This is a genomic window from Tunturiibacter empetritectus (assembly GCF_013410875.1).
Classification (GTDB): Bacteria; Acidobacteriota; Terriglobia; order Terriglobales; family Acidobacteriaceae; genus Edaphobacter; species Edaphobacter empetritectus.
Genome location: NZ_JACCCU010000001.1, coordinates 342393 through 400063, shown reverse-complemented (window position 1 = coordinate 400063; position 57671 = coordinate 342393). Strand labels below are relative to the sequence as shown.

The 57671-nt window shown below is 57.1% G+C and carries 51 protein-coding genes and 1 pseudogene (2 of these 52 cut by a window edge); 25 read left to right on the top strand and 27 right to left on the bottom strand.

Going from position 1 to position 57671, the window contains the following annotated elements:
- Nucleotides 1-2310: the 5' portion of a carboxypeptidase-like regulatory domain-containing protein gene (locus tag HDF08_RS01695; protein WP_179636711.1), read on the bottom strand. The gene continues 975 nt to the left of window position 1, outside the view; 2310 of the gene's 3285 nt are visible here — the first part of the coding sequence; the start codon lies at nucleotides 2308-2310; the stop codon falls past the left edge of the window.
- Nucleotides 2311-2495: 185 nt separating this feature from the next.
- Nucleotides 2496-3554: a LacI family DNA-binding transcriptional regulator gene (locus HDF08_RS01690; RefSeq protein ID WP_257030829.1), complete on the bottom strand. Its 1059-nt coding sequence runs from the start codon at nucleotides 3552-3554 to the stop codon at nucleotides 2496-2498.
- Nucleotides 3555-3861: 307 nt separating this feature from the next.
- Here HDF08_RS01690 and HDF08_RS01685 point away from each other — a divergent pair, with 307 nt between their 5' ends.
- The 3 genes from HDF08_RS01685 to HDF08_RS01675 all read left to right on the top strand — a co-directional run bounded on the left by HDF08_RS01685 (nucleotide 3862) and on the right by HDF08_RS01675 (nucleotide 8046).
- Entirely contained in the window at nucleotides 3862-4851 is a 990-nt protein-coding gene (locus tag HDF08_RS01685) for a GRP family sugar transporter (protein WP_179636710.1), read from the top strand.
- Nucleotides 4852-4875: 24 nt separating this feature from the next.
- A complete protein-coding gene (gene rbsK / locus HDF08_RS01680; protein ID WP_179636709.1) occupies nucleotides 4876-5820 on the top strand; it encodes a ribokinase in 945 nt (314 codons plus the stop codon).
- Between the two features lie 354 nt (nucleotides 5821-6174).
- Nucleotides 6175-8046 carry a formylglycine-generating enzyme family protein gene (locus HDF08_RS01675; protein WP_257030828.1) on the top strand — a complete coding sequence of 624 codons (1872 nt, stop codon included), beginning with the start codon at nucleotides 6175-6177 and terminating at the stop codon, nucleotides 8044-8046.
- Between the two features lie 45 nt (nucleotides 8047-8091).
- On the opposite strand, the gene HDF08_RS01670 is transcribed toward HDF08_RS01675, so the two are convergent.
- The 7 genes from HDF08_RS01670 to HDF08_RS22050 form a co-directional block, all read right to left on the bottom strand.
- Nucleotides 8092-8454: a tetratricopeptide repeat protein gene (locus HDF08_RS01670; RefSeq protein ID WP_373563165.1), complete on the bottom strand. Its 363-nt coding sequence runs from the start codon at nucleotides 8452-8454 to the stop codon at nucleotides 8092-8094.
- 54 nt (nucleotides 8455-8508) lie between these two features.
- Nucleotides 8509-8919 (bottom strand): hypothetical protein, encoded by a 411-nt coding sequence (locus HDF08_RS01665; protein ID WP_179636707.1) that lies wholly within the window; start codon nucleotides 8917-8919, stop codon nucleotides 8509-8511.
- 128 nt (nucleotides 8920-9047) lie between these two features.
- Nucleotides 9048-9254: a hypothetical protein gene (locus HDF08_RS01660; RefSeq protein WP_179636706.1), complete on the bottom strand. Its 207-nt coding sequence runs from the start codon at nucleotides 9252-9254 to the stop codon at nucleotides 9048-9050.
- A gap of 178 nt (nucleotides 9255-9432) precedes the next feature.
- Complete coding sequence (locus HDF08_RS01655) at nucleotides 9433-9999, bottom strand: cupin domain-containing protein (protein WP_179636705.1); 567 nt, start codon at nucleotides 9997-9999, stop codon at nucleotides 9433-9435.
- 432 nt (nucleotides 10000-10431) lie between these two features.
- Nucleotides 10432-11976 (bottom strand): anti-phage dCTP deaminase, encoded by a 1545-nt coding sequence (locus HDF08_RS01650; protein ID WP_179636704.1) that lies wholly within the window; start codon nucleotides 11974-11976, stop codon nucleotides 10432-10434.
- Between the two features lie 106 nt (nucleotides 11977-12082).
- On the bottom strand, nucleotides 12083-15595 hold the full coding sequence (locus HDF08_RS01645) for a vitamin B12-dependent ribonucleotide reductase (protein ID WP_179636703.1): 3513 nt from the start codon (nucleotides 15593-15595) through the stop codon (nucleotides 12083-12085).
- Between the two features lie 345 nt (nucleotides 15596-15940).
- Complete coding sequence (locus HDF08_RS22050) at nucleotides 15941-18988, bottom strand: IPT/TIG domain-containing protein (protein WP_179636702.1); 3048 nt, start codon at nucleotides 18986-18988, stop codon at nucleotides 15941-15943.
- A 90-nt stretch (nucleotides 18989-19078) separates the two neighbouring features.
- On the opposite strand from HDF08_RS22050, the gene HDF08_RS01635 reads away from it, so the two are divergent.
- The 3 genes and pseudogenes from HDF08_RS01635 to HDF08_RS01630 all read left to right on the top strand — a co-directional run.
- Nucleotides 19079-19321, top strand: a complete 243-nt coding sequence (locus HDF08_RS01635; RefSeq protein WP_179636701.1) for a hypothetical protein — start codon at nucleotides 19079-19081, stop codon at nucleotides 19319-19321.
- A 124-nt stretch (nucleotides 19322-19445) separates the two neighbouring features.
- On the top strand, nucleotides 19446-19946 hold the full coding sequence (locus HDF08_RS21555; RefSeq protein ID WP_257030827.1) for a hypothetical protein: 501 nt from the start codon (nucleotides 19446-19448) through the stop codon (nucleotides 19944-19946).
- Nucleotides 19947-19973: 27 nt separating this feature from the next.
- A pseudogene (locus HDF08_RS01630) lies at nucleotides 19974-21296 on the top strand (glycosyltransferase family 39 protein); the annotation flags it as partial.
- A 6-nt stretch (nucleotides 21297-21302) separates the two neighbouring features.
- Here the strand turns inward: HDF08_RS01630 and HDF08_RS01625 are convergent.
- Complete coding sequence (locus tag HDF08_RS01625; RefSeq protein WP_179636700.1) at nucleotides 21303-21779, bottom strand: HNH endonuclease signature motif containing protein; 477 nt, start codon at nucleotides 21777-21779, stop codon at nucleotides 21303-21305.
- Between the two features lie 176 nt (nucleotides 21780-21955).
- On the opposite strand from HDF08_RS01625, the gene HDF08_RS01620 reads away from it, so the two are divergent.
- From HDF08_RS01620 to HDF08_RS01610, 3 genes are read left to right on the top strand one after another with little or no spacing between them, the layout of a single operon-like run.
- The gene (locus HDF08_RS01620) at nucleotides 21956-22594 is read left to right on the top strand and encodes a thioredoxin family protein (RefSeq protein WP_179636699.1); all 639 of its coding nucleotides are present in this window, start codon (nucleotides 21956-21958) and stop codon (nucleotides 22592-22594) included.
- A 58-nt stretch (nucleotides 22595-22652) separates the two neighbouring features.
- The gene (locus HDF08_RS01615; RefSeq protein WP_179636698.1) at nucleotides 22653-23303 is read left to right on the top strand and encodes a carbonic anhydrase; all 651 of its coding nucleotides are present in this window, start codon (nucleotides 22653-22655) and stop codon (nucleotides 23301-23303) included.
- Nucleotides 23300-24214 (top strand): bestrophin family protein, encoded by a 915-nt coding sequence (locus tag HDF08_RS01610; RefSeq protein WP_179636697.1) that lies wholly within the window; start codon nucleotides 23300-23302, stop codon nucleotides 24212-24214. Before HDF08_RS01615 ends, HDF08_RS01610 begins: the two co-directional genes overlap by 4 nt.
- A 61-nt stretch (nucleotides 24215-24275) precedes the next feature.
- On the opposite strand, the gene HDF08_RS01605 is transcribed toward HDF08_RS01610, so the two are convergent.
- The gene (locus HDF08_RS01605) at nucleotides 24276-24536 is read right to left on the bottom strand and encodes a hypothetical protein (protein ID WP_179636696.1); all 261 of its coding nucleotides are present in this window, start codon (nucleotides 24534-24536) and stop codon (nucleotides 24276-24278) included.
- Between the two features lie 137 nt (nucleotides 24537-24673).
- Nucleotides 24674-25558: a magnesium transporter CorA family protein gene (locus HDF08_RS01600; protein WP_179636695.1), complete on the bottom strand. Its 885-nt coding sequence runs from the start codon at nucleotides 25556-25558 to the stop codon at nucleotides 24674-24676.
- Nucleotides 25559-25754: 196 nt separating this feature from the next.
- Here HDF08_RS01600 and HDF08_RS01595 point away from each other — a divergent pair, with 196 nt between their 5' ends.
- A complete protein-coding gene (locus HDF08_RS01595) occupies nucleotides 25755-27677 on the top strand; it encodes a M1 family metallopeptidase (RefSeq protein ID WP_179636694.1) in 1923 nt (640 codons plus the stop codon).
- Between the two features lie 54 nt (nucleotides 27678-27731).
- Here HDF08_RS01595 and HDF08_RS01590 read toward each other — a convergent pair whose 3' ends face one another.
- The 3 genes from HDF08_RS01590 to HDF08_RS01580 all read right to left on the bottom strand — a co-directional run bounded on the left by HDF08_RS01590 (nucleotide 27732) and on the right by HDF08_RS01580 (nucleotide 30370).
- The gene (locus HDF08_RS01590; protein WP_257030826.1) at nucleotides 27732-28271 is read right to left on the bottom strand and encodes a putative signal transducing protein; all 540 of its coding nucleotides are present in this window, start codon (nucleotides 28269-28271) and stop codon (nucleotides 27732-27734) included.
- A 251-nt stretch (nucleotides 28272-28522) separates the two neighbouring features.
- The gene (locus HDF08_RS22045) at nucleotides 28523-29374 is read right to left on the bottom strand and encodes a JmjC domain-containing protein (RefSeq protein ID WP_179636692.1); all 852 of its coding nucleotides are present in this window, start codon (nucleotides 29372-29374) and stop codon (nucleotides 28523-28525) included.
- A gap of 207 nt (nucleotides 29375-29581) precedes the next feature.
- A complete protein-coding gene (locus tag HDF08_RS01580) occupies nucleotides 29582-30370 on the bottom strand; it encodes an ABC transporter ATP-binding protein (protein WP_373563100.1) in 789 nt (262 codons plus the stop codon).
- A gap of 36 nt (nucleotides 30371-30406) precedes the next feature.
- Between HDF08_RS01580 and HDF08_RS01575 the strand changes: the two genes are divergently transcribed.
- The 5 genes from HDF08_RS01575 to HDF08_RS01555 all read left to right on the top strand — a co-directional run bounded on the left by HDF08_RS01575 (nucleotide 30407) and on the right by HDF08_RS01555 (nucleotide 35389).
- On the top strand, nucleotides 30407-31000 hold the full coding sequence (locus HDF08_RS01575; RefSeq protein ID WP_179636691.1) for a hypothetical protein: 594 nt from the start codon (nucleotides 30407-30409) through the stop codon (nucleotides 30998-31000).
- Nucleotides 31001-31575: 575 nt separating this feature from the next.
- Nucleotides 31576-32931, top strand: a complete 1356-nt coding sequence (locus tag HDF08_RS01570; RefSeq protein ID WP_179636690.1) for a serine-rich family protein — start codon at nucleotides 31576-31578, stop codon at nucleotides 32929-32931.
- A 73-nt stretch (nucleotides 32932-33004) separates the two neighbouring features.
- Nucleotides 33005-33415: a hypothetical protein gene (locus HDF08_RS01565; RefSeq protein WP_179636689.1), complete on the top strand. Its 411-nt coding sequence runs from the start codon at nucleotides 33005-33007 to the stop codon at nucleotides 33413-33415.
- Nucleotides 33415-34095 carry a C39 family peptidase gene (locus HDF08_RS01560; RefSeq protein WP_179636688.1) on the top strand — a complete coding sequence of 227 codons (681 nt, stop codon included), beginning with the start codon at nucleotides 33415-33417 and terminating at the stop codon, nucleotides 34093-34095. Before HDF08_RS01565 ends, HDF08_RS01560 begins: the two co-directional genes overlap by 1 nt.
- 40 nt (nucleotides 34096-34135) lie before the next feature.
- Nucleotides 34136-35389 (top strand): transporter, encoded by a 1254-nt coding sequence (locus HDF08_RS01555; RefSeq protein WP_179636687.1) that lies wholly within the window; start codon nucleotides 34136-34138, stop codon nucleotides 35387-35389.
- A 16-nt stretch (nucleotides 35390-35405) separates the two neighbouring features.
- Here HDF08_RS01555 and HDF08_RS01550 read toward each other — a convergent pair whose 3' ends face one another.
- Nucleotides 35406-35771 (bottom strand): hypothetical protein, encoded by a 366-nt coding sequence (locus HDF08_RS01550; RefSeq protein ID WP_179636686.1) that lies wholly within the window; start codon nucleotides 35769-35771, stop codon nucleotides 35406-35408.
- Nucleotides 35772-35963: 192 nt separating this feature from the next.
- Between HDF08_RS01550 and acpS the strand changes: the two genes are divergently transcribed.
- From acpS to HDF08_RS01525, 6 genes are all read left to right on the top strand, one after another.
- Nucleotides 35964-36344 carry a holo-ACP synthase gene (gene acpS / locus HDF08_RS01545; protein ID WP_179636685.1) on the top strand — a complete coding sequence of 127 codons (381 nt, stop codon included), beginning with the start codon at nucleotides 35964-35966 and terminating at the stop codon, nucleotides 36342-36344.
- Between the two features lie 262 nt (nucleotides 36345-36606).
- Nucleotides 36607-37692, top strand: a complete 1086-nt coding sequence (locus tag HDF08_RS01540; RefSeq protein WP_179636684.1) for an MlaD family protein — start codon at nucleotides 36607-36609, stop codon at nucleotides 37690-37692.
- Between the two features lie 84 nt (nucleotides 37693-37776).
- The gene (locus HDF08_RS22040) at nucleotides 37777-38382 is read left to right on the top strand and encodes a M13 family metallopeptidase (protein WP_373563099.1); all 606 of its coding nucleotides are present in this window, start codon (nucleotides 37777-37779) and stop codon (nucleotides 38380-38382) included.
- Between the two features lie 2 nt (nucleotides 38383-38384).
- On the top strand, nucleotides 38385-39962 hold the full coding sequence (locus HDF08_RS22035) for a M13 family metallopeptidase (protein WP_373563098.1): 1578 nt from the start codon (nucleotides 38385-38387) through the stop codon (nucleotides 39960-39962).
- 265 nt (nucleotides 39963-40227) lie between these two features.
- Nucleotides 40228-41454: a beta-propeller fold lactonase family protein gene (locus tag HDF08_RS01530; RefSeq protein WP_179636683.1), complete on the top strand. Its 1227-nt coding sequence runs from the start codon at nucleotides 40228-40230 to the stop codon at nucleotides 41452-41454.
- A gap of 105 nt (nucleotides 41455-41559) precedes the next feature.
- Nucleotides 41560-42939, top strand: coding sequence for a lactonase family protein (locus HDF08_RS01525; RefSeq protein ID WP_179636682.1), 1380 nt, complete (start codon nucleotides 41560-41562; stop codon nucleotides 42937-42939).
- Between the two features lie 913 nt (nucleotides 42940-43852).
- Here the strand turns inward: HDF08_RS01525 and HDF08_RS01520 are convergent.
- Complete coding sequence (locus HDF08_RS01520; RefSeq protein WP_257030824.1) at nucleotides 43853-45070, bottom strand: acyltransferase family protein; 1218 nt, start codon at nucleotides 45068-45070, stop codon at nucleotides 43853-43855.
- A gap of 329 nt (nucleotides 45071-45399) precedes the next feature.
- Nucleotides 45400-46104: a UMP kinase gene (pyrH, locus tag HDF08_RS01515; protein WP_179636681.1), complete on the bottom strand. Its 705-nt coding sequence runs from the start codon at nucleotides 46102-46104 to the stop codon at nucleotides 45400-45402.
- 180 nt (nucleotides 46105-46284) lie between these two features.
- Between pyrH and HDF08_RS01510 the strand changes: the two genes are divergently transcribed.
- A complete protein-coding gene (locus HDF08_RS01510; RefSeq protein WP_179636680.1) occupies nucleotides 46285-46749 on the top strand; it encodes a hypothetical protein in 465 nt (154 codons plus the stop codon).
- Between the two features lie 227 nt (nucleotides 46750-46976).
- Here the strand turns inward: HDF08_RS01510 and HDF08_RS01505 are convergent, their stop codons facing one another.
- Entirely contained in the window at nucleotides 46977-47561 is a 585-nt protein-coding gene (locus tag HDF08_RS01505; RefSeq protein WP_179636679.1) for a beta-class carbonic anhydrase, read from the bottom strand.
- Between the two features lie 69 nt (nucleotides 47562-47630).
- A complete protein-coding gene (locus HDF08_RS01500) occupies nucleotides 47631-48071 on the bottom strand; it encodes a hypothetical protein (RefSeq protein ID WP_179636678.1) in 441 nt (146 codons plus the stop codon).
- Nucleotides 48072-48296: 225 nt separating this feature from the next.
- On the opposite strand from HDF08_RS01500, the gene HDF08_RS01495 reads away from it, so the two are divergent.
- Nucleotides 48297-48551 (top strand): hypothetical protein, encoded by a 255-nt coding sequence (locus HDF08_RS01495; protein ID WP_179636677.1) that lies wholly within the window; start codon nucleotides 48297-48299, stop codon nucleotides 48549-48551.
- On the opposite strand, the gene HDF08_RS01490 is transcribed toward HDF08_RS01495, so the two are convergent.
- From HDF08_RS01490 to HDF08_RS01465, 6 genes are all read right to left on the bottom strand, one after another.
- Entirely contained in the window at nucleotides 48548-49210 is a 663-nt protein-coding gene (locus tag HDF08_RS01490; RefSeq protein WP_179636676.1) for a translation elongation factor Ts, read from the bottom strand. The genes HDF08_RS01495 and HDF08_RS01490 overlap by 4 nt on opposite strands.
- 145 nt (nucleotides 49211-49355) lie before the next feature.
- A complete protein-coding gene (gene rpsB, locus HDF08_RS01485) occupies nucleotides 49356-50291 on the bottom strand; it encodes a 30S ribosomal protein S2 (protein WP_179636675.1) in 936 nt (311 codons plus the stop codon).
- A gap of 259 nt (nucleotides 50292-50550) precedes the next feature.
- Nucleotides 50551-50946 (bottom strand): 30S ribosomal protein S9, encoded by a 396-nt coding sequence (rpsI, locus tag HDF08_RS01480; RefSeq protein ID WP_020712730.1) that lies wholly within the window; start codon nucleotides 50944-50946, stop codon nucleotides 50551-50553.
- A 93-nt stretch (nucleotides 50947-51039) separates the two neighbouring features.
- The gene (gene rplM, locus HDF08_RS01475) at nucleotides 51040-51543 is read right to left on the bottom strand and encodes a 50S ribosomal protein L13 (protein WP_179636674.1); all 504 of its coding nucleotides are present in this window, start codon (nucleotides 51541-51543) and stop codon (nucleotides 51040-51042) included.
- Between the two features lie 531 nt (nucleotides 51544-52074).
- Complete coding sequence (locus HDF08_RS01470) at nucleotides 52075-53211, bottom strand: acyltransferase family protein (RefSeq protein WP_179636673.1); 1137 nt, start codon at nucleotides 53209-53211, stop codon at nucleotides 52075-52077.
- A 127-nt stretch (nucleotides 53212-53338) separates the two neighbouring features.
- Complete coding sequence (locus HDF08_RS01465; RefSeq protein WP_179636672.1) at nucleotides 53339-55030, bottom strand: hypothetical protein; 1692 nt, start codon at nucleotides 55028-55030, stop codon at nucleotides 53339-53341.
- 189 nt (nucleotides 55031-55219) lie between these two features.
- Here HDF08_RS01465 and HDF08_RS01460 point away from each other — a divergent pair, with 189 nt between their 5' ends.
- Both HDF08_RS01460 and HDF08_RS01455 read left to right on the top strand, forming a co-directional pair.
- On the top strand, nucleotides 55220-56227 hold the full coding sequence (locus HDF08_RS01460) for a hypothetical protein (protein WP_179636671.1): 1008 nt from the start codon (nucleotides 55220-55222) through the stop codon (nucleotides 56225-56227).
- A 374-nt stretch (nucleotides 56228-56601) separates the two neighbouring features.
- Complete coding sequence (locus tag HDF08_RS01455) at nucleotides 56602-57315, top strand: DUF4386 domain-containing protein (protein WP_179636670.1); 714 nt, start codon at nucleotides 56602-56604, stop codon at nucleotides 57313-57315.
- Between the two features lie 17 nt (nucleotides 57316-57332).
- On the opposite strand, the gene HDF08_RS01450 is transcribed toward HDF08_RS01455, so the two are convergent.
- On the bottom strand, nucleotides 57333-57671 hold the 3' portion of the coding sequence (locus HDF08_RS01450) for a hypothetical protein (protein ID WP_179636669.1). 252 nt of this gene lie beyond the right edge of the window; 339 of the gene's 591 nt are visible here — the last part of the coding sequence; its start codon lies beyond the right edge, outside the window; it ends in the stop codon at nucleotides 57333-57335.

The window sequence follows — 57671 nt, the reverse complement described above, 5'->3', positions numbered from 1 at the left end:
AATGCGAGTTCCGACGAGGCCGCCATGGGGATCGACCTCGTACGAGATACCGGGTGGAGGCGCAAATCCAGTTGGGCCGCTGGCACTAGCGCCGTAGGAGAAGTTTGCCAGGGTGGTCCCAGCGTTGTAGATGCTGATACTGGGGTCTGCAAATTGAGGTGGATTGGTTCGAATTCCGTCTACGTATGACAGGTCTCCGATTTTGTTGTTGAAGAGTCCCCATCCGCCGTGGATAGACGTTGTACCGTCGCCAAAGACGTCATAGGCGAATCCGAAACGAGGAGCGAAGCGCCACATGGCATTGTCAACTACCTGACCGTTTGAACCACGGACGAGCATCGAGCCGTTTGCGATCTGAGCTTGAGCTGTTCCGCCAGAGCCAGGAGTAAATAGCGCCAGAGGATTCTTTCCGTAGCTTACGGTGCCGAGATGACCGAAGTAGTCCCAGCGAAGGCCAAGGTTCAGCGTGAGTTTCTTGGAGACCTTCCAGTCGTCCTGGAGGAACGGGGCTGTCTGCAACATGAGAACACGAGAGTAGAGGCTCTGTGCTGTGCCACCAGCCTGAACGTTCACGATTGGACCGCTCTGGTAGTTTGGTTTGTCGACGGCGAAGTCAACGATATTTGTGAAGTAAAACGTAGGTCGATCCAAACCGGCAGTGAAGTTGTCGAGATCCTGCTGGCGATCGACGTCTACACCGATACGGATGTTATGCGATCCTTGCACGTAGGTAAGGACATCGTGCCAGTTCCAGTTGTTGTGGACCCATCCCGATGGACCCCAGGATGAGAATCCTCCGCCGAGACCGCCAGGATAAGCATTCGGGAGATTGGGAAGATCATTAGGCGCGGCTGGCTGGTCTCCGACGGCGCGCACGTAAGAAACACTGGCCTCGTTGAGCAGCCTGGCAGAAAAAGTATGGATGTAGTCGACTTTGTGATACCAAGTCGCGTTAGGGCTCACATAGGCCAGGTTGGGCCGGGGATTGGCCACGCCGCCTTGGGTAGTGTTGCGGAACAGGCTGTAAAAGAGCTTATCGCTGCCATCGTGGAAGTTATGATCGAGACGTACGTGGCCTTGAAACCCGTTGTTGATGGGCGATTGGTTGATCGATACGTTTCCCAGAGCAACAAGATCTCCTGGAATACCTGGAGGGAGATAAGGGCTAACGAGCGATTGCTCAATCTGGCTGACTGTTTGAAAGCCGCTGGTTGGAATTCCACCGGCTGGTGCGCCTTTGAAGAAGGCCGCGGCGAGGCTGTTGGGATAGTTCGTCTCCACATAGTTGACGAACTCGGGCGTTTCCATCGGTTGAGTGAGCGTGACGCCCTGGCTGCTCTTGCTCCAGAAGAGAGAACCGAAGAAGAAGGTCTTGTTCTTGAAGATAGGGCCGCCGACCGATCCGCCGAAGTCGTTGCGAAGATAGCGAGGAACCTTAGTCTGGAACTCCGTGCGGGCGGTCAGCGCCGAACCTGTATAGAACTCCGAAAGATCACCATGGAAGCGGTTTGTTCCGGGCCTGGTGAAGACTTCGATCAACGCTCCGCTCTGTCTTCCCTTGTCGGCCGAGAAGACGTCGGTGCTGATCTTAAGTTGCGCAACGGTAGCAGGCTCTGGAGTTAGGTTTGTGATTCCATCACGAGAGTTGCCGTTCACGCTGGTTCCGTCGACTTGATATTCGTTGGCCTCCTGACGTTGACCGGCGCCGATGATTTGAAAGCCCGGTTCGGCGTTGAAGCTGTTTGTTCCCTGCGATCCTGAACTGCTGGCGCCACCGAATGATCCGCCGAGACCAGTAACGCCGGGAGCGAGAGTAGCTACGCTGGCGTACAGGTTTTCTCCGACGAGCGGAGCATTCTCGACAGTCTGTCTCTCAAGCACTCGGCTGATCGTTCCGCTTGTCGTTTCGACTGCGGAGGAGTTGGCTGTGACTTCGACCGTGGCTTGCGTGGAACCGATCAGCAGTTTGGGGTAGATGGAGCGAACATCGGTTCCTTCAATGTCGATATCCTTCTGCTCCCAAGTGGTAAATCCAGTGGCGACAACGGTCGTATGGTAGCGCCCTGGGGGCAGGTGAAGAATCTGGACGAAGCCTTGAGCGTTTGAGATTGCGGTCTGCTTTACCTGCGTATCTTGATTGGTGACGGTGACCTGCGCGGAGGGAATTACGGCGCCACTCTGGTCGGTGACGGTTCCTTCGATTCCGCTGCTGTACTGGGCTATTGCTGGGAGTGTGGCCGCTGCCAAGAACAGGACCAATACGCTGAGGGATCGACTCCAGAGATGCTGTGTTCCTTTTTTCTCGCGCATGTCGGCTCTCCAAAATGAAGGTTTATGAAATGCTTTTCGACACTTTTCGGGCAGATCGCTCAAGAGTCGGGCCCGTTTGAAAGCTTTCATTTAGATCGCCGAGAAGACTAGAACACGCATTGCGATCTTGTCAACGGCAAAATCTGCAGACCGCCGAAGACAACAGATCGCAGTGAAAAGGTCGACTATTTGCTAAGTTTGCTCCGGCGAGAGGAGGGGGATTTCTGGGCCGAAGTCAGGCCAGGAGGAGCCACCGAATCTCTAATCTTCAGCGCGGTTTCAAGGACGAGATGCTTTGCCGGGCCGTCATCGCCGCGGACGCGATCAATCAGGATTTGAGCGGCTTTGGTTCCCATTTGAAAGCCTGGCTGGGATACGGATGAGAGCGGAGGGCTGGTCATCTCGGCAAATTGAAGATTGTCGAAACCAATCAGGGATATGTCTTCGGGGCAGTGGAGGCCGGCTTCGCGAAAGGCCAGCAGGGCGCCGAACGCAATCATGTCGTTCGCTGCGAAGATCACCGTCGGCCTCGGGATCATGCGAAGAAGAAGCATAGTCTTCGCGTAACCGCCGTGTTGGTCGAAGCTTGCCTCCTGAATATATTCGGGACCGATTGGGATCTTTTTTTCGAGTAAAGCGCGTTTAAAGCCTGCCAGGCGGTCTTGTGCATTTGTCAGGTGACGTGGGCCCATGACCATCGCAAGCTGCCGATGTCCTTGCCGAAGCAAGTAGCTGGTGGCCTCATAAGCTCCCTTCTCGTTGTCAGCAGTAACCGTGTCGCCGTCCCACCCTTTGGGAAGACGGTCGACACAGACTACTGCTGTTCCAGACTTTCGATACGACTCGGCCTGTGCGGTGAGGTCACTGAAGTTGGACGGAATCACGATCAGACCGGACGGAAGGAACGTTCGAAGTTCATTGAGGTGAACGATCTCTTTGGAATGGTCGTTGTCGGTGTTGCAGAGGATCAGGCGATAGCCGTTTGCGAAGGCGACGTCCTCTGCGCCGCGAACTACGGCCGGGAAGAAGGGGTTCGTTACGTCTGGAATGATCATGCCGATCATGTTGGTCTTGTCCAGGCGAAGGCCACGCGCCAGTTGGCTGGGTTGGTAGCCGACCGCATCGACGGCGTCCATGACCCGCTTGCGAAGGTTTTCGCGCACCGGAGCAGATTTGTTGAGAACATTGGATACGGTGCCGAGTGAGACACCAGCTACCTTTGCGATCTGCTTCATGTTTGCCATTCGCTAACTCCTGCGGATTTGAGTTCGTCCGGCTCGTGTGCTTTTTTTGAGCGTGTCGTTGAAGGCGAATGCCTGAACTGGTGCTGTGATGCTCAGGATTGGAGCGGCTCCGGGGCATACTTTGAGTCTCGCATACCTTATAACGATTGTGATTTTTGTCCGATCGATTGAAGGGAGTGCAGAAAACTTCCTTGACAAACTACCGCTGTCTTTTTATGCTTCGGAGGCTTCTATTTGAAAGCTTTCATCAAAAGCAGCCATACGGTAGACTTTCAGCGGTTGCAGAGATCTAGAAGGAGTTCGACCATTGTTTCAGCCTCAAACCTATGCGATTGCTCTTTCGTTGATGCTCGTTACGATGGTCTGTTGGGGTTCGTGGGCCAACACGATGAAGTTGTGTCCGGGCTATCGATTCCAGCTCTTCTACTGGGATTATGTAATCGGTTTGATCCTGGCAGCTCTGATCTTGGGCTTTACGCTGGGAAGCATGGGAGGCGTCGGCCGGCCCTTTCTAGCTGACATGATGGCGGCGGATTCATCGCACATCGGACTAGCGGTGACAGGAGGCATCCTCTTCAATGTCGCCAACCTGCTGCTCGTTGCCGCCATCGAGATTGCTGGTTTGGCCGTTGCATTTCCGGTTGGAATCGGGCTAGCGCTTATTGTCGGGGCAATCAGCAGCTACATTATTTCCCCAAGCGGCAATGTGTTGATGCTGTTTGGAGGAATCGCACTCGTCGTGGGAGCGATCGTTCTTGATGCGATGGCGTACCGGCTGCGCGAGACGGAACGCCGATCGCTGAGCATGCGCGGGTTCGTCATCTGCCTGGCAGCGGGTCTGTTGATGGGTAGCTTCTATCCCTTTGTCTCACGGTCCATGTTGGGCGACGGCGCTCCTGGGCCGTATGCTGTGGCGATGTTCTTTACGATTGGCGTCGCTCTATGCGCCGTTCCATTCAACTACCTGTTGATGCGCAAGCCGTTGGATAAGAGCCAGCCCGTGTCGATGAGTGGGTACTCTTCGGCACGTGGATCGTGGCATCTTTGGGGCATCCTCGGCGGAGTGATCTGGTGTACGGGCGCGACCTTAAATTTTGTGGCATCTCGCGCTCATATTGTGGGGCCGGCAGTCTCTTATTCGATTGGTCAGGGCGCTACCATGATCTCTGCCGCGTGGGGAGTCTTTGTCTGGAAGGAATTTGCAACCGCGCCCGCTCGAGCCAAAACTTACCTGTTTTGGATGTTTATTTTGTTCCTCTGCGGATTGAGCGCGATTGCGCTCGCTCCTATTTATTGATCCTGTTTGCGAGTTAGGAGGCCTATGCCCGTTGAAAAGAAGGGAGTCGTCGTGGTGGGGAGCATAAATATGGATCTCGTCGCGTACACGGCGCGGATTCCCACTGAGGGGGAGACCGTCGTCGGGACAGCTTTTCAGACTCATCCCGGGGGAAAAGGCGCGAACCAGGCGGTTGCAGTAGCGCGCCTGGGGTTTCCGGTCGCGATGATTGGAAGGATCGGAGATGATGCCTTCGGTACGCAGCTTAAAGAGCACCTGAAAGATGCGGGGGTGAATGTCGACGGTGTCTCAACTTCGCAATGCAGCTCAGGTGTTGCTGTGATCGTCGTGTCTGAAGCTGGGGAAAATTGCATTGTGATCACGCCAGGCGCCAACGCACAGTTAACGCCTGAAGATCTGGATGCAAAGATCGAGATTCTTCGAGGCGCAGGGATGGTGCTAACACAACTGGAGATTCCGACGGAGACTGTTCAACATCTGGCGACGATCTGCGCCCGTGAGGGTGTGCCGCTGATTCTCGATCCTGCGCCAGCGAAGCAATTACCAAAGGACCTTCTCGACAAGGTCGATTGGTTCACTCCAAACGAGACGGAGGCGGCATTCTTCATCGGGGATGGAGAGGTTGAAGTCGACGAGCCCGTGATGATGGCGCGGACCCTTATGCGCAAAGGGGTTCGAGGGGTGGTCCTCAAGCTTGGATCGCGCGGAGCCTATCTTGCATCGGCTGATGGATTGAGTGCTCGACTGGAGCCGTTTGCGGTTCAGGCAGTGGATTCAACAGCTGCGGGAGACGCTTTCAATGGAGCGTTTGCGACGGCTTTGATGATGAAGAAAGATCCGGTCGAGAGCGCACGCTTCGCCGCAGCAGCAGCGGCGCTTTCCGTGACGCGGACAGGGGCCCAAACCTCCATGCCAAGAATGGCTGAGGTGGAACAGATGTTGGCGGGCGTCGGAGCGAACGAGTTATAGAACGAAGACGGCAGGACGCAAGATGGAGGCGGAAGAGTGAATATTCTAACGGGACGGAAACAATCTGCACTTTTGATATGTCTTTGCCTTTTTGCCGCTGGGCTCACATCGCCAGGGAAGGCGCAGGACTGGCGCTATCAGCCAAAAGAACAACAGATCCCGCCTCCAGCTTGTCTGACGCTGCATATGCCATGGGAGGGTGGAAATGTGCCATGTACGGCAAAGACACACGATGAGTGGATAAAGGCTGTAACGGATTGGCGCACCGAACGGCGAATTCGCGTCGGTTATGACGGATCAAGGTATGACCTTCCCGCGCTACAGTGGGCTCAATCCAGTTTCATACAGCCGCAGATGATGGTGCACGATCGCTACTTTTACGACCCAGTGGCCGGTAAATACACCGTCGATCGCTATCTTGACGATTTGAAGAAGCGATACGGCGGGATTGATGCGGTGCTGATCTGGGCGACCTACCCCAACATGGGCATCGACAATCGCAATCAGCAGGATATAGTCCGCTCGATGCCGGGCGGGGTCGAAGGGCTTCGCAATATGGTTGAGGAGTTTCATCGACGCGGAGTGAAGGTGCTTTTTCCAATCATGATGTGGGATCAGGGCACGCGCGATCCGGGAAAGCCCTGGCCACAGGCGACCGCTGAGTTCATGAAGGAGATCGATGCGGACGGCATCAACGGTGACACGCAGGATGGTGTGCCTCTTGCATTCTCGCTTGCTGCCGAAAAGGTGGGGCACCCTCTCGCATTCGAACCGGAGAATGGGCCTTCTGATGAGGCGTTGGCGTGGAACGTCCTGACATGGGGTCAGTACAAGTTTCAGTTTGCGCCGACGGTTGATAAGTACCGGTGGCTCGAGACGCGTCACCAAGTGAATATTCAGGGCAGATGGAATCGGGATAAAACGGATGATCTGCAATACGCCTTTTTCAACGGCGAGGGATGGGAGAGTTGGGAGAACGTCTGGGGGATCTGGAATCAGGTGACTCCAAGAGACGCTGAGGCGACGCGAAGAATGGCGACGATGGAGCGCGGAGTCGCACCCTTCCTTGTCAGCCCAGGGTGGGAGCCTCTTTATCCGATGCATCGCTATGGGATCTTCTCCAGCCGATGGCCGTTGAACGGACAGGCTGTGTGGACGATCGTCAATCGCAATGAGTACGACGTTCAGGGACGCCAGATGACGATTCCCTTCGAACAGGGCACCCGTTACTTCGATCTCTATCACGGGGTTGAACTGACGCCGGAGAAAGAAGGTAGTGACGCGATTTTGTCTTTTCCGATTGAAGCGCACGGATATGGAATGATCCTGGCCACGGTGGGTGAACCGAGTGCTGCGATGCACGAGTTGATGGGGACGATGAAATCAATGACAGAGTCGAAGCTCGCAAGTTTTTCACACGAGTGGAAGACCCTGCCGCAAAGCATTGTAGAGATCACTTCTACTAAGCCGGCGTCGGCAACACCTGAAGGCATGATCAAGATTCCGGGTGGCGACTACTTATTTCGCGTGGAAGGCATTGAGGTTGAGGGCTCTGACGATGTTGGTGTCGACGTTCAATATCCATGGGAAGATACTCCGCGAAGATTTCACGAGCATCCTATGAAGTTGAAGGCGTTTGACATGGACAAATTTCCCGTGACCAACGCTGAGTTCAAGAAGTTTCTCGATGCAGCGCACTATCATCCGAGCAACGATCTCAATTTTTTGAAGGACTGGAGCAATGGAACTTATCCCGAGGGATGGGATAACAAACCTGTGACCTGGGTGTCGATTGAGGACGCTCGAGCGTACGCGAAGTGGGCAGGTAAGCGCCTGCCTCACGAATGGGAGTGGCAGTTTGCAGCTCAGGGAACGGATGGCAGAACCTATCCGTGGGGCGATCACTGGGATGACAAGGCAGTGCCGCAGCCAGACTTCGGGCGCACTATGCGCGGGCCTGACAACGTCGATGCGCACCCGTCGGGTGCAAGTCCCTTCGGTGTGATGGATATGGTCGGAAATGTCTGGCAGTGGACCGATGAATATGTGGATGAGCACACGCGCGGAGGAATTTTGCGCGGAGGAAGCTACTACAAGCCGCAGGGATCTATCTGGTATTTTCCCCAAGCCTATCGAAACGATAACCATGGAAAGCTGTTGATGATGGCTCCAAGTTATGACAGGTCCGGCGCGCTCGGCTTCCGTTGCGTGAAGGACGGAGAATGAAAGGCGTCTCACAGGATCGCAGCGGGGGTCATTCGAGACCCTTCGTTAGTTCATAACGCGCCAAGCAAGAATGCTGCTCTTCCCTGAGCGCCGACGATTTCGAGTAACCTGCGCCCGCTGAGGTTTCCAACAGGGGTGCTCCCTCCCGTGAAGACGTAGCAAGCTCAGCGGGTTGACCAGGAGCAGTCCCAGCGAGTGGGTTGCTGGTATGTATCCGTCGGCGGCGGATGGGTGCAAATAAGCCTCGGCTTTGCGCAGATCATGCGGATGGTCCGCATCCACCGAGAAGAGTGTGCCGAGATTGTAGGAGGCGACAGGATCGTGCAGTTGGGCGCCGGTTTTGTACCAGCTCTCAGCGGCAGCCTTGTCCTGCTTCACGCCGATCCCAAAGTAATAGAGGTGTCCCAGATAACGCCGAGATGTGGGGCACCCGGCACATCAAGTTTTAGCCTGAGCCGTAGCCTATTGGGTTTGAGTGACGCTGGCTTTGACGACTGTGGCTTTTTGCTGCTTCTGGTCGTCGTCGAGGATGGTCATCTTGTTGCCTTGAACCATGAACTTTACGTCTTCGCCGAGGGCGATGTTGGCGGGTTTGGACCAGGGGAAGTTGAGCTTCTGGCGGACGACGTAGGTTTTGGTGGGGGTCTGGATGGTGAAGACCTGGTAGGTGTCGGTGTCGTCGGTGGAGTGGGCGGTGGTGTTCTCGGAGTATCTGCCGTTTCTGGCTTTGGCGTCGGTGTTATAGGTGGTGGTGCTGCCGGTGGGGACTTCGATCTTCTCGGTGTCCATGAGCTTGCCGTGGTGCCAGTCGGCGGCGAAGGCGAGGGCGGAGGAGAGGAGAAGTGCGGGCAGGAGCGCTGAGGTGAGTTTCATCGTGGTCTCGCGGTTGGGATGAATTTACGGGAGCCCGGTGCTGGTGCGTGTGAACCATCCTAATTGAGTTGGGAGGAGTTGTGTGCTGGGGGTTCTTCGAAGGTTCGCACTGAGGCGCGAATGCCCACTCATGCGATGTGGTGGGAGTCTTCCACCGCAATGGCCTGCCTGAGACTTGCAGCCATGCCGCGATAGGTGCGCTGGATCTCTCGCAGGCGCAGCAGTTCGCCAGAGGTGTCGGGAGGATCGCTGGCGATCTGGTACTCGATCGCATCGATATCTCGCACGACGGACTCCAACTCTTTTTCCAGTAACTCACGCGGTGATAGAGGCATGGTCTCCTGCCCTTTGTCTCTATTCAGGGTACCGCTTTTTTCATTGGCCGTCCTAGACAACCGCGCTGCGCCAGAAAACCCACTCATGCGATGAGACCGCATGAATGGGGCACCCAAGGTATTGGTTGATTTGATGTATGGGCCACCCGCCTTCGCTCGAATGCTCACTGGTGCGCGACTATGTGATGGCGAGAGGCGGTCCGATGAGTTCCATTCCATAGGCTCGCATCTTCTCGGCGTCGTTGACGTAGGTTGTTCGACCGCCTGCGCGGTCGCGGGTATCGAAGAACTCTTCCATTCTGCCGGCGGGGGCGTAGGTGATGAGGAAGCGTCCGGAGCCTTCTCCGACAAAGGCGAAGGCATGGGGAACGCCGCGGGGACCGAGGACGGAATCGCCTGCTTTGAGGTGGTGGAGTTTGCCGCCGACCTCGACGAAGTATTCGCCCTCAAGGACGTAGAACCACTCGTCCTCTACGTGGTGAAGGTGGCGCGGCGGGCCGCCCTTGGTGGTGTGATGGTGCTCCATGGCGAAGAAGTCGCCACGACAGTCTTTGGAGGATACTTTGAAGGTGGTGGTGCCGTTGGGGAGGACGCGTTTGAAGTCATAGCGGTCTCCGCCGCTGAGGACGGGGACGGCGGGCTGTGGTTGGGTGGCGGGTGGGGACTGGAGGGTTTTGGCGAACAGGCTCGAGGGAAGGGCTGCGGCGGCGAGCTGGAGGAACGAACGGCGTTTGAGCAGGGTCATCGGTCAAGTCCTCTTTAGATTTTGGAGTGAGTATAGACCGATTGGGGAATAGAGCTGATTAGTAATGGAGAATGGGGAGCCCGCTATGATGAGGCTCTTCGAGCTTATACATCCCATCCTTCGCAGAAGCGCGAAGGATGGGGCACCTAATCATTAGAGGTACGTCAAATGTAGGGTGGGGCACCCGGCATGAGTAGGGCACCCGAAAGTTAAAAAAAAAAGGCGCCGAGCTTTTCGGCGCCTTGATAGGATTTACTTCTTTATTGGTGGTGCCGACTCGTAGTATGCAGCTAGCCGCTTTGAATACACCGTTGCTTCTGCACTTTCCCGCTTTGAATCTGTCCATTTCCCCACTGTTTTAGATGCCTCATTTAATCGTTCTCTTATTTCTTGGACACGACGTACGCTTTGGGCAGATGCGCTCATAGACCCTCATTCCTGTGCTTCCCCGTTTGAGTCAACCAAACCTAGCGGAAGTTGCTTCAGTGAATCATTCAGTCGGGAGATCGCGATAGTCTCCCTTTCTACATATGAAATTGATGCCATCTTTAGTCGTAATGGCGTTTTATTTCTTTGCCATTTGACAGCCTGGCCCGTGCTTAGTTTTCGGTCGACTTCTCTACTGTATAACGGTTTCACTGTGAATATGTCCAGATACTTTCTTGGGCTGATACCAACAAACGGTACGAATGGTACATAGAGCGCGTTCAAACCGTTACGCCCAAACCCGCCAAGATTAATGGCATCGTCATGCAGTTCTTTCGCTTTACTTTTCGGATAAGGCTCAATATACACAACCTTTTTGATACCAGCGCCTACGATATGTCGAGCGCAGTTATGGCAAGGAAACGTAGTTGTATATAGAGTCTTCCCCACTGTCGAAATTCCTTTTCGCGCACATGACAGGATGGCTTCCATTTCGGCGTGGACCGCTCGGCCAAACTCGGTGATGGAAAAGAGGGAGGTCTTCCTTAGTTTTTCGCTGATGGCTTCATCAGATTGCAAACTTTCAGGGAGAATCGATAAAACTTCCTGCAACATGGTGTTTTTGCGTAGGTCGTTAGAATCGTGCCCTTTTACATGATCCCTCTCATCACCGTCGTCCTTGTCCCAGTACTGCCCACCTCCAGCCTTCGGCACCTCGTTGCAACCCATTGCGATTACATCTCCATCTTCAGATGCAATCGCCGCGCCTACTTGCCTTCCAAATTGGGCAGATCTTAGAGATGCTGCATGCGCCATGAACATTGCCTGCTCGTCGCGCGTAGGCGTCTTATACGGATGTGAGAAAAGCAGGTCGAGGAAACGTCCTAATTGATGTTTCCAATCATCGGAATTACCTCCGACGTCAAGAAAGAGGTCTGACAGATGAAAAGCGTCCCCTGTCCGTTGCCCACCATCTTGTTTGTCATCTTCGTCCGTTTTCACTAGAGATGAAGCTTGCTCTAGTGACATGACCCCTCTTCTGTGAAGATGCTTAACCCTGTCTTCTTCTGTAGCAAACACGCCGATTATATGTAGTCCGATTCCATATACCTTACGAAGGTAATTGACCTCTTGCGGACGCTTCAGCGTTACAAGAATATGTGCTCGATCGAGCAAAGCATCGTCGGGCGCATCCTTCTTTCGTACACTTGAAATGTGATCAATTGCGGCCAGCGCAAGGAGCGCGTTGCTCTCCTCTGTTTTCACATTGGCATTGAACTCTCTGTACATCTCATTTGCTGCTTTTATCCTTTTGTCGATCCGCTCATACTCATTTACAAATTCCAAGTCAGGATTCAGACCGAGTGTTTCACTAAATGGCTCAATGAAATCACTCAACCGCAGCAGCTCGGATTGATACCCAAATTCCCTTAATTGGGAACTTAGGTTTTCCGCAACCTGATTTGCATCAGTCCCAATCGGTGCCACCAAGCCGAATACGAGCTCAGCATTCTTATTGTTTGTCTCTGTACTGAAAGTTTTCTCTGACATCGCGACCTCTCTACTCGATGTGTATAGCTTCGTTGATAGATATCTTGGGTTTCAAAAAAAGGGGCGCGGTGATTAACCACCGCGCCCCATACCTAACTTGAAGCTCTTAGCTGCAGCCTGAGGTGCTGCCGCAGGACATGCAGCGGTAGCAGGAGCCGCTGCGGGTCATGATGGCTCCGCAGGTGGCGCAGGAGGGTGAGTCGCCCATCTCGTACATGGACTTCATGGCGTCGGAGGCGTGGTAGATGCCGCGGTCTTCGAGGGACATGGGGTTGGGGGATTCGAGTCCGCTGCGTGCGCTGAGGTCCTTGGCTATGGTCGCCGACGGCTCGGGTGCGATTCCCTGCTGGGGTGGTGTGGTGGGGTGGTAAGTCTCCTCAAAGTTGGGGGCGGGTTCGGAGGAGGACAAGATGCGGGGGTTCCTCCCTTCGGCTCCGCTCAGGGCAGGCTTTTCCGCGCTTTGCGCTTCGCTCGGAATGACGGCATTTGAAGAGGCGTTGAGGTTGGAGAGGACCGAGGTGCTGGAGGGTCCGCTAAGGTTGAGCGATTCGATGCGGTTGCCGGGGGCGTTGACGGTGCCTTCTACGGGGATGCTGGTTGGGATGGTGGACTGGCCCTGATTTTGGGGGGTGAGGCCGGCGAAGAGGTCGAACTGGTGTCCGGAGAGGAAGCGGATCTGGATCCAGCGGAAGATGTAGTCCATGATGGACTTGGCGTAGCCGATCTGCTCGTTGCCGGTCCAGCCGGAGGGCTCGAAGCGGGTGTGGGCGAACTTCTCGCAGAGGACACGGAGAGGAACGCCGTGCTGGAGGGCGAGGGAGACGGCGGTGGCGAAGGAGTCCATAAGTCCGGAGACGGTGGAGCCTTCTTTGGCCATGCGGATGAAGATCTCGCCGGGCTGGCCGTTGGGGTAGAGGCCGACGGTGATGTAGCCCTCGTGTCCGGCCAAACCGAACTTGTGCGTCACGCTTGCGCGCTCGGCAGGGAGACGGTGGCGGACGGCGCGGGGCGGTGCCTGCGAGTCTGCGGCGTCGGAGTTCTGGAGAGCGGCCTCGGCGATCTGCTTGAGCTGAACTTCAAGAGAGTGGATGCGGACGTGGGCGGCGGTGGCGGTCTCCATGGCCTCGGTGAGCTGCTGGCGGGCTGCGGCGCGGGCGGCTTCGACGGCTTCGTCGATCTCGACCTGGGCTGCTACTGCGGGCGCTACCGATGCTGCGGGGGCTGCTGCGGCTACGGCGTTGGTGCTGCGGGTTCCGGCTACGTTCGTCGATCTTGTTCCTTTTTTGTCATCGTCGGTCTGGGCGGTGACGTTGAGGGGCTGGGTGCCTTTGGAGTTGTCGCGGTAGATGGCTACGGCCTTGAGGCCCTGGCGCCAGCTCTCCATGTAGGCTTCGGCGATGTCGTCGACGGAGCAGTCCTGCGGGAGGTTGACGGTCTTTGAAATCGCCCCCGAAAGAAACGGCTGTGTCGCCCCCATCATCTTGATGTGGCCCATGTAGGAGATGCTGCGGGTTCCCTTGGAGGGCTTGAAGCTGCAGTCGAAGACGGCGAGGTGCTCGGGCTTGATGGCGGGAGCGCCTTCGATGGTGCCGGTGGCGTCGATGTAGCTGACGATGGCGTTGACTTGCGCCTCGTCGTAGCCGAGCTTGATGAGCGCCGAGGGGACGGTGTTGTTGACGATCTTGATCATGCCGCCGCCGACGAGTTTTTTGTATTTGACGAGGGCGAGGTCAGGCTCGATGCCGGTGGTGTCGCAGTCCATCATGAAGCCGATGGTGCCGGTGGGGGCGAGGACGGTGACCTGGGAGTTGCGGTAGCCATGCTTTTCGCCGTGGGCGAGTGCGCCGTCCCAGGCGTGGCGGGAGGCTTCGATGAGGGTGTCGAGCTGGGGGACGGAGAAGGGCTCGGTGCTCTGCTTGGACTTGCCGATGTTGTTGACCTCGGCACGATGCATGCGGACGACGTCGAGAAAGGGCTCACGGTTGACGTAGAAGCCGGGGCAGGCGCCGCCTTCGATGGAAGCCTGCTGGGTGAGCGGGGTGGCCGCGCCGAGGGGCGGGCAGGTTTCGGCGATGCGGGAGGACTGCCAGTAGGCGTCGCCGCAGAGGATGGAGGTGAGGGTGGCGGCGAAGTCGCGGCCGGCGTCGGAGTCGTAGGGGAGACCGAAGGCCATGAGGAGCGCACCGAGGTTCGCGTAACCGAGGCCGAGGGGGCGGTAGTCGTGCGAGTTTTTCGAGATCATCTCGGTGGGGTAGCCGGCGGAGTCGACGATGATCTCCATGGCGGTGGTGACGATCTCGATGGCGTGGCGGTAGCTGGGGATGTCGAACTGGCCGCCGGGGGTGAGGAACTTCAGGAGATTGAAAGAGGCGAGGTTGCAGGCGGAGTCATCGAGGAACATGTACTCCGAGCAGGGATTGGAGGCGTTGATACGGCCGGTGTTCTTGCTGGTGTGCCACTTGTTGATGGTGGTGTCGAACTGCATGCCGGGGTCGCCGCACTGCCAGGTGGCTTCGGCGAGCGAGTGCATGAGGTCGCGGGCCTTGTACTCCTTCACCGGGGTGCGCTCCTTCACCGTGCGGGTGACGAAGCTGCCGTCGGACTCGACCGCGCGCATGAACTCGTCGTTGACCCGGACGGAGTTGTTGGCATTCTGGAAGAAGATGGAGCTGTAGGCCTCGGAGTCGGGGCCGCTGCCGTCGTAGCCAGCCTGCATCAAATGCCAGGCCTTCTGCTCTTCTTTCACCTTGCACTGGATGAAGTCGTTGATGTCGGGGTGATCGACGTTGAGGATGACCATCTTGGCGGCGCGACGGGTCTTGCCGCCGGATTTGATGACGCCTGCGAAGGCGTCGAAGCCACGCATGAAGGAGAGCGGGCCGGAGGCGGTGCCGCCGCCCGAGAGGGTCTCCATGGAGCCGCGGATGTTGGAGAGGTTCGAGCCTGCGCCGGAGCCCCACTTGAAGAGCATGCCCTCAGTCTTGGCGAGGGTGAGAATGGAGTCGAGCGAGTCCTGCACGGAGTTGATGAAGCAGGCGGAGCACTGGGGCTTGGTGTAGCCGGTGACGGAGAACTCGACCTTGCCGGTGGTGGCGTTCCAGTGCCAGTTCTGGGCGTCGGAGTTGGGCTCGAGACGGTCGCAGCCTACGTTGAACCAGACGGGCGAGTTGAAGGCTACCTTCTGGTTGAGGAGGAGGTGGGCGAGCTCGGCGTAGAAGGTGTCAGCGTCGGCCTGGGAGGCGAAGTAGCCGCCTGCGATGCCCCAGTCGCGAATGGACTCGGAGACGCGGGTGATGAGGGCGCGGACGCCGGACTCGCGCTCGTCGGAGCCGTTGAGGCCGTGGAGGTACTTGGAGGCGACGATGTTGGTCGCAGTCATGGACCAGTCGGCGGGCACCTCGACATTCTTCTGCTCGAAGATGATCTTGCCCTTGAAGTCCTGGATGATGGCATCGCGGAGCTCCCAGACGATCTCATCGTAGGGGGAGACGCCGGGTTTGGTGGAGTGGCGATCGAAGGTCAGGCCCGGGGTGCGCTGGTTCTTGAAGCCGGCTGCTCCGGGTGTGGTCTGGGTGCCGCTCTGGCCTTGGGTGTGGGTCTGGTTGGGGATGGTCGCCATGGGGAAGTACTCCTTCTAATTTGATGAAAAATCTGAGTTGCCGATGCCTCCCGGAGGCGTTCGGCCGGGAGGTAAAAACTAACGACGAGAGCGCTGGATATGTATCCGGCTCAAATGGCCGGCGGCGTTCTGGGTCGTGAAATGTAAGGAACTTTGGCCGTGTTTTGCGTGGCTGCAGTCGTGAAAGTAACGCCCCCTATGGGGTGTGTCAAGTATAAAGCACAACATGTTGTGTTGGTTGTGCGAATACCCCTGTTTACGCGGGGTTAATGTGTCTGTCCCATGAAAATTGCGGCTTTTGCTGTGGATTTTGCAGAATCTACGCGCCAGTGGCGACTTTACCGCTCAGTAACGGTGCTGGTTTGAGACTAGGCGCAAACCAGCCCCGGAACAAGGGGCGTGGTTATGGAGAGAAGGTGGAAATGTGGGAAAGAGGCACAGAATCGGGCTGCCACGGATACACGCCATTCCCTGGGCGAAAAAGAACCCGTGCCCCGAACTAGAAGTGGGGGGCGCGCCGAGGGCTTTGGGGTTAGAGAGGTCGTAGCGCATAAGCAGGTGGGGGTGGGGATAAGAGAGGGGCATACTGTTTGGGTGGGAGGGATCCGTATGCTGAGAGATCTCCTGAGAAAATGGATTCCTGACCGAAGGAGAGATGGGCAAGGCAGAAAGATCGACGAAACTTACGCCTGCCGCAGTGATGATGCCGTACACCCCGACGTTTGTGGCAGGAACGACTGGATCGTACACCTGGGCCACCGTGATCGGGAGCTGAACCCGATAAAGGAGCCGCCCTGTGTTGCGTGAGATCAGGTCGATGCCATCAGTCAGGGGCTGGACGAGGACTGAACCATCGGAGTAGAGCTTCTGTCCGTATGTAGGAGATGGAAGCCAAGTCTCCCAGTCAATGTAGGCTGGCACCGAGATGGCGTTGAGAGACGAATCGGTAAGATCATCGTTTGTGACAAGTGTGGAACCGTCAGCAGAGAGGGCAAGGTCAGAATATCCGCCGCTATTACTGGCGGTTGAGATTGAAGAGTGGACAGTATCAGTTGCAGTGTCGAGCCAAAAGGCTTCGCCCTCGACCTCTGAGTAGACGCGGGTACCATCGGAACTCAGAAGCACTCGACTCGCCGCGTCGAGCGCTCCCCCACTCTGAAGGGTTCCGAGACTCGTAAATGTGCCTGCAAGAGTGTCCAATTTATAAAATGCAGGAGTTCCGGTACCCCCGAGATCAACGGCGTCAAAGTAGATCTTCCCAGTATTTGTCACCGCAAGGCCGGCAGGGCCAATGGGAGTGAAATTGGCGAAACTGGGCACAGCGAATCGCTGAGCCGATGAAGGGCTGTCTGGATTCAACACATAAATCGCCTGCCCATGAAGGTCTGAGACCGCGAGCAGGGAGTTGTCTGGAGATTCCGTAATCGCGAGCAGAGTTGACGTGGAGGTCGTACCGGGAAGAGAGATCGGCGTCTGCCAACCGGACTTACGGGACAGAACCTGGATCTTTGACGTATCGCTAAAGAAGTAGAGATCGCGCTTCGCGTCATAGAATCCGGCCTGAAGATTGGCGGATATGGGGAAGTTCGTCACTGGGGCGGCGTAATGAAACACTCCAGAGCTGGTGGTGATCCCCGTGGGGGTAAAAACGGTTAGATCGACGGAAGACCCAGCCGTTCCTGGAGGAATAGTAAAGAGCAGCGTCTCCACCGGGAAGGGATAGGGACTGTAAGGAGCTGCAGGATAAAGCTGGGTAACAGGTGCGTTTTTCCCGCCAACAGATACTTGGAGACCCGTGGTGTTCTGGCCAAAGCCATATCCAACCACCGCACCAGTGGTGCCACCTTCGGCGGTTGCGGCATTTGGAACAACTTCGAGAATCGTAGGGCCATAGCTGAACGCCTCAGGGGCAATCGCAACGGCGTTATTGTTGAAAATTGCGGATATATCTACAGGGCCCGGGAACACGGATGCAGGAGTGGTAGCCGTGATCTGGTTGGTAGCCGAATTGCTATTCGGGCTTGGCGATACCTCGACGTTTGACGCCGCTGAGGCTCCAACGTAAAGAAGCGGCGTTCCAGGATCGTTTGCCGGAGTGACATATAGATTTGCAATTTGCAACTGTGTCCCGCCTGACTCCGGCCCTGTTGATGGAGTCACGGCCAGCGGTCCGGCCAAGGTGGCTGCGGTCGTAACGGCGGCATCGATGAAGCCAACCCCATGACCCATTGGCCCAAGAATCAGGCCGGTCTCATCGACGGCCGCAATCACTAGAAAATCCTGAGTGTCACTTATTTTGAATGCTGGAATCCAATTGCGCAGCGTCAGGGATGTGGTGTCGAAGGCGGCAACGGAACCGAAAGATTGATCGACGAGATAAAGCGTCTTCCCATCGAGACTCATGACTGCTCCGCCTGCAGCGTTGGGTAAACCCGGAACACCGGAGACATCGCTGGCGGGACCAGGTATCTGGCCGATCAACGCGACTGTCGCGACGTTAAAGACCAGGACGCCGTCGAGATTAGACGTCAAAAAGAAGCGACTGCCATCCGGACTTGGAATAATCTGTCGGACAAAAGTATCGGAGACGTACTTGCTGAACGCTGCCTTCTTGGCAATCGGATCGTAGGAGCAAACGGGTAGAACTCCACCACCAGAGTCGATGGTCGCTGCCAGCACATGCGTGCGATCGCCACTTACGGCGAAGGCTCCAATGTTTTGAATGTTGGGGCAGACGGTCCCCGGAAAAAATGGCTCGGTAGGATTCGGCGTCCCCGAATCGAGAGAGTTGGTCTGAGGATCCCAGACTACGACGCTGGCGCTTCCATCAACAGAGAGTCCTCCGGCACCACCCAGCAGGGCAAGCCGTCCATCCGCCAAGACGAAGACCTCGGTTGGCGCGTAGCCTTGTGGACCGATGGATGCTGAAGGATAGCGCTGGATGATGCTGTTTGTACTCGTATTGATGGTGTAGATATCCCCGAACAAAGTGGCGACGTACAAGGTATCTCCGGTTGGAGCAACATCGAGACCCCAGGCGAGGGGCACTGCGATCGCGGCTATCTGAGACTCTGTAGTGGCGTCAAAGACATCAATCTCATTGAGGAGTGCGTTACTTACGAAGAACTGTCGATGGGCCGGGTCGTATGCAGCGAAGTGGGGTGGGGCGAATTCCAGCGAGTTAGGATCATAGGCACTGTTTGTACGTAGATACCGTGTGCGAATGGGCGCATGCGCCGTCATCGTGGGAGGGAGTTGAGTCATGACCGTCACCACAACGGTGATGGTATGGCTCAGGAGCCCTGCGGTTGCTTGAGCTGTAACCGACGTATTCCCGATGGCTGCTGCTGCCGACGGGCTGAAGACAACGGTCTGTTGTGCGCCAGGTAGCACAGAGAAGGACGACGGCGATACGGCATCGAAGAAGGTAAACCGGTGAAGGACACATTGACGGGCTGATTGAATCCATTGATGGCTGCCAGCATGAAGACGATCGACCCGCTGCTGCCGGGCACAAGGCTAGCTGGTGAGCCAATGGCGGAGAGAACGAAATCACCAGAGGAGCCTGTGCCGGAGCTGGGACCAACTGAGGAATGCGGCGAACTCCCGGACCCACAACCGATCATTGCGAGACTGCCAATTACGCTGAAAATCGAGAGTGATAGCAGGTACAAATTCGGCAGTTTTGCAATCGAGACACAATTCTTCATACACGAAGGCCTGTAATTCCGAAAATTTATCTGAGCTAATGATTGCCTCTGGACATTACCTGAGAGGAGCAATAAACACAATACTTCTCCAGGTTATGGCTCATACGTATTGTCAGAACCAAGACAGACCAGGTAGGCGAATGGATCGCTGGGCGAGACTGCCGTTTGACCCCTTGGAAAGTGGGCAGTCCCAAAATGGGAATCCCCTCGAAATAAATCCGGAAATAGTGGCATGTTTTTCAAGCCTGAAAAATGACAGTCAGCTGACCAGCTTTCACCAGCAATCCACCACGAACTCACCATCAAAAGACCACGTTCTGCACCCCCTTTTTTGCCAAAACCCCAAGCAAAACCAGAGAAACTCCTCCAGAAAAAAAATCCCGTCGGAACTTGCGTGTACCGTGATGCGTAAAGCTTGGAAGACAACAACCAATCAGGCAGATAATCAAACGGAGATGCGGATGGAAGTGACAAATCCGAAACAGCGTTTTGTGCAACCAGAGGCCGGCTTGCGATCTAACTCTATAACCTTGTGGGGGATAGCCCTGGTGGTAGCACTCGTTCATCTGCTGACGAACGGGCGGTATGGGTTTCATCGGGATGAGTTTCAGTTTCTGAGCGATGCGCGGCATCTGGATTAGGGATTCGTCGCGTATCCCCCGTTTACCCCGTTTGTGGAGCGGGTGGGGCTGCAGTTATTTGGGGCGTCGATGGTGGGGTTGCGGCTGTTTTCGGTTGTTGCGCAGGCGCTGGCGATTGTGGTGACGGGGCTGATGGCACGGGAGCTTGGCGGTGGCCGGGTGGCGCAGGTGGCGGCGGCGTTTGCGGTGGCGACCTCCGGGCTGCCGGTGTTCGAGGGGACGGAGTTTCAATACTCCTCCTTCGACTACCTGTGGTGGGTTCTGATCGCTTACTTCGTAATTCGGCTGTTGAAGACTGAGAATCCGCGGTGGTGGCTGGCGATCGGAGTCTTTGTCGGACTGGGGTTGATGACCAAGTACTCGATCCTGTTTTATATCGCGGGGATTGTGAGTGGGATGCTGCTCAGTACGGCCCGGCGTTACTTTGCGAGTGGCTGGTTCTGGGGCGGAGTGGCGGTGGCGCTCCTGATCTTTGCGCCTAACTTCATCTGGCAGGTACGGCATGGATTTATCTCGATGCATTTTTTGCAGCACATTCATGCGCGGGATGTGAGGCAGGGGCGGGCGAACGGCTTCGTATGGGACCAGTTCAAGATCTGCGCGAATCTGGCGGCGGCGCCGTTGTGGATCGCTGGAGCGATCTGTTTTCTGCGGGACAAGCGGTATCGGATGCTGGGGTGGATGTACGTAGTGCCGTTGGCGCTGTTTCTATTCGGTAAAGGACGTGGGTACTATTTGGCGGCCGCTTATCCGATGCTGCTGGCGATGGGTGCAGTGGCCGGGGAGAGATGGGTCGCGACTCTTAGCCGGGTTTGGCGACGGGTTGTGTTGAGCGTGGCTTTTGCGGGGATGGCAGTGTATGGGGTCCTTGTGTACGCGATTATTGTGCCCCTGGCTTCGGATGGGCCACTGAAGCAGTTCGCACTGAAGAACAATGGCGACCTGCGGGAGGAGTTCGGATGGGATGAGTTGGTGAAGACGGTTGCAGGGATCCGTGATTCTTTGCCGGCCGAGCAGCGAGGTGAAGTTGGTGTGCTGGTGGGAAACTACGGCGAGCAGGGAGCGTTGGAGATTCTGGGATCGGCTTACCATCTGCCGCCGCCGATCAGCATGACAAACTCGGCATGGCTGCGAGGGTATCCTACGGCGCCGCCTTCGACGCTAATTGTGGTTGGCTTTTCGCGCGAGGCTGCAGATAGGGCGTTTTCGGCGTGCAGGCTAGCTGGGCATAATGGAAACTCGGCGGGCGTGGAGAACGAGGAGAGCCAATCGCACCCGGATATCTTCCTTTGCGGACCTCCACGGTTGCCGTGGCCGGAGTTCTGGAAGGAGTATCAGTCGTATGGGTAAGGTGCACTAAGAGACGCGGGTGAGGCGGAGACGTTGGCGGAGTTGCGCGGTGGCTTCGCGGTGGCAGAGCAGGCAGAGGGTGCGGAGGTTGTCGAGGTCGCACTGGCCGCCGCCTTCAGCTACGGGACGGATGTGGTCGGCGTCCCAGAGGCTGCGGCGAGAGGCGATGGACTTCATGCCGTAGAGGCGCAGGCCGGCGGCGCGTGCGGGGCCTCGGGAGCGCTTCAGTGCGGCATAGGCGGCGAGGGTGTCGATGGCGCAGACGCTGCAGATGCCGCGGTCGCGGATGAGGACCTGCTCACGAAGGTAGCCGGGGTCGGTACGGAGACGCCACTGATGGACGCAGTAGTCGCTGCAGAAGGTGCGGCGGCGTTTGGCGAGGATTTCGAGTTCGCACCAACGGCAGAGAGGCAGGTTGTTTGGGCCGACCGGGAGCGCGTGGCGGGTGGTGCGGCCGCCGGTCAGGGTGCGTGGGACGATCATGCTGGCTTGAGGATAAGGCGCTCACGGTGGGTTTGGGGATGGTGAGGTGGGTTCCCGGCTCGCGGAAGGGTGTCGCAGAGAACGAAAGATTTCGCGGGCGAAGACGAAAGAAAGAGCTTCGACGGTAGTGGTGTTAGGGCAGAGTTGGCTATGATCGTGAAGAAGCGGAGGGCACGATGTCCAGGACACAGTCGGCGATGGTCGCATTGGGAGCTACGGCTCCGGCGTTTGAACTGATAGATGTGGTGAGTGGCAGGGCCGTGGGGCGGGATGATGTCTTCGCTGCGAGCTGGGACGATGGCCGGTCTGATGCGGACAATCTAATGACCGGAGGAGGAACGTCGCCGTCGGGACGGCATGGGTTGCTGGTGATGTTTCTTTGCGTGCATTGTCCGTTTGTGATTCATGTGGAGGAGGAGCTGGCGCGGATAGGGAAGGACTATGAGGGAAAGATTGCGATCGCGGCTATCTCGTCGAATGATGTGGAGGCTTATCCGCAGGACGCGCCCACAGAGATGAAGAAGCAGGCGGAGCGGCTTGGGTTCCGCTTTCCGTATTTGTACGACGAGACGCAGGAGGTGGCGCGGGCGTATGACGCGGCTTGTACGCCGGATTTCTTTTTGTTCGATGCCGAGATGGCGCTGGTGTACCGTGGGCAGCTGGATGATAGCCGGCCTCGACGCGGGGATTCAGGCAACGACCTTCCAGTGACGGGGCAGGATCTGCGGGCAGCGATGGATGCGGTCCTTGCGGGTAAACGACCTGATACGAATCAGCGATTCTCGATTGGATGCAATATTAAGTGGAAGGAATAACCGGCAGCTGGCGCGGCTGGTCGATGAAATCTATTGACGATATGAGAAAGGGAGAGCTATGGATGCTGTACTCGAAAAACTGAAGGTAGGGATACGGAAGTTTCGGACTGGGGTTTACACGGAGCACAAGGACAGGTATGTCAAAGCAGCGAGCGAGCCGCAGAAGCCTCATGCTTTGATTGTGACTTGCGCGGACTCTCGAATCGATCCTGAGTTGATTACACAATCTCGTCCGGGCGACGTATTTGTAACTCGAAATGTCGGCAATCTGGTACCGGCGTACGGCGATATGCTTGGCGGCGTGAGCGCGGTGATCGAATACGCCGTGACAGCGCTGAAGGTACAACATGTTGTGGTGTGCGGCCATTCGGATTGCGGAGCGATGAAGGGCTTGCTGCATCCCGAGGCGTTGGAGAAGATGCCGACGGTGAAGAACTGGTTGAACAATGCACATGCGGCGTTGAGTGTGGCTAATTCGCTGGCCGAAGATGAGGAGAAGCCCGATGTGCTGTTGCGGCGGGTTACGGAGGAGAATGTATTGCTGCAGATGCAGCATTTGCGGACGCATCCGTCGGTGGCAGGAGCGATGGCGCGGGAGGAGTTGACGATTTCTGGCTGGGTGTACGACATCGGCAAGGGCGAGGTGAGGATCTCAGAGGACGGCGGACGGGTGTTTGTGCCGGTGAGGATTGAGGGCGCAGGCGAATGATCGTTCCGCGTGGACGACAACTTACGGCGATGCTGAAATACGTCGGCTTGCCATTGCTACTGCTGGTGCTTTATGACCTGGCGGTGGTGGCGGCGTACAAGGTTATGGGCTGGAATTGGGTCGCACTGCCGCATATTCCGCTAGCGCTGTTCGGGTCGTCGATCGGAATTATCGTTGCGTTTCGAAACCAGTCTGCCTATGCGAGGTGGTGGGAGGCGCGGATTCTGTGGGGTTCGGTGGTCAATAACTCACGAAGCTGGGCGCGGCAGGTGACGACGGGGATGTTGTCGCTGACGGGTAGCGATGCTGCGGAGCTGAAAGAGATGCAGCGGCGAATGGTGTATCTGCAGATCGCGTTTGTGCATGCGTTGCGGCAACACCTAAGAAAATTGGAGCCGTGGGCTGAGCTGAAGCCGCTCCTCGACGAGCGCGAGTTGGAGGCGCTGCGGGTGGAGAAGAATGTTCCGCTTGCGATACAGCAAATGATGGGGAAGTTGCTGCTGGAGTGCCAAACCAGGGAGTGGATTGACGCGCTGCAATGGCGCGCAATGGATGAGAGCCTGAACGATCTGGCAGACGCGCAGGGGGGTGCTGAACGGATCAAGAACACCCCAATGCCCAAGCAGTATGACTACTTCCCACAGCTTTTTGTACAGATCTATTGCGTGTTGCTTCCGCTGGCACTGGTAACGAGTATGGGGTGGTTTACTCCGCTTGGCTCCACGCTGGTTGGCTTTATCTTTTTGGCGTTGGACAAGATTGGGCGGGATCTTGAGGATCCCTTTGAAAATTCGGTCTACGACGTTCCATTGACTTCGATCACCACGACGATCGAGACGAATCTCAGGCAGATGCTGAGTGAGAAGACGCTGCCAGCTGCTAGTACGCCCATTGACGGCGTGCTTTGGTAGGCAGCGAGGTATGTAGAGCCCCGGCTTTCACTCCGGGGCTTTATTCAGCTATCTGGGAAGGTCAGGCGTGGGAAGCGCCATCGGAGCCATGAAGTTTTACGAGCTTGTTGTAGATGCCGAGGATGAGGAATGGGGCCGCCCACTGGCCTACGAATAAAGCGTCGTGGTGTTTTTTAGCAGCTTGGAAGCCGACCGAGACGGCCATTGAGCCAAGTGCCAAGGCCAGATAAACGCTGGATGGCACCTGCGCAGTTACCTTTTCGATGGCTGCAGTTACTTGATCTTCTTGAACGTCCCCTTGACTTACACGATAGTCGGTCATGAACAAATCTCCTTGGCGGCGTGGCCGCCGTACTTCAGAAGATGCAGGATTAGGTAGAGGTGCGGCGATCACCTTTCAGGTGAGTTTTGCCTCGTCAACAGGGGTTTCCATTGCTTTGATGAGATGGAGCCGATCGGCTAAAGCCAGTCCAGCCTGCGGAGGACGAACAGCATGAGAGCCGTGATAACGACGGTGATACCACCGACCCACTCCGCCCCGTGGGGCGAATCTTCAAAGGGGAGTCCTTTGAGGTTCATTCCATAGATGCCGGAGATGGCAAGGACCGGAAGGACGATGGTGCCTAAGACCGTCAAGACCTTCATGACTTCGTTGGTGCGATTTGAGACGGACGAGAGGTAGATGTCGAGCGTGTTGTTGAGCAAGTCGCGCTGGGTTTCGACAGAGTCGAGCAGACGTGCGATGTGATCGTAGGTGTCGCGGACGTAGGGCTGATAGTCGGCATCGATGATGGTGTTGGGATCGCGCTGGAGATGGAGGGCCGCATCGCGGGTGTTGACGAGGACGCGGCGGAGATCGATGAGTTCGCGCTTGATGGCGAAGATGGATTGTAGGATCTCAGGCGAGGGATCGTCGAAGACTTTGTCTTCGAGCTGGTCGATGCGGTCGTCGAAGTGGTCGATGGCCGGGAAGTAAAGATCGACGATGGTGTCGAGGATGAGGGAGACGAGTTTTCCGGGGTGTTCGTCATCGCCGTCGCGACGGGCACGGGCGAGGGCCTGCTCCGTGGTGGGGCAGGTGGGGTCGGAGACAGTGATGAGGAAGTCTTTGCCAGCGAAGATGTCGACAGGCGAGAAGGAGGGCATCTCTTCGCCGGGGTTGTCGGGGTCGGGGATGAGACGCACGGGCTTGAAGACGGCGAAGGTGTAGGCTGCGCCGGAGTCAACTTTAACGCCTTCGTCTTCGTTGCGTGTGTCTTCGAGATGAAGAGGGTGGAGGTTGTACTGTTTGGCGAGCGCGTCGAGCTTGGGGTCGTTGGCGTCGTTGAGTTGATACCAGGGCATGGGAGTTCCTTTTGTATGCGATTTGAAGCCAAAAAGACCGTAACTCGAGTCCATCCTACTTTGGCACACGTCTATGATCTAGAAAACACCCTCAGATTCTAGAAAGCGAGACCTACCCCTGATGCAGATCCGGTGCGATGTTCGTCTATTCGTGTTGCTGTTGACTGCTTTTTGGCCTGGTTTTAACGTAGAGCCAATGCTGGCGCAGGCTGGCGCTGGTGTGGCGTCCGGGTATGACCCGCGACTGACGTTTGCGCCGCTTACTCTGCCACAGCCGGTCAATGGATATCGGTCGAGCAACGGTTCGCCGGGGCCTAGCTATTGGCAGAATGAGGCGGACTATGAGTTGCATGCATCGCTCGATACAGAAACGAAGCAGCTGAGCACAACGGAGATTATCACTTACACCAATAACAGTCCTGAGGTGCTGCCAAGTCTGTGGGTACAGGTGGAGCAGAACATTTATCGGAAGGATTCGCGGTCGCGAGTTGCGAACGGAGGAGCAAGGCGTAGGCGTGGAGGGGATGAGGCTGGGCCGACGCCTTCGACCGAAGGCTATGTCTTCGATTCCGTTGAGATCGAACAGGGGAAGCAGACCGTGAAGGCGGAGTATCTGATTAACGATACGCGGATGCAGATTCGTCTGGCGACTCCGTTGGGTGGGCATGGCGGCCAGCTGAAGATTCACATCAAGTACCACTACGTAATTCCTGGCGTCTGGGGTGGCAGGACTTCGTGGGGCGCGACCAAGAGTGGGGAGATCTACGACATGGCGCAGTGGTATCCGCGGATGTGCGTCTATGACGATCTGCGCGGGTGGGACACGCTGCCTTACATTGGCGCGGAGTTTTATCTGGAGTATGGGCACTTCGATTATTTTGTGACGGCACCTTCGGCGATGATTGTGGCGGGGTCGGGGGAGTTGGTGAATGCGAAGGAGGTGCTGACGAAGGCGGAGATGGAGCGGTTGGACCAGGCGAAGAACAGTGATAAGACGGTGTACATTCGCGCGCCTGCAGAGGTGAGTGACCCTGCGAGCCGCCCGAAGCAGGGTGGAACGTTGACGTGGCACTTCCACATGGAACACACGCGGGATGTGGTGTGGAGCGCGTCGCCGGTGTTTGTGTGGGATGCAGCAAAGATCAATCTGCCGGATGGGAAGAAGAGCCTTGCGATGAGCGTGTATCCACCGGAGAGTGTTGGCCCGGACGCGTGGGACAAGTCGACCGAGTATACGAAGGATACGATTGAACGATTTTCGAAGCACTGGTATCCGTACCCGTGGCCTGCTGCGGTAAGTATCGCTGGGTTTTCAAGCGGGATGGAGTATCCCGGTGTGGTCTTCGATGGCGTTGAGGACAAGGGACCGTTCTTCTTCTGGCTGACGGCGCATGAGTTCGGACATAGCTGGTTTCCGATGATCGTCGGCTCGAATGAACGGCGGCACGCGTTTATGGATGAGGGGTTCAACACGTTCATCGATATTGAGGAGTCAGCCGAGTACGCGGGCGGGAAGTATGGACCGAAGCGAGACTCGGAGTATTCGGCTGGAGGAGAGCCACCGGACACGATTCTAAAGGTGCTGGACAATGCAGAGGCAGGGACGTTGATCATGCCGGCGGATAGCTATCCGGGGCAGCTTGGGCATCCGGTGAGCTACTTCAAGGGTGCATACGGCATGGTGCTGCTACGCGAGCAGATCCTTGGGCCGGAGCGGTTCGACTGGGCGTTCCGAAAGTACATCAAGGACTGGGCGTTCAAACATCCTTCGCCTTCTGACTTCTTTCGTGCGATGGAGAGCGAAGGCGGCGAGGACCTGAGCTGGTTCTGGCGGGGATGGTATCTCAACAACTGGAAGTATGATGTCGCCGTCGATAAGGTGGAGGGATCGGTTGTCACGATCAGTAACCGTGGACAGCTGGTGTTGCCAACTCCTGTTGAGGTGCGGTTCAAAAGCGGGGAGAAGGTGCGCGTTACGCTTCCCGTCGAGACTTGGCTGCAAAAGGGAGTTTATATGTGGACGCTTGAGAACAAATCGCCGATTGCTGAGGTCGTGGTGGATCCGGATCATGTGCTGCCGGATGACGATCGCAGCAATAGTTCGAAAAAGGTGGAGTAATTGGCCAGAATTGAGAGATGTTTACGCTTGTGATCTATTCCGATTCATCGGCGGTCAAGCTTGGTTGACTTCATCGACCCAACGAAGGTCGCAGCTGTTGCAGTGCCAGGACTCAGAACCACGGGGCAGTGGCAAGGAAAAAAGGTAGAGCGAGGCAAGTGCCGCCTTACGGCCCTGACGCTCCCAGGTGATGTCGATGGAAGTGCAGCGAGGACAGCGTGGCTGCGAGAAGCCTGGCTGGTCCGGGACAGCAAACTCGGTGGGGACAGGCTGTGACAGAATCTCTTCGGCTGCATCGACATCTGTCGAAGCGACCTGAAGGCGGATGCCCCCGATAAAGTTCGAAACCTGCCAGTCGAGCCGGACAAGATTCTCGTCTTTGAGGAAACAAAAAATGCCGGCCGATTCAAGAACGGCGCGAGCCACGATTGCTTCGGAGAGATCGCGGTACCGGCGAACGGTGACAAGTTCGCGAAACTCTGGAGGTGCCTCATCTGGAATCGTTGACGGCTCGGTAAACTCCATGCGGCGAGAAGCGAACTCGGCGGCGAGTGCAATGCGGGCCTCTGGCAGCAGCGAGTGCCAGTCAGCCAAAAGGCTTTGTAACTCCGACTCAGACATTGGGCGATATAGGTCGGCGAACGTAGGCTCAGGTTCGGAGCGAAAAGGGTTGAACACGCCTTGGATGTTAGCAGACCACGAGATTTATCCAAACGGAGCAACGTGCCTGAACTGACCACGTTTTGACCACTAAACAACCACGCTCAGCATGGCTATTTATTGAAAGACCCCTGCAAGAGGTTTTTCTGACTTCCTAACCTAAAAACAGGGCGTACTCTTGAAAGTTACTTATGTTGAAGGTTCTTGAGTGTCTTGGTGATGCCTTTGGCGCCGGCGACCACAGCCATCTTGGTGTTGTCGATGACCTTGCTCTTGCCTGGGGGTGTGGGGTTGAGACCAAGTTTGCGCAGCTGGTGATTGACGCGGAAGAGATCTCGATCGAAGGCGATTGATTCGTATCCGATACTGAGGGACATCGAAGACGTGGGACCGCTTTCGACCATGTGGGGGAAGTGCATGGGAATGTGGACGCCGGTTCCGGGCTCCATATCGAAGCGGACGCCACGCGACCTGATCTCTTCGCGGAGTGCGATCTCGTTCTGCGCCCAATACTTTTCGATATCGAGGTCTTTGAGAATCTCTTTGTCGCTTCCGTCGAAGATATAGATGGTCTTTGTGCCTTGAATCTGAAGAAGAAAGCTGTCTTCGCTGTCGATGTGGTACGGGGTGAACTCGTTTGGCGAGGTCAGGAAGAGAGTCTCCATGGGCGCGCGGTACTCTTTGACGAGGTCGACGTGAGTGAGCTCTGAGAGCTCTTGCGTCATGGTTTCGAGGACCTTGTCATACTTTGGCTGCGTATGAATGAAGCTGAGCTTCATCCTCATGCGGCTGAGGTCAGAGTGGCGAAAGGCCTCTACCAAGCTGGCCTTGTGATCATCGCTTCCCCACTCTCTGAACTTTCTATCGAGGTAGAAGAAGCCGGATTTGGTGTTGTCGCGGCTCCAGATTTCGGCGAGCTTCTCGACCGATGCCGTCGAGAAGAGATCGTTTGAGTCCAGGTTGTGAGAGAAGAGAAAGGGCTTGCGCCTAAAGCAGTCAGTAAATTGTTGTTCTGGTTGAAAGTATGTGTAAGTCACAGAATCCCCCGGCAGATCGCTACCCCAAAAATCAGTTGCGACAAGCGAATGGTACAGGGGGAGGAGTCTCGACTTCAATTCTAAAGTGGTCTTGTGGGGGGATTTGTGCACTACTTTAGCGGTATTTTGCGCAAAGTAACCGGAATTTAGTTACTATTCTCCCGCTTATCGGTCGCTGGCTCTCACAATTCAAGCCCAGCGGATGCGCTAGCGAGTAACGGTTTCAATATGAGTGATTTCGCCGTCGCGCATATGGAGGATTCGATCGGCAATCTGAGCGGCCTCGGGATTGTGGGTGATCATGAGGACGGTCTGGTTGAGTTCGCGGCTGGACTGGCGAAGCATCTTTAGAACGGCATCGGAGTTTTTCGTATCGAGGTTGCCGGTTGGCTCATCAGCGAGGACGATCGCGGGGCGGTTGATGAGAGCGCGGGCGATGGCTACGCGCTGCTGCTCCCCGCCGGAGAGCTCGTTGGGACGATGATCGAGACGACCCTGGATGCCGAGCATCTCGGTAAGGTGGGTGAGAAGAGGGCCGTCGAGTTCTCGCTTGGTCGAGGCGCCGAGGTTGGCGATGTCATGGGCGATCTCGATGTTGCCCATGGCCGAGAGGGTGGGCAGGAGATTGAAACGCTGGAAGATGAAGCCGATCTTGGCGCGGCGGGTGCGGGTTCGCTCTGCGTCGGTGAGGGTGGCGAAGTCTACGCCGTCGATGAGGACGGAGCCGGTGGTGGCTCCGGTGAGGCCGCCGAGGATGTAGAAGAGGGTGGACTTTCCGGAGCCCGAGGGGCCGACGATAGCGACAAACTCGCCGGGTGTGATGGCGAAGTTGACCTTACGGAGTGCGGGGACCTCGAGTTTGCCGGAGCGGTAGGTCTTTCCAAGATCGCGGGCGAGGATGATGGGCGTTGCGGCGCTGCCATCGGGCATCGAGTGCAGAGGCGTTGTGGAGAGGGAGCCGGGTTGGGGGGGCAACGTGGAAGAATGAGGAGGCATGTACGTATAGAAAGTCTATCGCGAATGGGGTGGGGAGTGAGGCTGACCGAGTTTTTACTGGCGGGCGTGGTGGGTTGGACGGCACTGGGAGTGGTGGGTATTGGGGTGTCGTGGCTGCGTGGCGAACGGGCACGAGTGCGTCGTGGGACAGCTTGGCTGGCTGCGGTTTGGGTAGTGTATCTGTCAGTGCTGATAGCGGTTTCGCTGGGGCAGAAACAGAGAGTGGTAGCGGTGGGGCAGCCGCAGTGCTTTGATGAGATGTGCTTTACGGTCACGGGGGTGGAGGAGGTGAAGGGCTTCATGGTCCGCGATGGACGGCGCCTGGTGCGAGTAACCGTCCGAGTTACAAATCGGGGACGGTCGGCGCAGAGCGAACGCTTGATACAGGTTTATCTGACGGATGCGCAGGGGCGTCGCTGGGAGGAATCGGCTGGAGTCAATGGAGTGGGATTGGCTACGAAGGTGGGTGGCGGAGCTTCGGTGGTGAGTGAGCCGATCTTCAACGTGGCTGGAGATGCGACAGATTTGAGACTGGTTCTGACGCATGGCTGGAAGCAGCCGGGATTGCTGGTGATTGGCGACTCTGACAGTGTGCTGCACCGCAAGACGGTGGTGGAGCTTGGGCGCTGACTGTGGACTGCGGCGGCCTTGAGATAACGAGCGAGGTGATGGCGGGAGAATAAAACAGCGTAAGTTACGCAGATCATAGCAAGGAAGTTACTGACGTGGGAGCGGCAGCGAGATAACTTTTTCCTCGGAATTTGCAAGCTGGTGCATGATGACGCGTGAGAGGCACGAGAATTCCCTGTGGAATGCGGGGGCACGACATGGCACGTGAATTGCATGTCGTAATGCTGTCGGAAGTCTGAAAGATACTTCTGAAACGGGCTCCATCTGTCGCGCACTATCTGCAAGACAGAGATGACATTCATTAGTAGTGACGGGCTTCATGCACGAACTACATTACGGACGCGATCGGCTTGAACGACCAGTCAGATTCGCATGCAGCATTCCGCTTTTTACGTTTTACGCTGACTTTATTCAGCTTGAGTTGAAGCCCTAACCCCGGATAGTTACGTGACGCACCAACTGCGCCCGCTGAGTCTCCGCGTGCGCCCGCAGAGTGGTGCGTCAATTTTGTCCCCTATGCAGCCGGCCTTGCTGCGTAGCAGGTCGCGCTCGCCAACAAAGCCCAGGAGGCAGAAGTGAATAAACTCATTTGCACTCTCGTTACCGCATCGGTTCTCGTCGGCGGCTCCGCCTACGGCCAGAACAAGACGAAATCCAGCAACGACAAACATGCGAAGCAAGCGCTGCGTGACAACCAGATGGACAAAGTCACCGCCGCCGGCGAAGAGAACTCTTCGATCGCGGCCAACAACTCAACCGTTACTGAAAACAACACAGGTGCGGTGAATCTCTCGGGATCTGCACTGATGGGTGCCAGCGGCATCAACATCGTGAGTTCGACTGACGCGCTGGTTGCCAATGGCGTGAACGTCTACGACAGCAGCGCGTTGTCGGATGCCTCATCCAAACCAACCGCTGTGACGCAGGCCAACGGTATCAGTCAGGATAGCTCATCGTCAGCAGTTCTCACTGGTTACAAGCGGGGCGCAAACAGCCAACTCGACGCCACCTACGCAGACACCGCGACGGCGACGAGCAGCTCTTCCAAGAGCCTCAATGCTTCTTATAACCATACGGATACCAGCAGCGCATCCTATGCGGACGACTTCACAACCAGCTCAAGCAAAACGCTGGCCGCGACACTTGCTACTACATCAAACCGCTCATCGATGTATAGCAACGTGAAGTCGGCTTCTGGGACAGCGAGCGAGACGGCAACCGATGCAAGCACCAGCAACAATACAGCGGCTTCAAACGAGACGTATGCGACCTCGGCTTCCACCAAGCCGGGAAGCTCCTCATCGGCCGGCACTTCGTCGAATAACAATGGTGCTTCAAGCCTTGGAGCCACATCGTCGACCGTAGGCAGCGGGACTGACAATCTTGCCACCACGAATAACGGATCTGCAAGCAACTTCACGGCTGGCACGGCGAACACTGCTTCAAACACGGCAAACAGCTCTGACCAGACAGCTGAGATGGCCAGCTGGTCCAAGAATAAATCCGCGTCTAAAACCTCAGCGAAGTCGCTGAATGCAAGCCTGAACACCTCCGATACCTCCTCGACCACTCACGACCAGAGTGCGACAGCTTCCGACGCGACCGCTACGTCTACCAGCATAGCGACCAGCAAGATGAAGTCAGACTCTGAGAGCGAATCCACGAGCAGCCACGTTATTCAAAACATACAGGGCGCAGTCAGCTTCGATGCAGCCGCCGCGAAGAACATCGCAGTCGATGGATCGACGATCAGCGACACCAATAGCTATAGCGTGACCCTTGCCGGTACGGCAGAGCAGAACGCGAAGGCGTTGAACATCGTCAACGCGGCCGGCGGTATGGTTGCCAATGGGCTGAACATTGCTCATACGACAAACCTGACCACGATGCCGACCCTTAGCCAAGTCAACAGCATCTCGCAATCCCGCTAAAGACGGCCGCAGGGAGGGCTCCTCTAACCAGGGAGCCCCGCCCTACGCTTCTCTGTGGCATCAAGGAGGATTTATGCGTCGTCTTTTCGTAGTTGCGAGTCTTGCGTTGCTAACTCAAGCAGGACTGGCCCAAAGCTCAACCAAGCATAAAGGCCAATCGCTGAACGACGCTGCCATGGATCGGGTTACGGCAGCGGGCGTTTCGGCGAGCTTGTCGAATGGAGTCGTGCAGTTTCAAGGGTCGGCGTCAACTGCGAACGGACTGGTGACAGGTGCCGGTACGCTGCAGGTGTTGACCGGACCGCTGACCTCAACCACCAACATGGGCACGCTCACGTTGAATGGCAGCGCGCAGCAAAATCTGAGTTCGCTGGTCAACATCAATGCTGTGAACTCCAATATCAATGTGCTGCTGAACCTGACCGTCAATATGAACTCGACGGTAGGGAGCATTGTGCAGTCCAACCTGACTGGGAAACACTGATGAACTGCTTACGATCGATACTTGCTGCTGGACTGGCGGGTCTTGTTCTCTTCCCAGCCCCCGTGCGCGCTCAGAACACTGGAGAAGCAACGGGGGCGAGGGGAAGCAAGAATGTCCGAAGCCTGAAAGAGATTCGCGATGAGGGCGTCGTGAAGCAGCGTTGGGATGTCAGTTGCGGCGCCGCGGCGTTGAGCACACTCCTTACTTATGACTTCAAGGACGATACGACTGAGACTTCGATTGTGGTGTGGCTTCTTCATCGCGTAGATGCGACTCGTGTGCGCTCCCGAGGCGGATTTTCATTGCTCGATTTGAAACACTTTTCCGAGGCGCGGGGATACCATGCTGAGGCTTTCAGTGGTATGACGATCCAGGATCTGGCGCAGGAAAAAGCTTCTGTGATCGTCCCGATACGAGAGAAAGGCTTCGACCATTTTGTGGTGGTAAAGGGCATTGTGGCGGGGCATGTGATTCTGGGCGATCCGGGCTTCGGCAATATCACGATGCGAGTCGACCGGTTTCAGACCTTGTGGAAGAACGGCATCGTCTTCGTAGTGCATCCGCCAGACGACCGAATGATCGGAGACAAACGTCTTCCTGTGGCCGCACGCATGGTACCGGATGAATCGCTGATCTCGCGCAAGATCGGAGTTACGGCTCCGAGCAACTATTTGTACTGAAGGGAAAGGCGGGTCGATGTTGCGGCGAAGAGTTTTATCAGTGATTGTGGTTCTGCTGGCGAGCACGGGATCACTCCTTGCTCAGACATCAGCGAATGGTCAGCCGCAGACACAGGAGATTGCCAAAGCTACAACGGCGGCGAGAGACCCTGTGGATCTGAAGCTGCAGGAGGCGTTGCGAGAGCGCGATGCGATCATCCGCAATCTGCTGGAGCGCGTGAATGAGCTGGAGTGGCGTATGAACGGAGGCTTTACTACTCCGGCGAAGGTGGTGGAGCGTCCTACTTTGCCGGCCGCCTCGACCAGTCGCGTGATCAACTCGGTGGTGTCGACGTCAACCTACGACAGCACGGAACGGCAGGCGACGGAGGCTCTGGATCAAGCTTTGATTGTGCGTGGCGGATTGCTGCTGCCCTCTGGAACCCTGGAGGTCGACAACACCACGTCTTACTTCAGCGCGTCGTCGGACCATGTGACGGTGAATGGTTTTGCGTTGCTGCCCGTGTTGGTGGTGGGTGATATCGCTTCGGAGCGCGTGAGGGAGGACTATCTTCTGCCAAACTTCACGGCGCGGCTTGGATTGCCGCATAAGCTCCAGGCCGATCTCACGATTCCTTATGGGTATGAGTTGATTCGGACGGTGGACGCGAATAATGTCCAAACCTCTTCGAGCAGTTTTGGGTTGGGCGATATCTCTGCCGGCATCTCGCGGCAGCTGACAAGCGAGCATGGAAAGATTCCAGACATGCTGGCGAGTGTGCGGTTCAAATCGACGACGGGGAAAGATCCTTACAATTTGCAGAGCAGCCAGGTGGCGCTTGGGACAGGCTTCAATGCAATACAGGGAAACCTGACTTTGGCGAAGTCGAGCGATCCGGTGGTGTTCTTCGGGAATCTTTCTTACACGGCGAATCTGAAGGGCGATCATACGGTTTCAGCTAACGATCCGAGTAACCCGGCGGCGACGATGGTGGGGCACTTCAACCCGGGGGATGCTGTGGGATTCCAGATTGGGTCGATCCTGGCGTTGAACCCGGACGTATCGATGACTCTTGGTTGGGATCAACGGTTTACTCGCAGTACTACGTTGAACGGGGTGGATATTCCTGCTTCGTATCTGGTGGAAGGCACGCTGCGGTTGGGAACGAGTTATGTGTACGCGCCAGGTAAGACGATTGATCTGAGCTTTGGCGTGGGGCTGACGCCGGATACGCCGAATCTGCAGTTCTCAGTGGGTGTGCCGTTCCGGATGGGACTGTGGGGGCCGAAGCAGAAAAAACTGACCGTGCATTAGGTGGTGCGTGGGACGATCAGGCGCACTCTCCGGCGGAGAGGAAGAGAGACTGCAGTGTGGCGTCTTCCAGGAAGCTAATCTCCAGACGGATGGTGATGATCTGACCGAGGTCAGCCGGGGTGGCAAGATTTTTACGGCATGTGCAGAGGTGGGTAAAGCCAAGGTGACCGGCGCGGGTGAGCTCGAGGCCGGAAGAGATGATGGAGGCGTAGATGTCGATGACGGCGCGGAGCTGGATCTCGACGCGGAACTCCATGGTGGTGGGCGAGGTGGTCCTGCGGTTGAGGATCCAGCCTCCGCAGTCTGCGAAGGCCGAGGTGAGCGAGGGCAGAAGGCCTTGGCGCTCTTCGTAGCTGAAGCCCTGAATATCGAGCGATTGCATGGGGTGTTGAGCCTCTGCCGAATCGAATGTGCTTGCCGATAGGGTGTTCATCGGAAAGGGAGGGGGGAAGCGTGAGTCTCTGACGGGGTACTGTGGTCATGTGGGGTTTGCTGTTTGATAATCTTGAAAAGAGATGACTTGCGATTTGTCTGTTGTTGGTTCGCGTAAGAAGGTGGCGCAAGCGAGGTTCTCATGGTGCTGGGTGTAGGAACGGATCTGATCGAGACGAGACGGATACAAGAGAGTATCGACCGGTACGGCGAGCGGTTTCTGGAGCGGATTTTTACTGAGGGAGAGATCGCTTACTGTGTGCGCAAGAAGAAGAATGCCGCAGAGAGCTTTTCGGCCCGGTTTGCAGCGAAGGAGGCTGGCGCGAAGGCGCTGGGAACGGGAATTAGCCGAGGCGTTACATGGAAGGAGCTTGAGGTGCGGCGTGAGGCGAGCGGTAAACCTACGCTTCACTTGAGCGGGCGGGCGGCAGAGTTGGCGAAGGCGATGGGGGTGCGCAGGGTACAGTTGAGTTTGACCCATAGCCGCGAGTTGGCGATGGCGGTGGTGGTGGTAGAGGATTAGCGTGACGGTCACGCGTCACGGGCGGTACGGCAAGGTCATAAAAGGTTGAAATCAATGGGAAGTTGAAACCATTAGAGCGGTTTGGGCATCCATAACAGATCGACGACTTAGCGCGAGGCGATGCCAGGAGTTTTCCTGGGTGATGGATTGGGAGGGTAATGTATTCTCCTAGTTACTGACACCCTGATTGCGCTACAGGCGGGAGGCGGCAGTGTAACGCCGCGGGCAGTGAAGTTTTGCGAAACGGTCTTAAAGGAGAGCTATGCCCAGCCAGCAGGAGGTTCGGTGGTCGCAGTTGAAGGTGGGCGTGATTGTACTGATTTCGACGGTGGTGCTGGTGACCCTGCTGTTCCTGATGACGAGCTCGTCGGGGCTGGGAATCTTCTCGCATAAGCTGACGGTGGTGACCTTCTTTGAGAACTCGGCGGGGCTGAAGACGGGTGCGGCGGTGAACCTGGAAGGGGTGACGATCGGAACGGTGAAGTCGGTGACGATCGACAACTCGCCGGAGCACAAGCTGACGCCGGTGAAGGTGGTGATGAAGATGAACCAAAAGTTCGCCACCAACCTGAAGAAGGATTCGAAGGCCTCGTTGTCGACGGTGGGTGTGCTGGGAGATACGGTGGTGGACATCAACAGCCAGTTTGCCGTTGGGCCGCCGTTGCAGGACGGCGATGTTTTGAAGACTTTAGAGACGCCTAGCTTGACCGATGTCGTGAAAGCGAGCCAGGGAACGATTGAGAGCCTGAATGTGATTCTGGCGAAGATGAACATCATCGTCGACAACATTCAGTCGGGAAAGGGTTCGATTGGGCAGCTGATCAATAATCCTGATCTTTATAACAAGGCAAATAATACTGTCGATGAGCTGCTGAAGTTGGAGAAGAATATCAACGCGGGACGCGGATCGATTGGCAAGCTGATGACCGACGACACGCTGTACAACCGGTTGAACGGTACGGTCGCAAAGCTGCAGAACATCGCGGATGGAATCGACAGCGGCAAGGGCACGGCGGGCAAGCTGTTGAAGGACGATACCCTTTATAAGAATCTTAACTCTACACTTGCGCATGCGAACTCATTGCTTGCCGACGCCGACGCCGGCAAGGGTGGACTTGGGCTGATGCTGAAGGATCCGAAGTTTCGCCAGGATCTGAGCAATACGTTGACACAGGTCAATACGCTGGTGTCGGGAGTGAACGATGGGCGGGGTACGCTGGGCAAACTGGTGAAAGATGATGCCGCTTACACCAACTTGAATAAGCTGCTGGTGGCCAGCACGGATCTGGTGACGACGATTCGAAGCGATCCAAAGAAGTACCTGACAATCCACCTGAAGATCTTTTGAGAGAAGATGCGGCGACGGGAAGAAGGGGTTGGGCTTCGGCCTGAGCCCTTTTTTCTGCGTTTCGTGGGCCGGAAACTTTGTGATATGGCGTCTCGTCTTCGTAGTATCACGGAGAGTTACGTTTTTGACGGCAGACGAATCGTCTTGTTGTCTGAGCCGTTGCCTTCTATTGGGATTTTTCTGAGGAGCGACATGATTTCCAAATCTTTAGCGAGCCTGTTGATACTTTCTACTGCCGTGTGTCTGGGACAAGCATTTACGGAAACAGATGTACCGGGAGGCCCAACTTCGGAGCCGAAGCAGCCAATCATCTTTGACCTTTCCGCAATCGATAAGACCGCGGACCCTTGCATCGACTTCTATCAATATGCATGCGGCAACTGGCTGAAGAAAAATCCAGTTCCATCTGATCAGGTGCGGTGGGGGCGGTTCAATGAGTTAGCGGAACGTAATAATTATCTGCTCTACACGGAGTTGAAGGCAGCGGCGGACGATCCGAAGAACCCGCTGCAACGCAAGTATGGCGACTACTTCGCGGCATGTATGAACGTCGATCTGGCCGACAGGCTGGGGACAAAGCCGCTGCAGCCTGCGCTGGCGACGATTGCGTCATTGAAGGACAAAAAACAACTGGCGACGATCGTGGCGGAGTTACAGAAGAACTACTCTGTGGGCGTGTTTATGGATTGAATGTGCAGCAGGATCAGAAGGACTCGAGCCAACAGATTGCAAGCACAATTCAAGGCGGCCTCTCTCTCCCGGACCGGTCGTACTATCTGACCGAGGATGATCGGAGCCAGAAGCTGCGGGATCAGTATGTCGAGCATGTCGCGAAGATGTTTGTCTTGCTGGGCGATACTCCGGAGAAGGCGTCGGACGAGGCTAAGAGTGTGATGGCTATCGAGACGGCGCTCGCCAAGGGCTCGATGGACCGAGTTGAGCTGCGTGATCCGGCGAAGCGATATCACATCATGTCCAAGGAGGATCTCGAGGCGCTGTCTCCTGATTATGATTGGCAGACCTATTTGAAGGAGGTTACGATTGGCGAGTTCAGTACGCTGAATGTTGCAACGCCGGACTACTTCAAGGCGATGAACGCCGAGATCGATGCGGCAAGTTTGGATTCGATCAAGAGCTATTTGCGCTGGCATGCGCTGAGGACTGCTGCGCCTGCTTTGTCGAAACCATTTGTGGATGAAAATTTCAACTTCTTTTCGGCGACGCTGCAAGGCCAGAAGGAGCAGACACCGCGATGGAAGCGTTGCACACGCGCGACCGATACAGCACTGGGCGAGGCCGTGGGTCAGGACTGGGTGAAACAGTACTTCCCTCCCGATGCGAAGGCCAATATGGACAAGCTGGTGGTGGCGCTTGAACAGGCACTAGGACAGGACATCCAGCAACTGCCGTGGATGAGCAATGCGACCAAGGTCGAAGCGAAGGCGAAGCTGGATGCAATTCGCAATAAGATCGGCTATCCGGAGAACTGGCGTGATTACAGCTCGTTGACAGTGAAGCGGGACGATTATCTCGGCAATGTGGAGAGGGGGCAGAGTTTCGAGCGGGCTCGCAACTACGCCAAACTGGGCAAGCCGGTTGACGAAAAGGAGTGGGGGATGACACCCCCGACGGTGAACGCGTACTACAGCCCTTCGAACAACGACATTAACTTCCCTGCTGGAATTCTGCAGCCTCCCTTCTTCGATAACAGTAAAGATCCGGCAGTGAACTGCGGCGGAATCGGCACCGTGATCGGGCATGAGATGACGCATGGCTTCGACGACCAGGGATCGAAGTACGATCCGAAGGGAAATGTGCGTCCGTGGTTCACAGCCGAGGATCGAGCGAAGTTTACCGAGCGCACCGATTGTGAGGTGAAGGAGTATGACGGGTTCAAGGTGGCTGAGGGACAGAACCTTAACGGCAAGCTGACGCTTGGCGAGAATACGGCCGATAATGGTGGGATTCGAATTGCCTTCCAGGCGCTCGAAGCAGCTCTTACGCAACAGGGAGCTACCGCCGAGCCTGGGTATGTTGATGGGAAGCGTGATGGATATACCGCGCAGCAGCGCTTCTTTATTACCTTCGGACAGCTATGGTGCCAGAATCAGACGGAGCAGAATGCGCGTGTACTGGCGAAGACCGATCCACATAGCACGGGCGAGTGGCGGGCGAAGGGCACGGTGCGGAACTTCGATGAGTTCGGCAAAGCGTTTGGCTGTAAAGCGGGCCACGCAATGATGCCGGTGAACTCCTGTCGCGTGTGGTAGAGGTGCGAGTGAACCAGAGGCCCGGGCTGCGGCCTGGGCTTTTGTGTGGATGGAAGGTGGCGGTAACCACGACGTGGTGACCACATACGCTGGGGGTAGGCCAACCAGAATGAAGGGCATAAGTGGCACAAAGTCGCGACAGCTTCTACAATAAGCGAAGGAATCGTACCCTACAGAGTTGCTCGCGGCAAAAGGTGGACGGAGAACCGTTCACTGGCGAGGATTAAGGAAGCGCATGAAGTTGAGCAGGATTGGCCGGGTTTCAATGGCCTTGGTAGTGTCCGTAGCGATGGGTCTAGGCATGACGGCGTGCGGTGGCGGCACGATCGGGTTCATGTGGGTTCTTGGAACGCAGTACAACCAGATTGCGGGATTTAAGATTGACGACTTTACGGGAAACCTGACGGCGATGCCGCACTCCCCGTTTACCTCCGGCGGAGCTGATCCGGTGTCGATTGTGGTGAAGCCTGGCGGCCGCTTCGTCTATGTGGTCAACAAGGGCGGCGGGAGCGGACCAACATCGAACCTGCCGTGCGGGAGTGCCGGCAGCATCAGCGAGTTCAGCGTTGGCGGACAGGGCGTGTTGACCTTCCAGCAATGCTTTACAAGCCAGGGAAGCACTCCCGTCTGGGCTGCGGTCGACACTACGGGTAATTTTCTGTACGTTCTGGATCAGCAGGCACCATCGCTCGATGGTGCGCCACCTCCCGCCAATGGTGACATCACGGTCTTCTCGATCGATCCGAATACGGGTCGGTTGACACTGGTACTGAATCAGCAGATCAAGGATCCTCAGACGGGATTGCAGTTGACCTACTTCCCCGTTGGCGAAACGCCAACGATGATGGCGGTCTCGGGCGGATGCTTGTTAACTCTCAACACGGCTGACCAGACTGTGTCTCCTTACGCAGCCGGAACTGCTGGTCAGTTGACCCTTACGACGACACAGAAGTTCAATGCGCAGACTGGACGCGCTACGTCGATTATTACCGGCGGAAGCGCGGTGTATATCACCGATGCGGCTCCCACTGCGAGCAACCCTGGTGGACGGATTCTTCCCTTCTCGGTCGCGGCTACTACATGCACTTTGAATCCGATCACGGGCGGACCGATTGGAAATGTCTCTCCAGGGGCGAATCCGGTTTACTCGCTGGTTGGCGGAGCTGGCTCGGCGAAGAACTTCTTATATGTGGCGAACCAGTCGACTACCGATACCACGAATCCGAACAGCTCCATCTCGGCGTTCCAGGTCCAGACGAATAGTACTTTGCTGGCGATCGATCCGGGTAACAATCCTTACTCTGTGGGGGCCGGGCCGGTTTGCATGGTAGAGGACCCGTCGAATCAGTACATCTATACGTCCAACGGAGATGGAACTGTGACTGGCAAGTCGATCTCGACGCAAGGCTTCTTGCAAGACCTGAAGCGAGGATCGAAGTTCACGGCGACCGGACAGGCGACGTGCCTCGCAGTAAGCGGAAACGTAGACTAGCTGGCAATAAGGCAGCTGGAGAACCAGGACAGGATGTCTCGAGGAATCCTGAGTATCGGGACAGCAGGAACGGGCGGAAACGATTTGCCCTGGAGTTAGGCAAGCATGAAGTGGAATAAGATGGGTCGCGGAACAGTGGCCTCGATATTGTCTTTTGCGTTGGTGAGCGTAACGGCGTGCAGCCGCGACTACACGCTGGCGTACGTTTATGTGACTACGGCAAAACCGTTGACGAGCACCTCTCCCAACGGTGGCATCAATGCGTACGCGGTGGACTACCAGATTGGTTCGTTGACGCCGCTTGCGGATTCCCCGATCCCGGCAGGCCGGAATCCGGTTACCCTGATTGCCTCGCCGAACGGGTTGAATGTGTATGTCGTGAACCACGACGATTCAACGATTGGAGAGTACTCGGTCGGCACCGACGGGAAGATCTACCTGCAGAACACGTACAACATAACGGGGAGCAACGGGACCTCAGTTGCGATGGATGCGGCAGGCACCTTCCTTTATGTCACGTTCCAGTATCAGCTCGGTCCACAGGGACAGCAGCTTTACTCGACCGCATCGCCCGGGCCGGGCGGTATTACGATCTTCCCGATCAATAAAGACGGCTCGCTGGGAACAGCCGTAGCAAATACGACGATTGGAACCACGACCTCTCTGACCTCTCTGAACTACGTTCCGGTTGGCAATACACCGTTTGGCGTTGTGGTGAGCCGTCCGCGCTGCCAACCATTGGCCGCCGGAGGTACCAGCTCTGCAAACTGCATCCTGTCGACGACGCCCACAGCTACTGCCAACAACGGACTCCTGACCAACTATGTGTATGTGATCGATCAGGAGACACCGACCACACCGAAGGCGACGGTTCTGGGCTTCGTGCAGAACTCGACGACGGGCACATTGACTCCTACTCCTGGGACCACGATTACGACTGATAGCACGGGCAAGACGGTCGCCACCGGATACGGCGCAGGAACAACACCCAGCGCCATTGCGGCAGATCCTTCTTCGCGTTTTGTTTACATTACCGATCAGGCGACGAACCAACTGTATGGCAGTACGGTGAATTCAGATGGGTCGCTGACTCCGATGACCAACGGCAGCCCGTTCGCCACTGGTATCTTTCCGGTGGGTGTGACGATTGATCCTCGGGGCAAGTTCCTGTATGTAGCGAACTTCTCCTCGGGTACGGTCGGCGCTTATACGATCGATCAAACCTCGGGGAATGTGACGGGCGCTGTCGGTTCTGCTTCGACGGCGACGGGTACGGGTCCAACCTGCGTTGCGATCGAGCCGGCGCTGGGTATCTACCTCTATGCGACGAACAACCTCGAAGGCGATGTCTCGGCGTTTCAGCTCGCTCCTCAAAACGGCACGTTGAAGCAGGTGCAAAATACTCCGTTCCCCTCGGGCGCGCTGCCAAGCTGTGCTGTGGCCGTAGCGAACGGATCGCATCCTACGCAGATCATCGTCGAATAGCCTGTTTGTTATGTGTCAACGAAAAAGCCCCGTTGCCCGCGGGGCTCTTTCGCGTCCTCTTTTATGAGCAGATAGCACTCTTCCGGTTTGATGGCTACGAGGGTGATGAAGAATACCCTCCGAAAGCGAAAGACGGACCTCAGCGGCTGAAGCCGCAATGCTTGCAACGCTCTAGCGGCACTGCTGAAGCCGTGCCCTTAAACACGACAGGATTTTTAAACAGCCTCTAACGTCGCTCTTTCGTCCTCTCCTCCGTTATTCCAACGCCTTATCCTGTGAGATACCCCCCTCCCCCTCTTGGGGGTATTTTACACGCAAGTTTATTATTTTCAAATGTTTACACGGCATAACTGTCTGCAAGCTTCTCATCCTAAATGGCTTATTGCTAAAATACTTGAAATCAATGAGTTATGGCTAATGTTTATGGCTATGTCTTCTAGACACTGCTCGCTTCTAAACAACGATGCCCTCGGATTTTCGTCCGAAGGCATCTTCTTTGAGCTTGATTTAAGTATAGCTGAGGGAGTGAAACTAATACGCCACGCGTTTGTCCTTGTTTGGCGAGGGAATTTGCTTTTTTGGGGCTTGACAGGATTTCGGGGATCGATGGCAACGGTAACAGCAGATCCCCTGAGGGATGACAAGAAGGACACAGCAAAGACGGAGGGCAGGCAAAGGCCAAAACGTCAGACACCGGCGTGAAGATGATGGGCGGAAGGGATGGGCGGTTCGGGTAGGTCTGAGCTCTTCGGGATCCTTCGCTGCGCTTAGGATGACAGCAAAAAGACCTGATATGGGTTCGTCAGCCTAATGCGGGCTTCGCCATTCGACTTTGCTTAGGGACAAAAGTGCGACGTAAAGAAATAAAGCCGACAACAAAGGTGAATTTGCCACGAACTCAAGACTCTCAACACTAGGAAGAGACTGGGGCGAGCGAGCGGGGTTTGCGGGAGAAGCGGCTGAGGATGGCCTTGCGGGCAGGAGTTTCTACGAAGTGGAAGGCGGCCAGAGCGAGCAGAATGAGGATTGCGTAGGAGAGCCAGGGCTCGAGAGCGGCCAGGTGGAGGCGCTCCGGCACATGGTAGAGGTGGAGGAGCTGGAAGACGTTGAAGTGGAGCAGGTAGAGGCAGTAGCTGCTCTCGCCAATGAGCAAAAGAGGGCGCCAGGAGAAGAGGGCCGAGATGGCGTGAGGCCCGCTGAGGCCGAGGACCAAGGCGGCGAAGACAGGGGTCAAGAGGCCGCCGTGCATGAGGAGGTACGGCGTGCGGACGACGAGGGTGTAGAAGAAGACTCCCACGAGCGCCAGGCTGACGGACGAGAGCAGGAGGCGCTGACGAGAGGAGATGGTGAGGGCATGCTGGAGTTTGCCCAGGGTGACCCCAATGAGGAAGGTGCAGACGTAGGGTAGCGGGGTGTACTTGAGGAAGCGGATGAGCTGGGTGGAGCTATAGCGGTCGACCGGACCTACGATGTGGTCGGGGTTGAGCCAGAGGTAGAGGGAGTGGGGGATGAGGCCGATGACCCAGAGGGCGATGATGAGAAGCACCAGCTGGGCCGATTTTTTGGGCCAGGGAAGGCGGATGAGCCAGGGGAAGGCGGCGTAGAGGACGACTTCGCTTGAGAGGGTCCAGGCGACGGTGTTCCAGAAGGTGGCGACGGAGGGGCTCCAGCCCTGAAGGACAAGGGGGGTGAGGATGAGTCCCTGCCAGAACTCGGAGTGGGAGCGGGCGTGCCACTCGTCCTGCACCATGCGGAAGGAGATCAGCAGGACGAGGAGGTAGATGGGGTAGAGGCGGGAGAAGCGGGCCAGCCAGAACTCGCGCTTGATGAGGGTGTTGGCGCGGTCGGCGTAGTTGTAGGTAAGAACGTAGCCGGAGATGAGGAAGAAGACGCCGACGAAGACGTAGCCGTTGTCGATGATGGGATAGAGGAGGCCGAGGTGTGGCGGGGTGAAGTGGAAGAGAATGATGAAGATGGCGAGGAGTGTGCGGATTCCGGTGAGAGCCGGCAAGGGCGGCTTGCGCGTGGTCCTGGTTGCAGGCTGCGGGGCAGGCGCTTGCTCGATCTCTGGTTCCAGAAGGCTGAGGTTCACACGGTCGTCCTGCTTGAGTGGGATGCTGCTGCGTTTCAAACTTATCAAACGCGGTTTCTTTGAATTAGACGTGGGGAGGGGCGAAGAAGACGACATTATTCTGGCAACAGAAGATTTCTTCGCTACGCTGCGGAATAACAAGGACGGCCACAGCAGGCGAAAGACTGGCAAAAGAACGTAGCAGCACAGCCAAAGGGCAAGCAGCAGCAAGAACAAATACGGGGGTCTCTCCACTGCGCTGCACACGATAAAACTGTGAGCAGCTTCGGTCGAGATGACGATTTGGTGGGTTGTGTGGTCGAGATGACGTTTCGGTGGGTTGGCGTCGGTCCGAGATGAAGATTTATTTGGTTGTGGGTAGAGACTGGTCAGGCGGTGACGAGGGAGCCAATCTTTTCGCCGCTAACGACGCGGACGATGTTGCCGGACTCTCGCATGCTGAAGACCATCATGGGCATGTTGTTGTCGCGACAGAGGGAGACGGCGGTGGTGTCCATGACGCGGAGGTTGAGTCGGAGCATCTCGCTGTAGGTGATCTGGTCGAACTTGGTGGCCTTGTCGTCGACTTTGGGGTCGGCAGTGTAGATGCCGTCGACCGAGGTGGCTTTGAGGAGGATGTCGGCTTTGATCTCCATGGCGCGGAGACTGGCGGCGGTGTCGGTGGAAAAGAAGGGGTTGCCGGTGCCGGCGGCGAAGATGACGATGCGGTTCTTTTCGAGGTGACGCATGGCGCGGCGGCGGATGTAGGGCTCGGCGACTTCGTGCATCTCGATGGCGGACATGACGCGGCAGAAGAGGCCGAGCTTTTCGATGGCGTCCTGAAGGGCGATCGCATTGATCACTGTAGACAGCATGCCCATGTGGTCGGCGGCGACCCTGTCCATGTCGATGGCCTGCTGGGCGACGCCGCGGAAGAAGTTTCCGCCTCCGACGACGATGCCGATCTCGCAGCCGAGGGCGTGAACGGCGGCTATTTCTGCGGCGATTTTGTGAATGAAGACAGCGTCAATGCCAAAACCTTTGCCTGCGGCCAGAGCTTCGCCTGAGATCTTGAGGAGGACTCTTTTGTACATGTCAGAACTAAGTATCGCATGGGGCGGGGGAGGATTATCGGATAACGGATATAGACGACCTCGAAGGTCGATTTGTTTACAACTTTGGTGGAACTCGTATTTGTTGTGCACAACTTTGCGGGGTTAGGTGGGTCTTGCAGGGTGCGGGCACGATACGACGCAGCCCAAGGAGAAAGTTACATGGTTAGTAAAGTCCGTTTGATGGTTTTGACAGCTGGAATGATTGCAGCGGTGACGCCGATGACGATGCAGGCACAGGAAGTTCCAGGCCCACATCCGGCTTATCTGCATGCGCTGAGCGATCTGCGAGCGGCGCGGCACTATCTGAATGATGGATGGGCGTGGGGTCCGGTAAAGCATGACGACAATGAGGCGATCAAGCATATCGATGCGGCGATCAATGAGATCAAACACGCCTCGATCGATGACGGCAAGGGATTGAACGATCCGTTCCACATTGATACGGGTTTGAGCCCGCATGACAGGTTCCGCAAGGCTAATGAACTGCTCTATGCCGCGCACCGGGATTTGGAGCATGCGGAGGATGTTCCGCAGGCGCATGGGTTGCGGGATCGGGCGATTGAGCATATCGACTATGCGCACACGATAGTCGATAATGCGGAGCGTACGGCTCGCTGGGAGTAAATGCCTGGGATAGAGGAACAGGGGGAGCAAGAATGCTCCCCCTGTTTGTTTGGCTTGCGGCGGTAAGGGCGTGGTGGCAGGACTCTCCTTATTTTTTGCTGCGGTCGGCGATAGTTTGAGGGCGGAACTGACCTAAAGCAAAGGTGAATAAAGGGATCATTCGCTACGCTCAGGATGGCGACTTTTTCTCCTTCTCGTTACGAAGAACTTCGAAACCGCCACTCCCTTTATGGCGTAGCGCGGCCTGTTGTGGTGGCGGCTGGAACTTCGATGAGTTTGCCGGATTTGACGTCGTAGATGTAGCCGTAGATGGGGATGGACTTCGGCACGAGGGGGCTGGTGCGGATGCGGGTGACGTCGGCGAGGACTGATTCGGCCTGATCTTTGATGGTGAGGAATTCGATGAACTCGGCTGCGGTTGAGCCTGGGCCTTTGCCTACATCTTTGAAGCCTTCGGGGGTGAGGGCGGCGGTTTCTAGGCTGCTGGCAAGGAGGCCGCGGATGATGTCGTTGGTGAAGAACTGCATGCCGCAGTCGGTGTGATGGATGACGAAGAACTCTTTGGTGCCGAGGAGCTTGTAGCTGATGACGAGGGAGCGGATGGCGTCGTCGCTGGCTCGGCCGCCGGCGTTGCGGATGACGTGGGCATCTCCTTCGGCCAGGCCTGCGTATTTGGCAGGGTCGAGGCGAGCGTCCATACAGGTTAGGATGGCGAAGCCTCGGGCGGGTGGAAGGGCGAGGTTGGCTTTTTCGCCGAAGCTGGCTGCGTAGGCTTCGTTGGCGGAGAGGACTTCGGTGAGGATCTTGCTCATGGCGTGTCTCCTGGGAGTGGTTTCTTGATGGTGAGTTGTGGTGAGTCCGTGGTGGGATGATGGTCGGAATTACTCGGCGTGTGGATCGACGATGTGGATGGGCAGATCGTAGTGGTTCGAGGTGAGTTCCCAGCGGCGGTTCTCTTCTTTGTGGAGAGTTTGCTGGTCTGAGAAGAGTTGGCGCAGGACTTCGCTTTCGTGAGTGGACGAGGGTTGGTCCTTGTAGCTGATGACGATGCGGTAGTCCCAGCGACTGTCCTCCGAGGTGTGCAGACCGGGGCCGTAGACGGTGTAAGTGGTGACGTAACCGAGCTGCTGCTCGCGGTCGAGGGCGGCGATCTGATACTTGCGGAAGAGGGACCACCACTCGTCCTGATGGCCGTACTGGACTCGGTAGACCCACTCGACCAGATAGGGCTTTCCTGCGGTGGGTGCTGCCGGCTGGGCCTTGATTGTGATGGGTGCGATGAGGGTGAAGGCAGCGAGGGAAAGGCTTATGAATCTGCGCATCGGTATGGTCTCCTGATTGTTCGTCGTTGGCTGAGATGTCGGCGCTGGAAGCGGATGCCTGACCGCGTGGTCAAAGCAAGATGAGAGCGCTCTTGGTTGCCTGACTGACGATGGATCTGGAGGGTTCTACAGTGCCCTGAGGTGTCGTCAGCCTAGAGGCTGGACGGACAACAATAACGGGCTGCAGAGACGAAGTGCATGGTTGGAGATTATTGGAGGTGGGGTGTGGCGTCAAGCATCGCGATTTTGGAGCAAAGGCAAATACGGGGATCCTTCACTTCGTTCAGGATGACGATTGTGAGATTTGATGGATTGATGTTGCGTAGAGGCAAGCATGATACAAAGCAGATTCCTCCGCTTCGCTGCGGAATGACAACAAAAAAAAGCAAGGACAAAGCTAAAGAACGGAAGCGTTTGAAGGAAAGCAAAGCCCGGGACGACGCCCGGGCTTTTTTTGTTTCGATGATGGTTACAGATTAGGAAGCGGCTTCGTCGGTGGGGGCGGCTTTGGTCTGGGCTACGGTCCAGTCGGTGGCGCCTACCTTGAAGCGGGCGAAGCGGCGGACGCTGATGTTTTCGCCTAGCTTTGCGACTTTGCTGGCGATGAGCTGGCCGATGGTCTGTGAGGCTTCCTTGATGAAGGGCTGGTCGAGGAGGCAGAACTCTTCGTAGAACTTGGCGAGCTTGCCGGTGAGCATCTTCTCGATGATCTCGGCGGGTTTGCCGGAGGCAGCGGCTTGGGCGCGGTAGACGTCCTTCTCGCGCTCGAGGTCGGCTTCGGTGACGTCCTCGCGGCTGACGAAGCGCGGGTCAACGGCGGCGATGTGCATGGCGACGTCGCGGAGAAGCTCCTGGAAGTCGTCGGTGCGGGCTACGAAGTCGGACTCGCAGTTGAGCTCGATCAGAACGCCGATCTTTCCGCCAGCGTGGATGTAGGTTCCGACTGCGCCCTCGTTGGTGGTGCGGGTCGCCTTCTTGGCGGCCGAGGCCATGCCACGCTTGCGGAGGACGACGAAGGCGGCTTCCATCTCACCTTTAGCCTCTTGCAGCGCCTTCAAGCAGTCGCCCATGGGGGCGCCGGACTTTTCACGGAGTTCTTTGACGAGTTTTGCGTCGATCTTTACGGCGGTTTCAGTCATTGTGCGTTTCCTTGAGTTGCGGTTTTCTGCGAAAGGGGGCGCGGGCTGAATGCCCGCGCCCCACCAAAATAACAAGAGACGGTTACGGCACGGCTAATGCCCTGCCCTTTCCTCTTGCGACGGCCTTTCGGCACGATAGATGGTGCTAGACGGCGGCCTGGGCTGAGATGGGCTCGGACTCGGCTTCGGGCTCGCTGGCGGCAGACGGTGCCTTGCGGATGTTTCCGCCGAGAACTGCGGCGAGGTCGACGGTCTCGTCTTCTTCGGGAGCAGCTTCGGTGGGCTCGGCGGCAGCATGGATCTCGGCACCTTCGTACTCGCCCTCTTCCCCGACGTACTCGGGGGAGACTGCGAGGGGTTGAACGTCAGCGGACTCGGTGGCGAATGCCTTCTCGGAGACCATCTGGACGCCTTCGTAGGCGGAATCTGCGATCTTCGTGGTGAAGAGGCGGATGGCGCGGAGGGCGTCGTCGTTGCCGGGGATGACGTAGTCGACGACGGTGGGGTCGCAGTTGGTGTCGACGACGGCGACGACCGGGATGCCAAGCTTGCGGGCTTCGGCGACGGCGATGGCCTCGTTGTTGGAGTCAACGACGAAGATGGCGTCGGGAAGACGCTTCATGGTCTTGATACCGGCGAGGTTGGTGGTGAGGTGCTTGCGCTCGCGCTCGAGCTTGATGACTTCCTTCTTGGTGAGGAGCTCGTAGCGGCCGTCGGTCGACATGTCGTCGAGCTCGGTGAGGCGCTTGACCGACTTCTGCACGGTGACCCAGTTGGTGAGCAGACCGCCGAGCCAGCGGCTGTTGATGTAGGGCATGCCGGCGCGGGTTGCTTCTTCCGCGATGGCATCCTGCGCCTGGCGCTTGGTGCCGACGAAGAGGATGAGCTTACCGGTGGAGGTGAGGTCGGTGACGAACTTCGACGCCTCTTTGAACATCTTGAGGGTCTTCTGCAGGTCGATGATGTAAATGCCGTTGCGCTCGCCGAAGATGTACTCCTTCATCTTGGGGTTCCAGCGCTTGGTCTGATGCCCGAAGTGAACGCCAGCTTCGAGCAGTTCTTTCATAGTGATATTTGCCAATGTAGCTCCTTGGTTTAAGACAGCCGGACCGATGCTCCGGTGCCTGGATTGATCCCTCGTAAGGGAGATTTGACTCCTTGCCTCGCGATGCTCCGAGAGGGTAGTGCTGAGCGGTGATTCCTTTTCGCCGCTTTGAAACGAGGCCTGTGGTGCGGTGGAAGCCGGGCTAAAGCCTCGGCTTCCACTTTGAAACGAAATGCAAAAGCAACAGCAGATCCCCTTCGGGGATGGCAACCAGAAAAGCAACGACGCAAAGCAATTAGCGTTTGCTGAACTGGAAGCGAGCGCGAGCGCCCTTCTGACCGTACTTCTTGCGCTCTTTACCACGCGAGTCGCGGGTAACGAGGCCTTCTGCCTTGAGCGCCTTGCGGAGCTCGGGGTTGAATACCATGAGGGCGCGTGCGATGCCGAGCTTGACGGCGTCGGCTTGGCCCATGACGCCGCCACCCTTTACGGTGGTGATGACGTCGAAGGTCTCGCCGATGTCGGCGATGCCGAGCGAGCGCTTGGCGGCTGCGCGCTGTTGTGCGGTGACGAAGTAGACGTCACACTCTTTTTTGTTGACGGTGAATTTGCCGCTGCCTGGACGCAGGAAGACGCGTGCGATCGAGGACTTGCGACGGCCGGTTCCGTAGTATTGAATCAGATCTGCCATGGTGCTCCTTGAACTTTTACCTCAGGGGCTAAAGCCCCGAATTTCGTGTGCCGCATGGCACGGCTGAAGCCGTGCCCTTAACAAAACGGACGCTTAGCCTTCGAGGGAGTGGGCCGGATGCGCCGGGACCATGACCTTGGAGGTGAGAACCTTGGGCGCGTTGGAGGCATGGAAGTCCATGGCAACGGGCTGTTGGGCGAGGTGGGGATGCTGGGCACCCTTGTAGACCTTGAGCTTGGTGGCCATCTGGCGGCCGAGCTTGGACTTGGGCAGCATGCCCTTGACGGCCTGCTCGACGATGGCTTCGGGGCGACGGGCGAGCAGCTTGATGAAGGACTCTTCGCGCAGACCACCGGGGAAACCGGTGTAGCGGCGATAGAGCTTCTGGTCAGACTTGAGGCCGGTCAGCACGATCTTTTCGGCGTTGACGATAACGACGTGATCGCCCATATCGATGTAGGGGGTGTAGAGGGGGTTGGTCTTGCCGGCGAGGACGGAGGCGGCCTGGGTGGCGAGGCGGCCGAGGGTCTTACCGCTGGCATCAAGCACGTACCACTTGCGCTTAATATCTTTGCCGCTCGGAATGGTGGTGGACATCGTTGGGTTACTCCTTGTTTCTGCCGTCTTCAGTGTTCGGCGTGGTGCATGAAGAAAGTGGTGCAAGGTTGATGGTTCGCCAATAAAATTACTGAAAAGCCAGAAAGAACGTTTTCCCAGAGCAAGGCGACGTGCGGGAGGGGAGAGTTTACTCTCCAAACACGCGGGACGGCCCGCTTGGCCTGGACTACAGCTGGACTACATCTCGACTACGCACAACCTATGGGAGGGTGCTTCAGGGGCGGCTGTGTTGAAAGCTGCTCCCCAGTGGATCCACCACGGATGTCTCGGTGAACTGACTCGCCTGAGAGTAAAGCTGACACAGACGTACAGACGCGAAACTGCGCGAGTTTTAATCTTACTGGCCTCTCCGGGGTTGCGTCAAGGATTGTTTGGCGTGTTTTCTAACGCTTGTACGGGGTAGCGAGGCTGAGAGCGCACAATAAGACCGTTATTTAGAGGTGCCGGAGGGTTCGGCGTATTGCTGAGAGCAATGCTGGTGAGAAGAGCGCAGAAAAGAGACCGAGCCCATCAGATAGAGATCTTTGACGCTGTTTCGACAGACCGATTCGAGAAACGATTCTTCAGGTTGAGAAACGGTGTTTCAAAGAAGTGGAAAGAGAGCCATGCAGTGCAGACCGACCCAGCGGCGGCGATGAGAAGCAGAGCCGCACTGGTGACGAACTGACTGCGTGAACCAAATATCTTCTGTTCGATAGCAATAAAGATCCCCAGGAAAAGCATGTGAAAGACATACACCCCATAGCTGATGCCTCCGAGCCATCGCAGCCATGCTGCTTCGGCGCAACGCTGCACAAGGCCAGGCTCCATGGCCAGAACGAGCAGAGCTGCGGCGCAGACGGTGATGCAAGGCAGGCCGGTGACTGCCAGCCAGAAGCCGATCAACTCGAAGGTCCCGTTGAGTACCCCACTGATGAGGAAGCCCGCTAAGCCTGCGAGAGCTGCATAGGGGGCGGCGGCTTTGACTCGAGACCACTCGGGACCTCGATAGGCGAGAGCAAGCCATCCCCCGGCGGCCAGTTCCCCAGCGCGGGTGAGAAGAAACTCGGAAAACTGGCTCGGGTTGGGTGCCAGGTGCCAGATGAGAAGGCGGAAGATGCAGGCAAAGAGGAAGACGCCGAGGCAGAGGGTCCGAGCGCGGCTTCGGGATCTCTGAAGAAAGAGAACAGCAGGCCAGAGAAGGTAAAACTGTTCTTCGACAGCAAGGCTCCAAAAGTGGAAGAGCCCGAGCGGCGATGGGATTTTGTCGACCAGGCCGTTGAGATGCGGCATGTTCTGGAGGAAAAAGACAGGAATCCAGATGAGGCGGAGCGTGGGATATAGCGTCCCTTTGAACGCAGCAGCTAGTACGACGAGAACGATGCTTGCGTAGTAAAGAGGAAAGATACGCAGGGTTCGGCGCATCACGAAGTTTCGCCACCAGTGCGGCTTACCTCGGGAGTCCCAGAGAATGCCGGTAATCAGGAAGCCCGAGAGAACGAAAAAGAGAGTAACACCGGCCCATCCGCCTTTGTTTAGATAACCGAAGACGCGCATGGGGAGTAGCGAGGAGTGGGTTCCTCCCCCGTAATGAAATAGAAAGACAATGAGGACGGCCATACCGCGAAGACCGTCCAGAGCAGGAATATGCGGCCTTTTTTTGAGCACCTACTCCTCGATGGGCCAAGATGGTTTGTTGAAGGTCAATTTTATGCCTAGATGAGATTGGTGTCCCGCAGATTTCGGCGAATCCCTAGAGACTGGCTTCAAATGGGCACAGTTCGGGTGTCTGGAATCAGTGTACGAGTTGATCGAGGCTGGGCTGCTGGCCGAAGCTGGTCTCGAGGAGGCGTGGAATGACGGGTTTGCGGTGGCGGCGCGGGTGCGTGCCGGGGACGGCGGGGTCCAGACGATAGACGATGAGGAGATTGCGCTCGGGGTCGTCCATGGTTGGAAAGGCGGCGACACGCTGGAGGTGGTAGATGGGGGCGAGGGCGTCCATCTTGTCGTCGTCGACCTGGTTCCAGGCAACATACCAGCCGGGGTGGTAGGCCTGGACGCGGACAGCGAGGTCCATGGTGCCGAAGTCGTCGCAGATGGAGGGGAGACCGGTCATGAGAGAGAGGTCGGAGCCGCTGATGGAGAGGATGAGCGGGTTGTGGGTGTGGTCGGCGGAGACGATCTTGCGGATCTGGGCGGCGGCGGAGGTGTAGGTGTAGTCGGGGGTGCGGACGTAGTGGAGGGTCTGGCGGGCGTCGGTGACGGTGAGGATGGCCAGGACGGCTACGATGCTGGCGGTGCCGAGGCGGCGAAGGGGAGATAGCGGCTCGGAGGGTTGGCTGCGGGTCTGGTAGCTGCGAGTCCAAAGGGTGGAGAAGACGACGGGAATGAGAAGGGTGAGGGGGACCGCGAGGACGAGGTAGTAACGCGGCTGGAGGTTGTTGTGATAGGCGAGGAAGGAGGCGTAGCCGGCGGTCCAGAGCAGGAGGGCTGGGACGAGCGGGTTGCGGAGGAGGCGGGGACGAAGGAGGAAGGCGGAGAAGATGGCGAGAAGAGCCAGAGGGTAGAGGATGTTGCCGATCCAGAGGCCGTCAGCGATGGTGTCACCCAGGACGGAGAGGGCGGTGGCGGGGGTGATGCCGGTGTAGCCGTTGGCGCTGAAGAGGTAGTGGTAGTCGTCAAGGAAGTGTGGGCGGATGACGAGGGCGTAGTAGGCGGTCCAGGTGACGGCGGCGAGCGCGGCGGCGGGGAGGGCGAGACGGAGGAAGGGGCGGAGGCGGTAGTCCACGCGGGCCCAGAGGATCCAGGCGATGGAGGGGAGGAGAAAGATGGCGGTGGTCTTGGTGAGGACCATGAGGGGGAGAAGCAGACCCAGGGAGACGATGGGGAGAGCTTGATGGAGGCGGTCTCGCAGGGCGATCGGCTCGATTTCCTGCACCGGCGTCGCATAGGAGGTGGCGAGGAGGGCGAGGAGCGTGAGGAGGATGAGCAGAGGCTCGAGGATCGCCATACGGGTGAAGACGTAGCAAAAGGGACTTACGGCCAGGAGGAGGACAGCGATGGCTGGGGCGAGAGTTCTTTGCGGCGTCTGGCCCGCGGGGGTTGCCAGATGGTGCCAGCGGCGCAGCAGAAGATACGAGGCGGCGAGGATGAGGCCGAAGATAGCGACGGTGAGGCCGCGGACGGCGGTGAGGCTTACGCCGGTGAAGCGAAAGAGAGCGGCTTCGAGCAGGGGCCAGATGGGGAGGGCGGCGGCGGGGTTGAAGTCGCCGGGGATGTACCAGTGGCCCTGGAGAAAGTGGCGGATGGCGCCGTCACCGTACCAGCCCTCGTCGGTGTACTTGGCCCAATCCATCCAGGGGGAGTGGTTTGGGAAGTCGGCGCTGAGGTGAAAGGCGTGCAGGATGAAGAAGATGGCCGAGGCGAGGAGGAGTAACGCCTCGAGGAGGCGAACAAGAGAGAACGAGATGGAGCCTGGCCGCTTCATTGTGTACAGAGGGTTAAACGCAAGTATGTTGTAAGAGTTCAGGGTATTACAGAATTAGTACGAAGTGGAGCAGGGAGTTGCAGATGGATGGATAGCCAAGGGTATCGGCCGGGCACGGGCTGCGAGAGTCGATTTTAGCGGAGTGCTATTCTTCCACTCAAACCCAATGGGAAGCGAGCGAGAGAACGGATGAGGCAGGGCCCAAAGAAGATCGTCGGCGTTTTGCTGAGTCTTATCGTCCTGTCGGCGGGTTTTCTGGACTATTGGAACTATAGCCGGGCGTTTCATGCAGAGCCGGGTATCTGGATGGACGTGGTGGGCGGGACGGCAAATGCGCCGAACCAGTATCGAATCGGGGTGATCGATACGGCGTATTTTCTGGCTCAACATACGCATCTGGGGCTGCGTCATATGCTGACGGTAGTGGATGTGATCGCGGGTCTGGTTGCGGTGTTTGCGCTGTTTGCGGTGTTCGAGCGGTCGGCGAGGTACCGCGCGGCCGGGGTGGTGGGGCAGTGGTTTGGGGCGGCTGGATTTGTGGTGCTGGTGCAGTTTTATCTGGCGTGGCTGTTGTGGTATCAACGGCCTGAGACGCTGCCGACGGCGGCAATCTTAGCGGTGGCGCTGTTTCTGCTGGCTGTGCCTGTGCGTGGGAGTGTGGCGGTGGTGGGGTTTCTGGTGCTGGCGGTGGCGCAGGGGTTTGTTCGGGCCGATGTTGGGTTTGCGCTGCATATTGGGATTCTGCTGGTTTGTTTGACTCCTCTGGGGCGCGGGTTTGCGCTGCCGCGTGGCTTGCAGGCGGGGACGAGCGTGGTTTCGCTGCTGGTGGTGGTAGGGATTCAGTACTGGCTGATGCGGCGAATGTTTCCTCTGGCGACCTATGGCAGTACGCCGGTGTTTCAGCTGCTTTTGAACTTGAGTTCTCCTGTGTCGTGGCTTCCGTTTGCGCTGTTTATGGGGCCATTTGCGTGGACCGTGGGGTTGGTGGTGAGGCATCGGGAGCGGGTGGAGGCGGCGGGAGCGGGGATGCTGGCGGGGGCGCTGGTCTTTCTGGGGATGTGGCTGGTGGTGGGGAGGATGGAGGAGGTGCGGATCTTTTTGCCGTTCGCGCTGGCGCTGGCTCCCCTGACGGCGGAGTTGGCGATGCGGCGGTTTTTCCTGGGTGAGGTGGCGGATGCGGCGGCGGGATCGGTCTGAGTTTGGGCGTTGCAAGCTGATGGTGGATGGTGGTGGGGAGGTGGTTTTATGGTGGTGAGATGTGGTGTTTTGACTGCGTCATTTTGTGGTGGAGGGCGCCCCAGTGGCGGGGTTTCGCGTTCTAGCGGTGGATTTTTATTTGGGTGCGGCAGCTTGAAAGTGGGGGATTTGGGGCGGCTGTTTGTCAAGCGGCGGCCTTCCCGGTGTAGGTCAGTTTCCGGTTAGCCCGTGATCCGCCAGAATCCGGATCAGACCGGTTGCAAGAGGTTCTGTGCGAAATCGCCTGATTTGCTGTGTGGCGTAACATTTCGATAGCCTTCGGCGTCTCCCCGGTGGGACCCTTTTATCAGGCTGCTTACAACAAGGGAGGGAACATGAGTTCCACGAGGAACCCAGGCAGATTCGCAGGACTGCTGTATGTACTGTTCTCCATACCGGGCGTCTTCGCCATGGTCTATGCTCCCAGCAAGCTGATCGTGCACGGGAACGCAGCGGCGACGGCCAACAACATTGCGGCCTCCGAGACGCTTTTTCGTCTCAGCATCGCGGCCCAACTCATCAGCCAGGCCGGTTTTATCTTTGTGGTTCTGGCGTTATACGACCTGCTCAAGGGGGTCAACCGGCGGTACGCCTCGCTCATGGTGACCTTAGTTGTTGCCTCCATCCCGATAGCATTTCTGAATGAGCTGAACTCAATCGCTGCCCTCCTTCTCGTGCGCGGGGCTGACTTCCTATCCATAGTTGAAAAGCCTCAGCGCGATGCTCTGGCTATGCTATTCCTCAATCTTCATTTTCAGGGATTTGTTGTTGACGAAATATTTTTTGGCCTGTGGCTCTTGCCGCTCGCGCTGCTCGTGTACGAGTCTCGATTGCTGCCGCGCTTGCTGGGCGTCTGGCTCGCCATCGACGGCTTGGCGTGGATAATCCTGAGCCTTACTGGCATACTGTTGCCGCGATACTACGACAATGTGTTTCGCTGGGCTCAGCCCGCCTTCTTTGGGGAGGTGGCATTTATGCTGTGGCTTGTCATCAAGGGCGCCAGGTCACCAGCACTGGACGCCGCAGGCTTCTCGCCGGCGGTTAGTTAGGATGCCGTGCGTTGGTCCTACAAGAGAGAAAGCCAAGCGACAAGCGCAGCGAACTTCTCGTCCTGTGACCACGGGACACCAAGCGGGCGGCCTAGATCGGCGAGGCGACGGGCAAGCTCATCAGGTTGCAGGTGAAGGGCATGCACGGCCCGTTCGAGCAGTTCGCTCTCTTTCGCAGTGAACGTCTCGACGCCGCACCGCTTGCTCGCGTGGAGCAGTGCTTCGCGGAAAAGTTCCCCATCCGCAGCGTGAATCAACGCATGAGACGCCAGGATTTGAGGTAGACCCGGAAGCGGCCTTCCGGAGGCTAGAAGAAGACAGCAGCGCTTGAGCTCATATCCTTGCAGGTGAAGGTT

Coding starts and splice junctions, on each gene's coding strand:
- HDF08_RS01490 (WP_179636676.1), bottom strand. CDS start 49,210: ATGACTGAAACCGCCGTAAAGATCGACGCAAAACTCGTCAAAGAACTC.
- HDF08_RS01580 (WP_373563100.1), bottom strand. CDS start 30,370: ATGCCTCCTCATTCTTCCACGTTGCCCCCCCAACCCGGCTCCCTCTCC.
- HDF08_RS01655 (WP_179636705.1), bottom strand. CDS start 9,999: ATGACCCTGCTCAAACGCCGTTCGTTCCTCCAGCTCGCCGCCGCAGCC.
- HDF08_RS01500 (WP_179636678.1), bottom strand. CDS start 48,071: ATGCGCAGATTCATAAGCCTTTCCCTCGCTGCCTTCACCCTCATCGCA.
- HDF08_RS01510 (WP_179636680.1), top strand. CDS start 46,285: ATGGTTAGTAAAGTCCGTTTGATGGTTTTGACAGCTGGAATGATTGCA.
- HDF08_RS01690 (WP_257030829.1), bottom strand. CDS start 3,554: ATGGCAAACATGAAGCAGATCGCAAAGGTAGCTGGTGTCTCACTCGGC.
- HDF08_RS01595 (WP_179636694.1), top strand. CDS start 25,755: ATGCTGGCGCAGGCTGGCGCTGGTGTGGCGTCCGGGTATGACCCGCGA.
- HDF08_RS01660 (WP_179636706.1), bottom strand. CDS start 9,254: ATGCCTCTATCACCGCGTGAGTTACTGGAAAAAGAGTTGGAGTCCGTC.
- HDF08_RS01530 (WP_179636683.1), top strand. CDS start 40,228: ATGGCCTTGGTAGTGTCCGTAGCGATGGGTCTAGGCATGACGGCGTGC.
- HDF08_RS01460 (WP_179636671.1), top strand. CDS start 55,220: ATGAGGCAGGGCCCAAAGAAGATCGTCGGCGTTTTGCTGAGTCTTATC.
- HDF08_RS01455 (WP_179636670.1), top strand. CDS start 56,602: ATGAGTTCCACGAGGAACCCAGGCAGATTCGCAGGACTGCTGTATGTA.
- HDF08_RS01540 (WP_179636684.1), top strand. CDS start 36,607: ATGCCCAGCCAGCAGGAGGTTCGGTGGTCGCAGTTGAAGGTGGGCGTG.
- HDF08_RS21555 (WP_257030827.1), top strand. CDS start 19,446: ATGGATCGCTGGGCGAGACTGCCGTTTGACCCCTTGGAAAGTGGGCAG.
- rplM (WP_179636674.1), bottom strand. CDS start 51,543: ATGTCCACCACCATTCCGAGCGGCAAAGATATTAAGCGCAAGTGGTAC.
- HDF08_RS01675 (WP_257030828.1), top strand. CDS start 6,175: ATGATGGTGCACGATCGCTACTTTTACGACCCAGTGGCCGGTAAATAC.
- pyrH (WP_179636681.1), bottom strand. CDS start 46,104: ATGTACAAAAGAGTCCTCCTCAAGATCTCAGGCGAAGCTCTGGCCGCA.
- acpS (WP_179636685.1), top strand. CDS start 35,964: ATGGTGCTGGGTGTAGGAACGGATCTGATCGAGACGAGACGGATACAA.
- HDF08_RS01505 (WP_179636679.1), bottom strand. CDS start 47,561: ATGAGCAAGATCCTCACCGAAGTCCTCTCCGCCAACGAAGCCTACGCA.
- HDF08_RS01620 (WP_179636699.1), top strand. CDS start 21,956: ATGTCCAGGACACAGTCGGCGATGGTCGCATTGGGAGCTACGGCTCCG.
- rpsI (WP_020712730.1), bottom strand. CDS start 50,946: ATGGCAGATCTGATTCAATACTACGGAACCGGCCGTCGCAAGTCCTCG.
- HDF08_RS01625 (WP_179636700.1), bottom strand. CDS start 21,779: ATGATCGTCCCACGCACCCTGACCGGCGGCCGCACCACCCGCCACGCG.
- HDF08_RS01665 (WP_179636707.1), bottom strand. CDS start 8,919: ATGAAACTCACCTCAGCGCTCCTGCCCGCACTTCTCCTCTCCTCCGCC.
- HDF08_RS01610 (WP_179636697.1), top strand. CDS start 23,300: ATGATCGTTCCGCGTGGACGACAACTTACGGCGATGCTGAAATACGTC.
- HDF08_RS01650 (WP_179636704.1), bottom strand. CDS start 11,976: ATGTCAGAGAAAACTTTCAGTACAGAGACAAACAATAAGAATGCTGAG.
- rbsK (WP_179636709.1), top strand. CDS start 4,876: ATGCCCGTTGAAAAGAAGGGAGTCGTCGTGGTGGGGAGCATAAATATG.
- HDF08_RS01465 (WP_179636672.1), bottom strand. CDS start 55,030: ATGAAGCGGCCAGGCTCCATCTCGTTCTCTCTTGTTCGCCTCCTCGAG.
- HDF08_RS01605 (WP_179636696.1), bottom strand. CDS start 24,536: ATGACCGACTATCGTGTAAGTCAAGGGGACGTTCAAGAAGATCAAGTA.
- HDF08_RS01565 (WP_179636689.1), top strand. CDS start 33,005: ATGCGTCGTCTTTTCGTAGTTGCGAGTCTTGCGTTGCTAACTCAAGCA.
- HDF08_RS01600 (WP_179636695.1), bottom strand. CDS start 25,558: ATGCCCTGGTATCAACTCAACGACGCCAACGACCCCAAGCTCGACGCG.
- HDF08_RS01645 (WP_179636703.1), bottom strand. CDS start 15,595: ATGGCGACCATCCCCAACCAGACCCACACCCAAGGCCAGAGCGGCACC.
- HDF08_RS01525 (WP_179636682.1), top strand. CDS start 41,560: ATGAAGTGGAATAAGATGGGTCGCGGAACAGTGGCCTCGATATTGTCT.
- HDF08_RS01550 (WP_179636686.1), bottom strand. CDS start 35,771: ATGCAATCGCTCGATATTCAGGGCTTCAGCTACGAAGAGCGCCAAGGC.
- HDF08_RS01635 (WP_179636701.1), top strand. CDS start 19,079: ATGAAGACGATCGACCCGCTGCTGCCGGGCACAAGGCTAGCTGGTGAG.
- HDF08_RS01615 (WP_179636698.1), top strand. CDS start 22,653: ATGGATGCTGTACTCGAAAAACTGAAGGTAGGGATACGGAAGTTTCGG.
- HDF08_RS22040 (WP_373563099.1), top strand. CDS start 37,777: ATGGCGTCTCGTCTTCGTAGTATCACGGAGAGTTACGTTTTTGACGGC.
- HDF08_RS01560 (WP_179636688.1), top strand. CDS start 33,415: ATGAACTGCTTACGATCGATACTTGCTGCTGGACTGGCGGGTCTTGTT.